Source organism: Actinokineospora iranica (assembly GCF_900101685.1).
GTDB lineage: Bacteria > Actinomycetota > Actinomycetes > Mycobacteriales > Pseudonocardiaceae > Actinokineospora > Actinokineospora iranica.
The window spans coordinates 1-57671 of record NZ_FMZZ01000010.1 but is presented as its reverse complement, the minus strand read 5'-3'; the positions used below and the strand labels follow the sequence as shown (position 1 = coordinate 57671).

The window sequence follows — 57671 nt, the reverse complement described above, 5'->3', positions numbered from 1 at the left end:
CTCTGCTACCGCAACAAGGCGCAGCGGAACCTGGTGGCGTTCAGCCCGCCGTATGTGGCGCACGACGAGGAAGTCGACACCAGCGTCGGCTTCTACGGCGTGGAGGGCTCCAAGCCGGGCGCCGCGGCGGCCGGGGTGTACCTCAGCCACCGGGTGATCGCCCCCGACCAGCGCGGCTACGGGCGGATTCTGGGGCAGACGCTGTTCAACAGCAAGCGCCTCTACGCCCAGGTGGTCACGATGGCGCAGCCGGACGACCCGTTCATCGTCGTCCCCTGCCAGCGGCTGCCCGCGGAGAAGAAGCACCCCGGCGACAAAGTGGCCATCCACAACGACTTGCGGTACATCCGCGACGAGATCATCGGCGCCACCAACGAAGAGATCTACGCGAAGCTGGACGACCCGAAGCAGCGGAAGTTCTGCGTGTTCTTCCGCGACCTGGGGTCGGACCAGGTGATCATCGCCTACGCGTTCAACTTCTACGCCGACGAGAAGAAGACCCGGCTCAACACCAGCATCGCCAAGATGAACAAGCTCAACTCCCGTGTCTTCGCCACCCTGAGCATGGCCCCCGCCGACTCGATCACCCCGCCCAACGGCAAACCCGTGCCGCCGATGATCGTCACCGGGTCCACCTTCGACCCCCGCGTCTACAAGGACGAGTACATGGGCAGGCTCCGCGCCCGCCTCGGCGTCGAGGACGACCCAAGCCAGTCCATCGACTACATCATCTCCACCACCATGGACCCCTGGGTGACCGACACCGCCGAGGGCAACTTCATCCCCAAGGTGGTCGAGGTGCTGCGCCAGACAGTGATCGACGAGGTCAAGCGGATCTGGCGAGAGGACGCCATCGCGGCCCAACCCTGACCGCCCCCTGCGTTAGGCTTTCGCCCCGAGTCGAGGGTCGAACGTGGAGTCGAGCGATGGCCGAGCAGGCGCCCTGGGTCCCGGAGGACGTCAACACCGAGGTGCCGAGCGCGGCCCGGGTGTACGACTGGCTACTCGGCGGCTACCACGACTTCCCCGTAGGCCGCGCCGTCGGCGAACGCGTGCTCCAAGTGCTGCCGGACGGCCGGAAAGTCGCCACCTCCAACCGCGCCTTCCTGCGCCGCGCCTGCAATACATGATCGGCCAAGGCGTGCGCCAGTTCCTCGACCTCGGCTCCGACATCCCCACCACCGGCAACGTCCACGAAATCGCCCACGCCGCCGACCGGACAGCCGAGTCGTCTACGTCGACTATGACGAGGTGGCCGTGGCCCACGGCAAACTGATCCTCCAGAACAACGACAACGCCACCGTCGTCGCGGCGGACCTCTGCAAGCCCGAAACCGTGCTGAGCCCGGCGGTCACCGAGTTCCTGGACTTCACACAGCCCATCGGCCTGCTGATGGTCGCCGTCTTCCACTTCGTCCCCGACGAACGCCACCCAGCGGACATCATCGCCCGCTACCGCGACGCCCTGCCCCCGGGCAGCCTGCTCGCCCTGTCCCACCTCACCGCCGACCACAAACCCACCGAGATGGCGGGGGTAGTCGAGGCGATGAAGAACAGCCGCGACCCCATGTACTTCCGCCCCTACGACGCGGTGCTTCCCCTGTTCGAGGGCTTCGACCTCGTGGAACCCGGCCTGGTCAGCGCCCCCCAATGGCACCCGGACCCAGACGCCCCCACCGACACCACCGAAGGCGTCTACGCGGCGTCGGCCTCAAGCGCTAAACCCACCCCTACCTACCAACCAAGCCCCACCCCGCCCAGGTGCTCGTTTCGGCCAAGCAGCGAACCCGAGCACCTGCCAGGCCGCACCGAGGCTCGCCAGGTGCTCGATGGGGCGGAGTGGTTTCTTCGGGGGTGAAGGAAGATCCCCAAACTCACCGTGGTCGTGGGGCCGAAGGCTCCCCACCCGTCTTTCCCCGCGACGGGATCTTCCTTCGTAGGGGCCCCGAAGAAACCACTCCACCCCATCGAGCAACCCCACGAGAGCCCACAAGAGCCCGCGAAGCTACTGCGGCGGCCCAGGATCAGGAGCGGTCATCATCTCCGCCAGCACAGCCCGGTGAGTAGAGAGCGCTTCCGCGTGCCGCGCATGACCAGCCGGGGTCAGGCAGACCTGAATCCCCCTGCGGTCCTGCACGCACATCGCACGGGCAACCAGCCCGTCCCGCTCCAACCGGCCGATGAGCCGGGACACCGCGCTCTGGCTCAAATGAGCGGCTGCCGCCAAGTCCTGGACACGGGCGTCCGCCCCCTCTGCCTCCACCAAACGGTCCAGGATCTCGAACTCGCTGGCGCTCAACCCGTGGCGCGCGAGTTCGCGGTCCAGTGCGCACCAGGTGCGGGCGTGCACTGTCAGCAGCTCCCGCCAGCCTTGGACCAGGGGGAGGTCAGCGTCCTCGGCGACCATGGCGGCGATCCTACCAACGTCCCAAAGTGTATGCAACCGAATTAGATTCGGTTGCATTAGATGCAGACGCATGAAACAGTGCGCTCGTGACCGACTCTTCGTCAACAACCTCAACTTCCGACCAGCGCTGGGGGCCACGGCTGTGGGGCACGCTGATCGTGCTGTGTGGCGCGTTGTTCCTCGACGCTCTCGACATTTCCATGGTCGGCGTCGCCCTTCCGTCCATTCGGGACGATCTGGGCATGTCGACTTCCGCGCTTCAGTGGGTGGTCAGCGGGTACGTGCTCGGTTATGGCGGGCTGCTGCTGCTCGGTGGGCGCGCCGCTGACCTGCTGGGCCGTCGCCGGGTGCTGTTGGCCGCTCTGGCGGTGTTCGCCATCGGGTCGTTGCTTGGCGGGCTGGTGGACAACGCCGAGTTGCTGATCGCGGCGCGGTTCGTCAAGGGGGTGGCGGCCGCGTTCACCGCGCCCGCCGCGCTGTCCATCATCACGACGACCTTCGCCGAGGGGCCGTCGCGCAACCGGGCGCTGAGCATCCTCACCGTGTGCGCGGCCAGCGGGTTCTCCCTCGGCCTCGTCTTCAGCGGGCTGCTCACCGAGATCGGGTGGCGCTGGCCGCTGCTGCTGCCCGCGCCGGTCGCGGCCGTGGTCCTGGTCGCCGCGATCAAGCTGGTGCCCGACGACGGGCGACCGGCCCGGGACGGCAGTTCCTACGACATCGCCGGGGCGACCACCTCGACCGCGGCGCTGCTCCTGCTGGTCTACACCATTGTGCAGGCGCCCGAGGTCGGCTGGGCCTCGGCGGCCACGCTGGTCGGGTTCGGGCTCGCGGTCGCGCTGGGGGCCGCGTTCGTGGTGATCGAGCGGCGGACCAGCCATCCGCTGGTGCGGCTGGGCATCTTCCGGTCCGGGCCGCTGGTCCGGGCCAACCTGGGGGCGATGGTGTTCTTCGGCTCCTACGTCGGCTTCCAGTTCGTGGTCATGCAGTACATGCAGCGGCTGCTGGGCTGGACCGCGCTGCAAACCGCGCTGGCGTTCCTGCCCGCCGCGGTGATCGTGCTGGCGAGCTCGACCAAGATGGACGCCGTGGTCAGCCGCTTCGGCACCGCCCGGCTGATCCTGACCGGGTTCGGCTCGCTGGTGGTGGCCTACGCGTTCTTCGTCAACGCCGACGTGACGCCCAACGTGCTCGGCGTGGTGCTGCCGTGCATGGTGCTGCTCGGGGTGAGCTGCGCGCTGTGCTTCACCTCGCTGAACATCCAGGCCACAGCGGGGGTCGCCGCCCACGAGCAGGGGCTCGCGGGCGGGCTGATCAACACCTCTCTCCAGGTCGGCGGGGCCATCGGCCTCGCCGTCGTCACCGCGGTGATCACGGCGAACGAGGCGGCCGAGGGGGCGGTCACCACGCCCGCCGAGCTGCTGGCGGGCTACACGCCCGCGCTCGCGGTCGTCGCGGGCATCGCGGCGCTGGGCGTGGTGGTCTCGCTGACCGGGATCAGGGACATCCGGCGCTCAAGCGCGCCGCACCAGGCCGAACAGGAACCCGTTCCGGCCGGATAAAGGGGGAGGGGGTGGCGGCCGAGCACCGCATCAGCCGCCACCCCGACCGGCACGTCAGACCACGGCCCGCTTCCCGACCGGCAGCCTGCGGCCGGGCGTGGCCAGCCGGACCGGGCCCGCGAACGCCGACGCCGCGTCCTCGTGCAGGGCGCGCAGCCACGCGCTCTCGGTGGAGGCGAAATGGGTGAGCACCAGCTCGCCGACGTTGGCGCGGGCGGCGAGGCGGCCCGCGTCGCCGCCGCTGAGGTGGCCGTGGTCGGTCTCGTCGGTCGCCGACAGCGTCGCCTCGGCCAGCAGCAGGTCGGCGTCGGCGGCGAGTTTCACCGCGGCGTCGGTGACCCCGGTGTCACCGGTGTAGGCGAGGGTGCCCTCGGCGGACTCGACGCGGGCGCCGCAGTTGGGCCGGATGTGGCGCAGTCCGTGCATACCCAGCGTGCAGTCGCCGACCTCGAACTGGTCGCCCGGCTGGTACTCGCGCACGTCGAAGGCGACCTCGAACGCCTGGTCAAGCAGCGGCAGGCTCGCCACCGGGAACAGCGCCGCCCACTTGGCGAACAGCTCCCTCGCCCCCTCCGGGACGAACAGCGGCACCGGCCGGAACTCCCGGTCGGCGTGCTCGGGGCCGCCGGGGAAGCGGACCAGCCGCGACAGCATCGCCTTGCCGATCGGCAGCAGGTCGTAGCAGTGGTCGGTGTGGAAGTGGCTGATCACCACCGCGTCGAGAGCCTCCGGCTCCACCACCCCGGACAGCGCGGTCGCGATTCCCGGCCCGCAGTCCAGCAGCAGTCTCGTGCGCCCGGTCTCCACCAGGTACCCCGAGCTGGCCTGACCGTCGGCCGGTGACCCCGAGCGACATCCGAGAATGGTGAGCTGCATACCTAGGTTCCGATCTGTCGACGGCCGCAGGCGCGGTCACCGAGGACCGGTGCCTGCGCTGGCCTCGGGAGCATGGCGGGAAGTGACGATCGCGTGTGCGGCGGATGGCCAAGACCGAAAGACCTATTCGCCGCGCCTATCGCCGCCGGGCCCTGTCGGGCCAGGGCCTAGATGTCAAGGACCAAACGGGGCGAGCGCGCGCGGGACACGCAGAGCATCATCACCTTGCCCTCGGCGCGCTCCTGCGCGGAGAGCACCGAGTCGCGGTGGTCGACTTCACCCTCGAGCACCGGGGTCTCGCAGCTCGCGCAGGTGCCCTCCCGGCACGACGAGGGCATCTCGATCCCGGCGCGGGTCAGCGCGTCGAGGACCGACTGGCCCGCGCCAACCTCGACCACCTTGCCCGAACTGGCCGCCAGCACCTCGAACGCGGAATCCGGCCCCGCGGCGACCGCGCGGGGCGCGAACCGCTCGACGCGCAGGGCATCCGCCCGCCCGGCCGCGCAGGCCCGCTCGATCGCGTCGAGCAGGGGCTCGGGGCCGCAGCAGTAGACCTGGGCCCGCGCTGGCGCGGCGGCGAGGATGTCGGCCAGCGGCAGCAGGCCGTGCTCGTCCTCGGGCAGCACGCGGACCCGGTCGCCATAGCAGGCCAGTTCGCCCAGGAACGCCATCCGGTCGCGGCGCTTGCCGCCGTAGTGCAGCGACCAGGACGCGCCCGCGGCGTGCGCGGCGCGGATCATCGGCAGCAGCGGCGTGATCCCGATCCCACCCGCGACGAACACATATTCCTCGGCGTTCACCAGCGGGAAGTTGTTGCGCGGCAAGCCGACCGGTAGGTTCGCGCCCACCCCGACCTCGTCGTGCAGGCGCCGCGAGCCGCCGCGGCCGGGGTCCTCCCGCAGCACCGCGATCCGCCAGCGCGCCCGCTCAGCCGGGTCCCCGCACAGCGAGTACTGGCGCAGCACCCCTGGTGCGACCTCGACGTCGACGTGCGCGCCTGGCACCCATTCGGGCAGGTCGGCGCCATCGGGCGCGGCCAGGACGAACGACGCCACGTCGTCGGCTTCGACGCGTTTGGCGACTACCTGCAAGGTCATCAATCCGGCTGACGTCGGCACGGTGAACCCTCCTCGCGTCTCCCCGCCAGCCTCACCGACCGGACCGCCCCGGCGGCGGCCTGTCAGCGCATTCGACTCGCCCGATTGGAATTGGCAATGAGGCGCGGGCGGCCACCGCGGCCACAAGAGACTGGGCTGGACCGCACGGCACAGCCCGGAGAACAAGGAGCCACGGTGACCGGGACGACCCACAGCCCGCAGGAACTGGCCGAGCGAACACTGGAGTTCGTCCGCGAGCACGTCTACCCCGTCGAGCGGGAAATCATTGTGGACGGCAGGCCCATGGACGACGCCCTGCGCCTGGAACTGCAGAAGAAGGCCAAGGCCGCGGGCGTGTTCGGCCCGCTGTCGCCGGTTGAGCACGGCGGTCTCGGCCTCGACACCCGCGCGCAGGCCTTCGTGCTTGAGGCCGCTGGCACCAGCCTGATCGGGCCGCTGGCGCTGAACTGCTGGGCCCCCGACGACGGCAACATCCACCTGCTCGCGCACGCCGCGACCCCCGAGCAGAAGCGGCGCTACCTGGCTCCGCTCGCCTCCGGCGAAGTCCGGTCCTCGATCGCGATGACCGAGCCCGCGCCCGGCGCCGGGTCCGACCCGAGCATGTTGCGCACGGTCGCCGAGGAGACCGACAGCGGCTGGGTCATCAACGGAGAGAAGCACTTCACCACCGGCGCGGACGGCGCGGCGTTCACCATCGTGGTCGCGGCCACCGCGGACGGGCCGACGATGTTCCTGGTGGACCAGGACAATCCGGGCCTGCGGGTGGGCAGGCGGATGCCGACGCTGGACCACAGCGTGCCCGGCGGGCACTGCGCGGTCACCTTCGCCGACTGCCACGTCGGCGACGACGCGGTGCTCGGCGCGGTCGGCAAGGGCATGGAGTACGCCTCGGTGCGGCTCGCGCCGTCGCGGCTGACGTTCTGCATGAACTGGCTCGGCCTGGCCGTGCGGGCCCAGGAGCTTGCCGCCCGGCACATCAACGGCAGGCAGGCGTTCGGCGCGCGGATCGCCGACCACGGCATGGCCCAGGCGCACATCGCCGACAACGAGATCGACATCACCGCGGCCCGCGCGCTCATCCACGGCACCGCCGCGATCATCGACGCCGAGGGCGCGGCGAGCTCGGCGGCCCGGCACTCGGCGTCGGTGACCAAGACCTTCGTCTCCGAGGCGGTCTGGCGGGTGCTGGACCGGGCGGTGCAGCTGCACGGCGGCCTCGGCGTCTGCGAGGACCACCTGGTCGCCCGATTCCTCGTGGAGGCGCGGGCTTTCCGCATCTACGAGGGCCCGTCGGAGGTCCTGCGCTGGTCGATCGCCCGGCGTGTGCTGCGCGCCCACCAGTGACCTGCTCGCCCCACCGATCACCGTCTGACCACAAAGGACTGATCACGTGTCGACCGATATCAGGATCAACCCCGGGTTCGCCGACGCTTTCGCGGGCCACGGCGGGGAAAACCCCGACTACGACGCGCTGCGCGCCATCTCCGACGCCCTGGTGCCCTTCGGCAACCACGCAGGCGTCGACATCACCGAGATCGGCCCGGACCGGGCGGTCGTGGAGCTGCCCGCCGAACCGCACCTGAAGAACCACATGAACACCGTGCACGCGGGCGCGCTGTTCCTGGCCGCGGACATCGCGGGCGCGGCGGCGTTCGTCGGCGCGGTCGCGACCCGGCTATCCACTGTGGAGCTGCTGGTGCTTCGGGACGCGCGGGCCGCGTTCCGCAAGCCCGCCATCGGCCGCATCCGCGCCATCGCCACCATCGACGAGCGCGAGATGCGGCGCATCCTGGCCGCGACCGGCAACGAGCGCTTCGAGATCGACGGCAAGGCCGCGCTCTACGACGACGCCGACGTGCTGGTCGCCAAGTTCACCTTCGACTACGTGTGCACCATCGCGGCGAACTGAGAGGAAAGCGATGTCCGTCAGCCATACCGGCCGCGGCGCCGCCGGTTCCCGGCCGCCGTCGGAGTTCACCACGCTGGAGTCGCTGCGCGTCGAGACCGGCGACGGCACGGCCTTCACCCTGCGCCTGCTGCCGAGCGAGGACGCGAGCGCGCCGGTCGTGCTCATCCTGCCCGCGATGGCGGTCAAGGCGAAGTTCTACCTGCCGCTGGCCAAGGCGCTGCGCGCGGCCGGGCTCTCGGTCGCGACCTGCGACCTGCGCGGCCAAGGCGAGAGCACGCCGGCGCTGCGCGAGGGACCGGACTTCGGCTACCGCGAGCTGATCGAGGTCGACCTGCCCGCGATCGTCGCCGCGGTCACCGAGCGGTTCCCCGACCGGCCGCTGCACCTGCTCGGGCACAGCCTCGGCGGGCAGCTCGCGCTGCTGTTCTCCGCGACCAACCCGGGCGTGGTGGCCGGGGTGTCCACGATCGGCACCGGAACGGTGTTCTGGCGCGCGTTCGGGCCGAAGCGGTGGTTCGAGGCGCTGTGGAAGATCCAGTGGATCGGCCTGGTGTCCAAGGTCAAGGGCTGGTGGCCCGGCGGGGTGCTCATCCCCGGCGCGATGGCGGGCGGGGTGATGATCGACTGGGCGCGGCACTCCCGCACCAGCCGGTACCGGCCCAAGGGCACGAATGTCGGCTACGACGCGGCGCTGGCGAAGCTGGACATCCCGGTGCTGCTCATCTCGCTGGAGCGGGACATTCTCGGCCCTAAGTCCAATGTGGACTTCCTGGGCGAGCGGCTGGAGTCGGCGCGGTTGGCCAACTGGCACATCGCGGCCGGGGCCGGGGTGGCCAACCTCGACCACTTCGGCTGGGTCAAGGACAGCGCGGTCATCGGCCCCGCGGTCGCGACCTGGATCACCGAGCGGACCCTGCCAGGCGCGCCCGCGTGAGCTCGACCCTTTACACCGCACGGCAAGTGCTCACCGGCGACGGCGCCGTCATCGACGACGGCGCCGTCCTGGTCGAGCACGGCGGAATCACCGCGGTCGGCCCCCGGGCGGGGCTGTCCGCGCCCGGGGCGCGGGTCGTGGCCTGGTCCGGGACGCTGCTGCCCGGCCTGATCGACGCGCACGTCCACCTCGGCCTCGACGCAGGCCCCGACCCGCTCGCCCGCGTCCTGCGCGAGCGGCCCAACCGGCAACTGCTGCTGATGGCCCGCAACGCGCGGGAACTGCTGTCCGCGGGGGTCACCACCGCCCGCGACCTCGGCTCGCTCGGCCTGCTCGCCACCGACCTGCGCGACGCGGTCGCCGCGGGCACCCTGCGCGGCCCGCGCCTGCTGGTCGCCAACCGCCCGCTGACCCGCCCGCGCGGCCACTGCTGGCACTTCGGCGGCGGCAGCGCCACCCCCGACGACCTGCTGCGCCTCATCCGCACCCAGGACGCGGCGGGCACCGACGTCGTGAAGGTCATGGTCACCGGCGGCAACAGCACCCCCGGGTCACGGTCGTGGCAGACGCAGTTCTCCCGGGCGGACCTGAGCCTGATCGTCGCGGAGGCGCGCAGGCTCGGCCGCCCGGTCGCCGCACACGCGCACGGCGCGGACGGAATCCGCCTCGCGGTCGAGTGCGGGGTCGACACCCTGGAACACTGCACGTGGCAGACCGAGAGCGGCTTCGACGGCTACTCCGCCGCGCTCGCCGACCAGATCGCCCGCGCGGGCATCGCGGTCTGCGCCACGTTCAACCCGCGCCTGGCCGCCCACCCCGAGTTCGCCGAGCGCCGCCGCCAGGTCGTCACCGACATGCGCGAGCGCGGCGTCCGGTTCATCAGCGGCACCGACGCCGGGGTGGCGGGCACGCCGCACCGCGACCACGCCGCCGCCCTGCTCGCCATGGCGGGCTACGGGTTCACCCCCGCCGAGGTGATCCGCGCCGCCACCGCCGACGCAGCCACCGCCCTCGGCGTCGGCGACCGCACCGGCAGCCTCGCCCCCGGCAAGGACGCGGACCTGCTGCTGGTCGACGCCGATCCGCTCACCGACCTCACCGCCCTGCGCGACCCCGCCCTGGTGGTCACCCGAGGCGTCGAGTTCCACCCGGACAAGCGCGAGACCCCGACCCCCGCCGAAGACAGCCGCGCCGTGCGGGCGATGCTCACTGCGGCCGCGTCATGACGGCGCGGGCGGTGGATGCCCCCGGCTGGCGGCACGCACTCCCGCGCACCGGGCCGTTGGAACCTCACGCACCGCCTCCCCAGGGAGCCCGACCGTGACGACGCCCGCCGCGCTCCCCCGGCTCACCGCACACGCCCCCGCGCACCGGGCAGGCAAAGCCTCGCGCGCCGCTTTTCCGGGGGCTCGGTCATGAGATCGCTTGCGCCTGAGGTGCTGCGGCGGCGGGGCGGGGTGAAGTGGACCAGGCACGGGGAGGACGTGCTGCCCGCGTGGGTCGCCGAGATGGACTTCCCGGTCGCGGTGGAGATCGTCCACGCGGTGCGGGAGGCCACTGAGCGGGAGTTGTTCGGTTATGCCGCCGACCAGGCCCTCGCCGACCTCGCGGCGGCCTGCGCCGGGTGGCTGGGGCGGGCGCACGGGTGGGCCGTCGACCCGGAGGACGTGCATGTGGTGCCGGACGCGTTGCGCGGCGTCGAACTCGGGGTGGCGCTGCACTCCCCCGCGGGCAGCCCGGTCATCCTGCCGACACCGGCGTATCCGCCGCTGTTCGAGGTGATCGCGCAGTGCGGGCGGCCGGTGGTCGAGGCGCCCATGACCGCCTCCGGGCGGCCGACCCTCGACCTCGACGCGGTGGCCGCCGCGTTCGCAGCGGGCGCGCGGACCCTGCTGCTGTGCAACCCGCACAATCCACTGGGGACAGTCGCGACGGCGGACGAGTTGGCCGCGCTGTGCGCGGTCGTCGACCACCACGGCGGCCGGGTGGTGGCCGACGAGGTGCACGCGCCGCTGACGTACGCCGGGCACCGGCACGTGCCGTACGCGAGCGTGTCGCCCACTGCGGCCGCGCACACGGTCACGGTCACCTCGGCGTCGAAGGGCTGGAACCTGCCGGGCCTCAAGTGCGCCCAGGTCGTCGTGTCCAACCCAGCGGACCGGTTGTCGTGGTCGGCCCTGCCCAAGCTGCGCACCTGGGGCGCAAGCACCCTCGGCGTCATCGCGGGCACCGCTGCGTTCCGCCACGGCGGGCCGTGGCTGGCCGACGTCCGCGCCCACCTGGTTGGGAACCGCGACCTGCTCGCCACCCTGCTCGCCGACCTGCTCCCGCGGGTCGTGTCCCGTCCCGCCGAAGGCACCTGCCTGGCCTGGCTGGACTTCCGCGCCATCGACCTCCCCGCCGAACCCGCCGAGTTCTTCCTCAGCGAGGCCCGCGTCGCCCTCGCCGAGGGCCGGGATTTCGGCGCCCCCGGCCACGCGCGCCTGACCTTCGCCACCTCCCGCCCCGTCCTGGCCCGCATGGTCCAGGCCATGGCCGCCGCGGCGCACCTGTCCACCCCACCCCCGGTCACCGGGACCCCACTATGACCGCACCGATCCTTCGCACCCGGCCCATGGCCGCCGCGACACACTCCGGCACCGCACACCTGGCTCACCGAGCCTCGGACGCCGCTGTCGTAGGAGAACCGGGGTGCGCTGGCCGTCGGCTTTCCCTGTGCGGTGCGACCGATTCGGCTCCGCGTGGCGGTGGGCACCACCGTGTGGTGCGGGCGACTCGCCACCGGAAATGCCGTGGGGGTGTGAGAGATGCTGTGTGCCTGCGGCCTCACCCCACCCTGACCGCAGGCGCACCGCGATGACTACGACCTTGGCCCGGCTGGCCCGGCTGGCCTGGCACACCGCCGAGCCGCTGCACGCGGTCCTCTACTACGCCCCGGAAACCGCCGCCGCCACCGCGCGGTTCGACCTGCCGGTCGGCTGGATGACCTACTTCGGCTGCCGAGCCGCCCCCATGGGCAGCGTCTCGGCTGCCACGGCCACCGCCGTGTTCTACAACCTGGCCCCGGCCATGGTCGCCCGGTCCGTCCCGGCCCTGTGGCGGCACGCGACTCCCGAGCAGTTCCTCGACGCCCGTCTCACCGCGGTGGACGCCGCGCTCCGCCGACTCCTCGGCTCCCACTGCGTCACCCCGGAGACCGCCCGCGCCGCCGAACTGGCCGTCGCCGCCGCGGCCGCGGCGGACGGCGCGGGCCGTCCGCTCGGCGCGGCGAACGCCGCCCTGCCGTCCCCGGCCGAGCCCCACCTCGCCCTCTGGCAAGCCCTCACCACCCTTCGCGAATACCGCGGCGACGGCCACGTCGCGGCCCTCACCGCCGCCGAGATCGACCCCTGCGCGGCCCATGTCCTGTCGGCGGCCACCGGCGGAGCCCCGGAGTCAAGCTCCAAGCGCTACCACAAGTGGACCGACACCCAATGGAACACCGCCCGCGACAGCTTGGTTGCACGCGGCTGGCTCACCGGCGCCGGGACGATCACCGCCTCGGGCGCGCGGGCGCGGGAGCGGCTGGAACAGGAGACGGACCGCTTGGCCCGATTCCCTTACCTCGCCCTCGGAGAACGCGGGTGCGCGGAGCTGATCGCCCTCGTCCACCCGCTGTCGGACCTGGTGATGGCCGCGGGCGCGGTCCCGGTGCCCAACCCGGTCGGCTTCTGCTGGCCGCCCGCCTGACACCGTGCGGTCACAGCCGGGACGGGACCGAAACCGGAACCGCGGCGGACGTCCGGCCGCGCAGGACGAACAAGGACCGCGCGGTCATCGGCCCCGCGGCCGCGACCTGGATCACCGAGGGCGCCGTGCCGGGCGCGCCCCGGCCGGAAGCCGCCGCCCCGCGTCGCGGGCAAGCGTCGCGCGGATCACAGCACGCGCCGCCGGGTGACCAGGACGTCCACGCGGGCGGCCTGGTCACCCGGCGTCTCGACAAGATCGGGGGGCCGACTCGCGGCGGCGCTCAGTCGGACTGCCCGGGGCCGCGGCCCAGCCACCAGTTTCCCGACGCGTCGGGGTCGCCACTGGCCCAGTACTCGATAGTCGTGCGAACGAACTCGGCCGCGGAGAGGTACCCGTCGCCGTCCCGGTCGAGGTGCTGGAAGGCTTCCCGGGTCTCGGCTTCGCTGATGTCCGGGAAGTGGCCCGCCTGGAAGCTGTGGAACTCCGTCGGGCTCAGCCTGCCGTCCTGGTCGATGTCGGCGATGGCGAGAAACGCCTCCGCCAGCGCGCCGAGAGTCGCCTGCGCGGTGGCGGGGTCGTCGGCGAGGGTCAACGTGGACTCGACGAACTGGTCTTTGGTGATCGCGTCACCGCCGCCGGGGACGTGCGGCAGGTGCAGGTCACGCCAGACCCGCACGTAGGCGTCGACAATCCCCGCCTCGGCGTGCGAGCCGGGCTGGTGCCCGAGGGACGCCGCCGCGCGCTGTCCCATGAGGACGTGGTCGTGCTCGGTCAGCAGCCCGTCTCCATCGGCGTCGAGGCGGTCGAAACCGTGACTGATCTTCGCTTCGAGAAACGCGGAACGGCTCATGAGGCATATCGAACACACCGCTGATCGGGCGCGGTACCGCTAAGTCGGTGGCCAGAAGTCACCTGGAACGGTAAACCTGTTGACACCGCACGGACTCCCCGTGTCCGAGCCCGCCACGACGGCGGGCAGGCACCGACAATTCCTGCCCTGTCGAGTGAATTCGGCCAGCAGGCAAGTGACGCGCCGACCTGATTCCCGGAGGTGGGCTGTCCTGCCCGGTCAGAGCCGGGCCGACGTGGCGGGGACGGGGGCCTTCGGCGGGGTGCGGTCGCGCAGGACGAACGCGGTCAGGATCGCCGCCCCGGCCGCGGCGACGGCGGCGACGAGGAACGTCACGTGCAGCGAGGTCACCTTCCCGTCCTGGAACGGCGACAGGATGCCCGCCAGGGCGACGCCGAAGACCGCGCCGAACTGGCGAAAGGTGTTCATGGTGCCCGACGCCGTTCCCGACAGCTCCGGGGGCACCGCGCCCATCATCGCCTGGATGGCGACCACGCCGCTGGACAGCGGGACGCCGATGCCGAGCAGCAGCAGTGCCCAGCCGTAGCCGAAGTAGCCCGCGCCGGTTTGCAGGATCGTCAAGCCCGCCAGGCCGACGGCGACGCACAGCAGGCCCGCGACCATCGTCTGGCGGGTGCCGAAGCGGGCCGCCACCCAGGAGGCGCAGATCGCGGCGGCGCCCAGCGCGCCGAACAGGGCCAGGAAGCGCAGCCCGGTGTCCATTGGGGACAGTCCGAGCGTGCCCTGTAGGTGCACGGTCACCAGGAACAGCACCCCGTACAGCCCGAACAGGCCCAGGAAGTTGACCACGCAGGCGATCGCCACGGCGGGCACGCGCAGCAGCTTGAGCGGCAGCATCGGCTCGGCGACCCGGATTTCCCAGAAGACAAAGGAAACCAGGGCGAGCAGGCCGACGCCGAGCAGGCCGAGGATCAGCGGGGACGCCCAGCCGTGGTGGTTGCCCTCGATGAGGACGAAGGTCAGCGCCGCGCCGCCGAGGACGAACAGGGTCTGGCCGAAGAGGTCGGGGCGCCTGCCGCCGGTCGGGGCGGCGGCGGGCATCGTCCACAATAGACCGGCGAGCGCGATCAACCCGATCGGCAGGTTGATCCAGAACATGCTGCGCCACCCGGCCGCCTCCACCAGCAGGCCGCCGAGCAGCGGTCCCAGGGCCAGCGCGACGCCGGAAGTGCCGCCCCAGATTCCGATCGCGCGGGCACGAGCGCGGGCGTCGGCGAACAGGCCCGCTGTGACCGCCAGCGACAGCGGGACGACGGCCGCGGCGAAAACCCCTTGGGCCGCACGGGCTCCGATCAGGAACTCCGGGGTCGGGGCGAGGGCGCAGGCGACCGAGGCGAGGGTGAACCCGGCCGTGCCGACGACCAGGACCGTCTTGCGGCCGATGCGGTCGCCGAGCGAGCCCGCGGTCAGCAGCAGGCAGGCGAATCCGAGGGTGTAGGCGTCCAGCAGCCACTGCGCCGCGGTGGGGCCCGCGCCGAGGTCGGCGTTGATGGCCGGGATCGCCACGGGGGTGATGCTGGTGTCGAGGTAGACCAGGAAAGTCGCCACGCAGACCAACGTGAGCACGAGCCGTGGGCGCATATGTCTCACCGTAAGCCTGGGCATCAGGTGAAAAGCTGTCAAGTGAAGATCGCACTAGGCCGATAGGAGATCCCGATCCTCGGCCATTCGATCTTCCGATCGCGGCCGCGCTCGCCCCGATCGTCCCTGCACACCGGCCTTGACCTGGGAATTCACCAGTTTGCCGTTCCCGGGGCGTTCACCTCGCGGACACAGCGCGGTGGTGGGATTCGCGCGCAGATGACAAACACCGACGACACACCCTGATCTTGGAGGCACATTCGGTGAGCCGTATCCACATCGAGGCAGCCAGCAAGCGCTTCGACAAGGTGACCGCGGTCGACCAGGTCACCCTCGACATCGAGCACGGCGAGTTCCTCGTGCTCCTGGGCCCGAGCGGCTGCGGGAAGTCGACGCTGCTGCGCGCCATCGCGGGGCTCACGCCGCTCACCGAGGGCCGGATCACCCTGGGCGACAAGGACATCACCCACACGCCCCCGCGTGACCGCGACCTGGCGATGGTGTTCCAGAGCTACGCGCTCTACCCGCACCTGTCCGTGGCGCGCAACATCGGGTTCCCGCTGCGCGCCCGGCGCAGGCCCAAGGCCGAGATCCGCGAGAAGGTCGAGCAGGTCGCCAGGACACTCGACCTGTCCGCGCTGCTGGACCGGCGGCCGCGCGAGCTTTCCGGCGGCCAGCGGCAGCGGGTCGCGCTGGGCCGCGCCCTGGTGCGCGACCCAGGGGCGTTCCTGATGGACGAGCCACTGTCCAACTTGGACGCCAAGCTGCGGACCGCGACGCGGGCCGAGCTGTCCGAGCTGCACCGCAGGCTGGGCTCGACGTTCGTCTACGTCACCCACGACCAGGTGGAGGCCATGACCATGGCCACCCGCATCGCCCTGCTCAACGGCGGCAAGCTCGAACAGGTCGGCTCGCCGACGGAGGTCTACGACCGGCCCGCGTCGGCGTTCGTCGCCGGGTTCCTCGGCTCTCCGGCGATGAACCTGCTCGACGCGCGCGTGGTCAGCCGCGAGGGCAGGCTGCACGCGGTCGCCGAGGACGTCGACGTCGCGCTGGACATCACCGGGGAACTGTCCGATCAGGACAGTCAAGATGTGGTGCTCGGCATCCGGCCGGAGCACCTGCGGATCGGCGGCGCGCACCCGGGGCTGCGCGGCGTGGTCCGGCTCGTGGAGAACCTGGGCAGCGAAGAACTCGCGCACGTCGTCGTCGGCGACGCGCGGGTGTGCCTGCGCGGATCGCGGCCGCTCGACCTGGCCACGGGCGACGCGGTCACGCTTTCCGCCGCGCCGCAACACATCCACCTGTTCCACCGCGAGAGCGGAAAGCGGCTCGTCTGGCGCGACGAGTCCCCGACCGCCAACCGCGCCGCCGTCGAACTCGACTACTCCGCCCCCTGATTTCGCAGAAGCACAACCAGCTAGGAGCAACCCCGTCATGAACCGTTCCCGTTCCCGCCTCGGCCTCGCGGTCGTGGCGCTGGCGCTGACCGCATCCGCGTGCGGCGGTCTCGGCAGCACCGACGTCCAGCAGACCAGCGCCGTCGCCAGGGCCCCGGAGCTGGCCCCTGACCAGCAGGTGTCCATCGTCTTCGAGAGCTACAACTTCGGCCAGGCAGGCGCGTGGACCGAGACGTTCAAGCAGCTCATCGAGAAGTTCCAGGCCGCGTACCCGAACATCACGGTGACCCCGCAGAAGCCGCAGGGCAACAGCGCGAACCCGGCGACCGACACGATTCCCAGCCTGCAGAGCCAGCTCGCCACCGGCAACCCGCCGGACGTGGCCCAGCTCGGCTTCAGCGACCTGGACTTCACCATCCACCAGCTCGGCGCGAAGCCGCTCGACGACCTCGTCGGCAAGGAGGCGGTGCAGGCGAACTTCTCCGGCGCCAAGCACTCCTACGCGCCCACCGCCCGCACCCTTGGCGACTGGGGCGGCAAGACCTACGGCGTGCCGTTCGTGTTCTCCACGCCGGTCTTCTACTACAACGCCACCCTGTTCCAGCAGGCCGGTCTGGACCCGGCGAACCCGCCCAAGACCTGGGACGAGGTGCGCGCGGCGGCCAAGAAGATCAAGGAGGCGACCGGCAAGGACGGCGCGTACCTCGACTGCCTCACCAAGGAGGCCAAGGACTGGTGCTTCCAGGCCCTGGTGCGCTCCAACGGTGGCCGGGTGCTCTCCGAGGACCGCAAGTCGCTGACCTTCGCCGACCAGCCGACGGTCGAGGTCGTGCAGATGGCCCAGGACATGGTCAAGGCCGGTGAGAGCCCGAAGCTGGGCCAGAAGCAGGGCTACGAGGCGTTCGCCCGCGGCGACGTCGGCATGATCCTGGAGACCAGCGCGGTGCAGGCGACCTTCGTCAAGGGCGCCAAGGACAAATGGGACCTGCGCGCGACCACGATGCCCAGCTTCGGCGCCAAGCCGGTCGTGCCGACCAACTCCGGCGCCTCGCTGTACATCTTCTCGAACGACCCGGCCAAGCAGCGCGCGGCCTGGGAGCTCATCAAGTTCCTCACCAGCGAAGAGGCGTACGTGACGATTTCCTCCAAGATCGGCTACCTGCCGCTGCGCACCGGCCTCGCCCAGGACCCCGCTGGCCTCAAGGACTGGGCGGACAAGAACCCGCTGATCAAGCCGAACCTGGACCAGCTCGCCAAGATGGAGCCCTGGACCTCCTTCCCCGGCACCAGCTACCTGCAGATCCGCGACGGCATGATGACCGCGGTGGAGAACGCCGTGTACCAGGGCGCCGACGCGCAGGCGACGCTCTCGGCGGCCAAGGACCAGGCGGCGCCGCTGGTGCCGGGCGGCGGCAAGTGAGGGCGCCCGACCTGACGCTCATCCAGATCAGCGACACCCACATCCAGCCAGCGGGCGAGCTGATGCACGGCCGGATCGACACGCTCGCCAACCTCGCGGTCGCGCTCGACGCGATCGCGGGGTCGGGGGCGGCGGTGCACGGGCTGCTGCTCACCGGCGACCTCGCCAACGACGGCGAGGAGTCGGCGTACCGCAGACTGAAGACCACTTTGGACAAAGCGGCGGAAAGCCTTGGCTGCCCGGTGATCTACGCCATGGGCAACCACGACGACCGCGCGGCCTTCCGCGCGGTCCTGGTGGGCGAGCCCGGCGACGGCGACACAACAGCGCCGTACGACGCGGTGCACTGGCTCGGCGGACTGCGGGTGGTCGTGCTCGACAGCACGGCCCCCGGTCGGCACGACGGGCATCTCGACGACGGGCAACTGGCGTGGCTGGGCGCGGAACTGGCCGCGCCCGCCCCGCTGGGCACGGTCCTCGTGCTGCACCACCCGCCGCTGCCGTCCCCGGTCTCGACCGTGCACCTGTTGCGGCTGCGGGAACCCGAGCGGCTGGCCGAGGTGCTGGCCGGGACCGATGTCCGGATGATCCTGACCGGGCACGCCCACCACACCGGGTGCGGCGCGCTGGCCGGAATCCCGGTGTGGGTCTCGCCCGCGGTCGCCTACCGGGTCGAGTCGCTGTCCCCGCGCGAGCGCTTGCGTGGCGTGGTGGGCAGCGGCATCACCCGGGTCGACCTGATCGACGGGACGTTCGTGGCGACCGCGGTCGACCTGGCCGAGTCGCCCGCGGTGTACGACGAAGACGAGGCGGCGATGGTGCGCTACATCAGCGACCTGACGCCGAGCGCGGGGTGAGGCGGCCATGCTGATGGAGATCACGGGGCCGCCGAAGGCCCCGCCGGTGACAGCGGAACGGCCGTCGCCGCTGCGGCGCGTCCTGCGGGGCGCGCCGCCGTACCTGTACCTCGCGCCCGGGTTGGCGCTGCTGGTGATCTGGACCTACCGGCCGCTGACGCAGACCGCGGAGCTGTCGTTCCACTCGTGGAACCTGCTGCCCACCACGCCGATGGTGCCGGTCGGGTTCGCCAACTACGAACGGCTCCTCGACCTGCCCGACCTTGGGCAGGCGACGCTGCGGACGCTGGTCGTCATCCTCGGGCTGCTGCCGTTCTCGGTGCTGATCCCGGTGGTCGTCGGCCTGCTGAGCAGGCAGGTCCGCGGCCGGGGCAAGGCGGTCTACCAGGCCATGGTGTTCGCCCCGATGCTGGTCGCCCCGGTGGCCAGCGCCGCGGTGTGGCGGTGGCTGCTCGACCCCGGCGGCGGCGCGGTGAACCGGGTGCTGGGCATCGACCTGAACTGGCTCTACGAGACGGGTTCCGCGCAGTTCTCGATCATCGTGATCACCGGCTGGCACATCCTCGGCTTCGCGGTGCTGGTGGTGTCCGCCGGCCTGGCCGGGATCAGCGGCGACTACGGCGACGCCGCCTCGCTCGACGGGGCGTCGCGCTGGCAGATCACCCGCTGGATCACACTGCCGCTGCTCTCGCCGACGCTGGTGTTCCTGACCCTGATGACGGTGCTGCTGTCGGCCCAGTGGACGTTCCCGCTGATCGACACCCTCACCCAGGGTGGACCGGCGGACTCGACCACGAACGTCTACTACCTGTTGTGGGACTACAGCTTCCACAGCTACGACGCGGGGTTGGGCGCCGCGGCCGGAATGCTGCTCTTCGCCGGGTTCGGCATCATCGCGGCCGGACTGGTCTGGCTCGCCGAGCGCCTGAGCTTCCACGACAACTGAAAGGCTGACGGCAAAGTGGATGACAGGACCGACACCGTCGGCGGGGCGGCGCGCTGGCGGACCATCCGGGGGCACGCCGTGCTCGCCGTGCTGGGCCTGCTGTGCGTGTTCCCGATCTACTGGTTGTACGCGACCTCCCTGCGGCGGCCGGAGGACGTCTACGAGTTGTCCCCGCTGCCATGGCCGCTGTCCACGCAGAGCTTCACCGACGCCGCGGCGAAGATCGACGTCGTCGGGCTGCTGGCCAACACGACGCTGGTGGCACTGCTGACCGCGCTCGGGCAACTGCTGACGGGGCTGCTGGCCGCGTACGCGTTCGCCGCGTGGCGGTTCCGCTTCCAGCGGCTGCTGTACCTGGCGTTCGTGGGCACCTGGCTGGTGCCGTTCCAGGTGACGATGCTGCCGAACTACGTGCTGCTGTTCCAGATGGGCCTGCTCAACACCCTGGCGGGCGTGATCATCCCGACCCTGTGCTCCGGGTTGGCTGTGCTCATGCTGCGCCAGCACATGGAGAGCTTCCCGAAGGAGCTGCTGGAAGCGGCGCGGATGGACGGCCGGTCGTCGTGGACGACACTGTGGACAGTGGTCGTGCCGAACCTGCGGCCCGCCTTGGCCGCGCTGGCGATCCTGCTGTTCGTCAACGGCTGGAACGAGTACTTCTGGCCCGCGATGGTGCTCCAGCGCAGCAACGACGTCCTGCAGCTTGGGCTGCGCAGCTTCATGGGCACCGAGGGCAACGACTGGGGGCCGCTGATGGCCCTGGCGGGCCTGGCCTGCCTCCCGGTGTTCCTGCTCTACCTCGTGCTGCAACGGCACATCGTGAACGGGTTCGTGCGTTCGGGTCTGAAGTAGCGGGACCGCCGACGGCCGCCTGCCCTGGGCAGGCGGCCGTTGGCGTCTTGTCCCTGGTTCGCCCCTTCGGGCGGGAAAAGGGGCCGTTCGGCCAGAAGGCGATCGCCGCGCGTCTGCGGCAGGCTATCGTCGTCCTGCCGATGCGGAAGCCTGCTCCCATCGGACGAATCATGGCACGGGAGAAGGCGCCGTGCGGCTCGGGGAATGAGTTGTCCGCCTGGCTTTGGCTGCACCACAACGCGGTCCCAGCGTGGGGTCCGCGCGCGTCGGTCGACACAGGGAGGTGCGATTGACGTGCGGACAAGTCGAAGACGGGGCGCGTTAGCCGGGGCAAGTGTCGTCGTGGCCATCGCCGCGCTCGCCGGGCCGCTGGCCGGATCGGCGGGGGCGGCCGCGGACGGCACGGTGGCGGGCGGCAAGTCGCTCGGGGCGAGCGATATCGCGTGCGGGGGCTCGGTTCCGGTGACCGTGACGCTCGACGCGCAGACCGGGATCGCGGGCAATCCGGTGGACATCGAACTGGTGCTGGACCGGTCCGGCAGCATGGCGAGCGCGATCGGCGCGATGAAGCAGGCGGCGAAGGCCTTCGTCGACATCATCGACGAGGCCACCGACGGCACACTGGACGGTGTCATCGCCAACGGCAGCCGGGTCGGCCTGGTCAGCTTCGCCACCGGCGCGACGGTGGACGTCGGGCTCACCGGGGACGCGGGCGCGCTCAAGACCGCGATCGACGCCATGGTGGCGACGGGCAGCACCAACCACCACGAGGCGATCACCACCGCGCAGGCGCAGTTGGCTGGCTCCGTGCCGACCAACGCCAAGAAGATGATCATCTTCACCGACGGCGAGACGACTGTGCCGCCGGACGCGAGCGCCGCCGCCGCGGCCGCGCGCGGGGCGGGCACCGAGATCTTCGGCATCGGGCTGGGCGACAGCCTGGACGAGGCCGAGATCAAGGACTGGACGACCGACCCGGACGAGGGCGTGCACTACTTCCACGCCCCGGACGCGAGCCAGCTCCAGCAGGTGTTCGAGTCCATCGGCGCGGCGATCGTCGTGCCAGCGGCCACCAACGTCCATGTCGTGGACACGGTGGCGTCCCAGTTCACCGTCAGCGGCGCCGCCGTCTCCAAGGGCAGCGTCAACCAGGCGGGCAACCAGCTCACCTGGACCATCGACGAGCTGCGCACCGAGACCGTCACGCTGACCTTCACCGCCACGCACATCCCCGCCGCTGGCGGCGGCGTGCTCGCGGTGAACCCGACCGTGGCCTACAGCGACGCCGAGGGCCGCACCGTCGCCTTCCCGAACCCGACGGTGAACGTGCGCGGCTGCGCGGCGTTCATCGACGTCGAGCCCGAGCACGAGGTCAACGAGCTGGGCACGCCCGGCCAGACGCACACCGTCACCGCGACGGTGACCGACGACTTCGGCGACCCGGTCGGCGGCGTCGGCGTCTCCTTCGACATCCTCGCGGGCCCGAACGCGGGCGCGGCGAGCGCGGGCGCCACCGCGGCGACCGGCTCGGTGGACTTCACCTACCCGGCCACCCAGGGCCTGGCGGGCCTGGGCACCGACTCCATCCGGGGCTGCTTCACCAACGCAGCGGGCAACCCGGTGTGCGACGACGTGCTCAAGGACTGGGTGGACACCACTCCCCCGACCGTGACGTGCGAGCCGACCAACAACCCCGGCGGCGGGAACGTCCCGCCCGCGGACAACGAGGACGGCTTCTTCGTCCTGTCGGCCACGGACGCGGTCGACCCCGACCCGCAGATCTTCGTGTCCGATTCGGCGAGCCCGGCGGTGTTCGGCGGGTTCCCGAGCGGGACCAAGATCAAGCTGGTGCAGGCTTCCGGGGCGCAGCCCACGCAGAAGCCGGGCGTCGGCGACATCGACTGGAAGATCACGCTCAACGGCGACGCCCTGGTCTACGCGGTGGACGCGTCGGGCAACCAGTCCGCTCCGGTGAGCTGCCTGGTTCCCCCGCCGCCGAAGTAAGCGGCAGGCCGTTCCCAGCGACCCGGTAGGTGATCCCCATACCGGCAGGGAGTTCCCAACGGTTCACACGTGCGCCCTCCGACGGTCGAGACGGTCGGAGGGCGCACGGGCCTCAGGCGACCGCGGGGGCGGTGAGGTCGCCGATCAGGCCGGTGTCGTGCTCGGCGGCGCGGAAGCGCGGGTGGTCGAGCACGTCGCGCAGGAAGCTCGCGGTGGTGGCGACGCCGGGGCCGTTGATCCTGGTTTCGGCCAGGGCGCCGCGCATCCGGGCGATGGCCTGGTCGCGGTCGGGCGCCCAGACGATCACCTTGGCCAGCAGCGAGTCGTAGAGCGGCGGAATCCGGTACCCGGGGGCCGCGTGGGTGTCGACGCGGACGAACGGCCCCGCGGGCAGCGCGCACTCGGTCAGCAGGCCGGGGGCGGGGGCGAAGTCGCGGGCCGGGTCCTCGGCGTTGACCCGGCACTCGATCGCGACCCCGCGCGGGGCGATGTCGTGCTGGCCGTAGCCCAGCGGCTCGCCCGCGGCGACCCGAAGCTGCTCGCGCACCAGGTCGATGCCGGTGACCATCTCGGTGACCGGGTGCTCGACCTGGAGCCTGCAGTTGACCTCCATGAAGTAGAACCGGCCGTCCGGGTCCACCAGGAACTCGAACGTGCCCGCGCCGACGTAACCCGCGGCCAGCGCGCCGCGCACGGCGACCTCGCCCATCTCGCGAACGGTGTCCTCGGGCAGCCGGGGCGCGGGGGACTCCTCCACCAGCTTCTGGTGCCGCCGTTGCAGGGAGCAGTCCCGCGCGCCCAGGTGGACGCACGCGCCGTGCGCGTCGGCGAGGACCTGGATCTCCACGTGCCGCGCGGAGTCGAGGTACTTCTCGATGTAGAGGCGGCCGTCGCGGAAGACCGCTTGCGCCGTCGCCTTGGTCTTCGCCCATGCCCGGGGGAAGTCGGCCGCGGAGCGAACGACCGCCATGCCCCGGCCGCCGCCGCCCGCGACCGCCTTCACGATCACCGGGTAGCCGATCTCGTCGGCCAGCGCGGCGGCCTTCTCCGCGCTGTCCAAAGCGTCGCGGCTGCCGGGGAGCAGCGGCAGGCCCGCGTCCACCATGATCGCCCGCGCGCTCGCCTTGTCGCCCAGGCGGGCCATCACCGCGGCGGGCGGGCCGACGAAGGTGAAGCCCTCGGCCTCGCACACCTCGGCGAAGTCCGGGTTCTCCGACAGGAAGCCGTAGCCGGGGTGGATGGCGTCGGCGCCGCGGATGCGCGCGGCCTCGATCACCGACGGGATGTCGAGGTAGCTCTCCTTCGCCGGGCCGGGGCCGATCTGGACCGACTCGTCCGCCATGCGGACCACCGCGGAGTCCCGGTCCACCGACGAGTGCACGGCGACCGTGCGCAGGCCCATCTCGCGGCACGTGCGCGCGACCCGGACCGCGATCTCGCCGCGGTTGGCGATCAGCACCTTGGAGATCATCGGGCGGGCTCCAGCAGCAGCACGGGCTGGCCGTGCTCGACGGGGGCGCCGTCGGGCACCAGGAACTCCACGACCAGACCAGCCCGGTCTGCCTCGACCGGGATCATCAGCTTCATCGCCTCCACGATCGCCACCTGCTGGCCGGGGGCGATGACGTCGCCCTCGACCACGAACGGCGCGGCGCCGGGCTCGGGGGCGCGGTAGAAGACACCGACAGTGTTGGCGCACAAGGGGAATCGGCCCGCGGTGTCGTCAGCCGCCGCACCGGGCTCCGGAGACTGGGGCGCGCGGGATTCCGGGGCACGAGAGCCCGCCGTGCGGGAATCGACCGCTCGGGAATCCACTGCCCGGGAATCGGTTGCCCAGGATTCGGTCTGCCGGGGCTCGGCGGGGCGGGCCTCTGCGGTCCACCGCACCTCCACCGCGACGTCGTGGGCGCTGACCCGCACCACGGTCGGCGCGTGGGACGCGTTGGCGTAGGTGGCCAGCGCCTGCTCGCGCAGCACGGTGACCACCTGGTCGACCTGGCCGATGTGGTCGACCTGACCGGTGTCGGCCTGCGCGGCGTGGACGGTCTGGTCGGTCAGGTCGGCTCGGGTGTCGCGTGCGGGAACCGACACCGCCACACCGCCGTTCGCGGTCGCGTTCATCGGGCATCCTCCCTGTCGGGGGCCGGGTCACGGGAATCGGACGGCTGGGAATCGCGGGGCTGGGAGTCGAGCAGCACCGAGGTGTCGGTGCCGAACTGGCGGAACCGGGCGTGCCGCGCGGTCACCAGGTTCATCTGGTCCAGCGGCAGCAGTTCGGCGAGGCTGCTCGCCAGGGCGGCGCGCAGGGCGGCGGCCGCGGCGACGTGGTCGGTCTCGGCGCCCTCGCCCGGCTCGGGCACGACGCCGTCGACCACGCCCATGCGCAGCAGGGAGCGGGCGTCGACGCGCAGCGCCGCGGCGGCCTTGGGCGCGGCGGTGGGGTCGCGCCACAGGATCGCCGCGCAGCCCTCCGCGCTGATCACCGAGTACACCGCGTTGGCGCACATCAGCACCCGGTCGGCCAGGGCCAGCGCCAGCGCGCCGCCGCTGCCGCCCTCGCCGGTCACCACGGCCACCACGGGCACCGGGAGACCCGCCATCAGCTTGAGGTTCTCCGCGATCGCCACGGACTGGCCCTGCCGCTCGGCCTCCATGCCGGGGTAGGCGCCCGCGGTGTCGACCAGGGTGATCACCGGCAGGCCCAGCTTGGCCGCCAGCCGCATCGCCCTGGCCGCCTTGCGGTATCCGGCCGGGGTGGGCATCCCGTAGTTGCGGTCGCGCAACTCCCGGGCGGTGTGGCCCTTCTGGGTGCCGATCACCACGACCGGGATGCCCTCGAACCGGCCGAGACCGGCGACCAAAGCCGGGCAGTCGGCCGACATCCGGTCGCCGTGCAGTTCGTCGAAGTCCTCGACCAGCAGGGAGATGTAGTCCAAAGTGGTCGGACGGCCGAGCCTGCGGGCGGCCCGCACGCACTCCCACGGCTCCCGCTCCGGCAGCCGCTCGGCGTCGGTGACCATCGCGGGCCCGCCGCCTGCCTGGTGCGGCACGCCGTCCGGGCGGCGGGTCGCGACCGAGAGCAGCCTGCCCAGGGTGGGGCGAAGCTCGGCGCGCGGGCGGATCATGTCGACCACACCGTGCTCTTCGAGGAACCGCGCGGTCTGGAACTCCGGCGGCAGGGTCTGCTTGATGGTCTGCTCGATCACCCGCCGCCCGGCGAACCCGAGCCGGGCGCCGGGCTCGATGACGATCACGTCGGTCGAGGTGGCGAACGACGCGGCGACTCCGCCGAAGGTGGGGTCGGTGATCAGCGAGACGGTCAGCACGCCCGCCTCGTCCAGTTGGGCCAGGGCCTGGCTGGTCTTGGCCATCTGCATCAGCGCGATCACCCCCTCCTGCATCCGCGCGCCGCCCGACGCGGTGGCCAGCAGCAGCGGGGTCCGCTCGCGCAGCGCGATCTCGGCGGCCTGGGTGACGACCTCGCCGACGGTGGCGCCGAGGCTGCCGCCCATGAACCGGAAGTCCATCGCCACCACGACGACCGGGTTGCCCTCGATCCGGCCCCGCGCGCACAGCACGGCCTCGGCGAGCCCGGTGCCCGCGCGGGCGTCGGCAAGGCGGTCGCGGTAGGGGCGGGTGTCGGTGAAGCCCAGCGGGTCGCTGTCGGACACGGCGACTTCCAGCGGCCGATAGCCCGGGTCGAGCAGGCTGTCGAGGCGCTGCGCCGCGGTCAGCGGGGCGTGCCAGCCGCAGTCCGGGCACACCCGGCCCGCGCGCAGAAAGCGCTTGCCGTACAGCATCGCGCGGCAGCCGCCGCAGACCAGCCACGCGGGCACGTCGTCGGCGCGGTCGGCCAGGTCGGGCAGGGTCGCGGTCATGACTCCTCCTCGGTTCGCGTCGGTGCGGGCACGTACGTCGAGCACCCGGCGGGCAGGCGGGCCCCGGCGAGGCGCAACTGGGCGACCCGGCTCGCGAACGCCGTGCCGCGCAGGACGTGCGCGGCGATGTCGGCCACCTGCCGGTTGGCGGGCGCGGCCAGGTAGGTGCCCGCGACCCAGGCGTTGAACGCGCCCATGGCCGGGCCGCACCAGATCTGGTAGTCGCCGGTCCGCTCGGGGACGCCCCGGATGCTCCAGCCCGAGGACAGGCCCAGGTACCAGCGGAAGACCAGCGCCATACGGCGGCGCGGGTTGTCCTGCGCCCGGTGAATCTGCTCGGGGTCGCGCTCGGCGAAGTAGGTCAGGCAGTCCTGCCAGACATCCGCCATCGGGCGCTGGAAGACGCGCTTCTCCAGCTCCGCGCGCTCGGCGGCCGGGATCGCCTCGATCCCGTCGTAGCGCCGGTAGGTCTCGTACAGCTTCTTGGCGCGGCCGGGGAACAGCGTGCCGCGCTTGAGCACCTGCACGTCCACGCCCATTTCGAACATGTCCGCCGACGGGCACATCTCGCAGTCCGCCACGCCCGCGCCCGCGAGCAGCAGCTTCGTGGTGTCGGACTGGTCGGCCTCCACAGAGGACTGGTTGATCGAGCCGGTGACCACGTAGGCCGCGCCGAGGGTGAACGCCGCCGCGGCCGCCGCCGGGGTGCCGATGCCGCCCGCCGCGCCGACCCGCACCGGCCGCTCGTAGCCCAGCTCCCGCCGCACGCGGTCGCGCACGGCCAGCAGCTCCGGCAGCAGGACCAGCAGCGGGCGCCGGTCGGTGTGCCCGCCGGAGTCGGCCTCTGCGGTGACGTCGTCGGCCATCGGGACCCGCCGCGCCCACTCGGCCTGCTCGGCGGTGACCGCGCCCGACTCGACCAGCGGCCGGACCAGCCGCTCGGGGGCCGGGCGCAGGAACACCTCGGCGACCTCCGCGCGGGACACCTTCGCGATGACCCGGTTGTGCGCGACCACGGAGCCCGCGGCGTCCTTGGCGAGCCCGCTGAGCCGGTAGCGCACCACCTCCGGGGTCAGGTCGAGGAACGCGGACGCCTCAACGCACCGCACCCCGTGCCGCAGGCAGCGGTCCACGATGGCGCGTTCGAGGGCGGGCTCGCTGGGGCTGTGGATCAGGTTGACCGCGAACGGCAGGCCGGGCGCTTCCCTGGTGATGGTGGACAGCGCGGCGTCGATGCGGTCCGGCAGCACCCCGGCCGCGCCGAACGAGGCCAGAAAACCGGCGCGGGCCAGGGCGACGACCATGCGGGCTGAGGCGATCCCGTTGGCCATCGCACCCGCCATGTAGGCGTACCGGACACCGTGGGCGTGGCGGAAACCCGGGTCGCCCAGGGATTCCGGGGTCAGGGCGGGCACCGCGGCCAGGACCTGCGCCGCCGCCCTGGCCTGCCGGTCGTCGGTCGTCACGCCGACGCCCGCGCCGTCGCGGGCGACGAACAGCGGCCGGTCCAGCCGCAGCAGCGCGCGCCGGATCGAGTCCTCGTCGCGGGCGAGGGCCTGCCCCGTGGTCGCCGCGGTCATCGCCGGGCTCCCCGGAGTTCGGCGGACCGGAGTTCGATGGCGATGTCTTCGAGCTCGTAGATCCGCAGGCCCGGCTTCCACATGCTCGCCTCGCCGACGACCCGCACCCGGCCGGGGCTGTGCCGCACCTCCTTGATGTGCACCTCCAGGGTCGACTCGCAGTCCGTCGGGAGGAACTGGCCGCGGTACTTCCACGTGAACGGAAGGTCCGCGGGCACGATGAACTCCGGGTCGGTCAGCGTGTCGGCGTGCCCGGAGGCCAGCAGCCACTCCTGCATCGCCTGGATCACCGACTCCACGCCGAGCGAGCCGGGGATCACCGGGTCGAGGTGGAAGTGCCGCTGGAAGAACCAGTCGCCCGGGTCGATGGGGCGGACCGCGTGCAGGTAGCCCTGCCCGTACCGGCCGCCGCCGTCGACCACGTCCACGTGGTCGAGCAGGGCGAGGGTCCCGCGCGAGGTCAGCCGCGCGGCCGGGTCGGCGCGCCGCCCGGCGATGTCGATGCGCAGGGTGGCGGGCCGGGGCGACTGCTCGTCCAGCCAGGTGGGCCGGTGCTTGCCCGCGTCGAGGCCGGTCTGGTTGCCCAGGGCCTCGTCGCTGAAGTAGCCGAACATCGTCTCGCCCCGGTAGAACGGCTCGCCGTCGGCGGACAGCTCGTAGGCGAAGCTCTGCAGCGACGAGCCGGGCAGGATCGTGGTCGCCAGCAGCTCGGAGCGCTGCCGGATCGTCTTGTCCCGCAGGTCGACCTCGCGCAGCACGGTCGCGGTGCCGCCGAGGTTGCGCAGGCTCATGGTGGCCTCCGGCGCGGTCAGCGTCGGGCCGAGGTGGTAGCCGATGAGCAGCGCCGCCTGCAGCGAGGTCTCCATGTAGACGCAGTTGGGCATGGAGGCGTTCGCGGTGTCGGCGAAGTACCAGGAGTCGGCGTGCGCGTCGTACTCGGTCTCGTACGTCGCGCCGTCCAGCTTGCCCCTGGCGCCGTCCACGTTGATCACCCGGTCGACCAGCAGCAGGCCGCCGGTCGGGAGCCGGGTCGCCTTGCGGCCGGTGTAGTGCGCGAACTCCGGGCCGAGCGCGATCCCCTGGTCGCCGCGGGAGAGGTGGGTCATGTGGAACTCGCTGAGCATGGCCCGCTCCCCCGCCGCGCTCTTGCGGCCCAGCCACGTCGACGGCACCCCGCCGCGCGCGGGGCCGACGAGGGCCCCGGGTGCCTCTTGGAGCGCGACGACCAGATCGCGGACCTGGCCGCCGTCGGAGAACGTGGCGTCGACCCGGACCCAAGGGCGGGGCAGCAGGTCGATACCGGTGACCTCGACCTCGACCGTGCCCGCCCGCTCAGTCCCCCGGGCATCGACCCGGCCAGCCTCGCGCACGGTGAACGTCGCGCCCGCCAGGCACAGGTGCAGCCCGGTGTGGAGGGCGAACAGCTGCGCGGCCTGCACGGCGGCGGCCACCAGGTCGCCGGGCGCGCAGGACGCCGCGACCCGGCCCATGCCGTGCGCGCCGCCGCGCAACTCGATCGCCTCGACCGAGGTGAGCGCCAGCGGCCCGCCCGCGCCGAGCCGCACCGCGGGATTGGCGCCGTCCTGGTCGTAGGCCCAGCCGAACACACCCGCGATGTCCCCGTCGGCGAGGCGGGCGAGCTGCCCGCCGTCCAGGCGAGTGATTCCGGTGCGCGCCAAGGGTTTGAACGCGCCTTCCGCGGCCACGACCAGTGCCGGGGCAGCCGACGCTGCCGAGCCCGAGACCGCCGGGCCGAAGCCCGCTGTCGCGGCGGTGGTGGGCGCCTGCTCGGTCGCGGGGGATCGGTGGCTCGCGAGCATCAGCCGTTGCAGCGCGGCCTGCGCGCCCAGGGCGCTGGCGTGCGCGTCGACCAGCGACGAGCGCAGGTCACGGATCGCCTCGGCCATTCCGCCACCGGCACCGCCGCGGGATCGGACCGGCGATGGCGCGGGCGGGGGTGGTGGCGGGGGCACCGGCTCGGTGAACGCGGCCGCGTCGAACGGCTCGCCGACGAACTCCAGGACTTCGCTCATCGTGTGCTCGTCTCCTCAAGGGCCGGCGCGGGCCGGTCCAGCCAGCCCGCGACCGCTTCCCGGAACTTGGCGGTCATGTCCGGTGTGGACACCACCGCGACTTCGGCGAACCGCTGCAGGACGCGTCCCGCGCCGTCGCAGGCGGTCGCGGTCACCGTCAGTCCGCCGCCGGTCCGCCGGACGTCGTCCAGCACCAGGGCGAACGGCTCGCCGTCCGGGAGCGGGGCGAAGTACTCCGCGCGCCCGATGCCCAGCGGCAGGCACGCCGCGCCGAGCAGCCGCTTCCCCAGCACCGGCGGGCCTTGCAGCAGCACGTCGGCGAGGACCGGGCTGTGCAGCGCCCCGGCGAAGGCTCCGCCCGCCACCGCGGCGTCGGCCAGCGCGCACTCCAGGACCATGCCGTGCTCGCCGCTTTCCAGAACACGGCGCATTCCCTGCAACCGGGGGCCGTGGAACTGGGTCGCCTCCCGGTAGATCTCCAGCCCGTCCTCGGGACCGGCGCCGAACCGGTGCGCCCGCGCGGTCGGGGCCTCGGCCGGGGCCGGGGCGAGGACGAAGGTGGCGGCGTAGTGCGAGGTCGGCAGCGCCCCACCGGAGTCGGACCGGACCGCCGCGGCGACCACGAGCCGGTCACCATCCACTGTGGACGGCTCGGTCTCGACCCGCAGGCCGTCGCGCGGCGTCCCGTCGAAGATGATTCCCTTGTGCACCTGGTAGTCGCGGACCTCGACGACCCGCAGTCCCGGGTGGGCGCGCTCCAGGACGTTGATCAGCCACCCGAGTCCGAACGTGGCGGGCAGCACCGGGTGCGCGCCGATCCGGTGCGCCTGGATGACCGGGTCCTCGGCCAGCGCGCCGAGTTCGCGTCGGGCGGTGAACGCGGGCGCCGCCACGGTGGCATTCCCGGCCAGGGAGACGTCCGCGCCGATCAGCACACAGGTCTCGGCCGCCCGCCTCGGGTCGAACTGCTCCACGAAGGCCCGCGCGCCCGCCTCGGGGTCCAGCAGCGGCACGCCGCGCGCGGAGAACAGCTCGCGCAGCTCCGCGGTCACCATGCCGCCATCCCAGGCGCCCCAGTCGATCGCGGTGACGTGCCTGCCGGGGTTGGCCGCCTGCCACGCCGCCGCGACCCGGCACAGCGCCTCGTTCGCCGCGGCGTAGTCGGCCTGGCCCGGGTTCCCGAGCAGGCCCGCCACCGAGGTGAACAGCACCAGGTGCCGCAGCGGCGTCCCGTCGAGGGCGTCGAGCACCGCGCGCAGCCCGCCGAGCTTCGCGCCGAACACGCGGTCGACCTGCGCGGCGGTCTTGTCGGGCAGCAGCGCGTCGGCGAGCACGCCCGCGCCGTGCACCACGCCGGTCACCCGGTCGCGGTACTCGCCCAGCGCGGCCCGCACGGCGTCCGCGTCGGTCACGTCGACCGCGAGGTAGGTCGCGCGGCCGCCCAGTTCGGCGAGGGTGGCGCGGATTTCCCGCTGCCCCAACACGGTCTGGTAGGCGCGCTCGACATCCCGCGGGGTCACCTTGGCGCCGGTCGAGCGCAGCCCCGCGATCACCGCGGGCTTGAGGTCGGCGTCGGCGACGCCGCGCGCCCAGTCCGGCTCGTCGGCCAGTTCGGTGCGGCCCAGCAGCAGGAACCCGGCCGCGGCCTGGCGGGCGAGGGCCCGCACGCACAGGGCCGTGACACCGCGGGCGCCGCCGGTGACCACCAGGAGGTCGTCCTCGGTCACCGACACCGCGGGCACCGGGGCCGAGGTGTCCACTGTGGATTTCTCGGCCGCCGGGGCGTGCCTGCTGGGGGTCAGCGTGCGGCGGCCGTCCGCGTCGACGCCCACCTCCAGGGTGTCTCGCGCGCCGTCGTGCAGTTCGGCCAGCACCGCGTCGGCGAACGCCGCGCCGTCCAAGCCCGGGTCGACGTCCACGGCCCGGCAGAACAGCGACGGAGCCTCGGCGGCGAGCGTCTTGACGACACCACCGACACCACCGATCAGCGACTCGGCCATCGACCGCCGCCCACTCAACCCGAGCGCACCGTCGACCCGGGTCACCGTCACGAACGCCGCCCGGGTTCCGGCGGCCGTTGTGGCGTTCAGCGGCGGGATCACGTGCTTGGCCAGCAGAATCGGCTCGGCGAGCCGCGCAGCGGCCACCGCCCAGTCCGGGTCGGCGTCGCACAGCACCAGGCACAGGTCGAGCCGCCCGTCCTGCGCGGCGTCGACTTTGGCGGCCCGTCGCACTGTCCATCCGCGACTTTCCAGCCCCGCGACCACCGCGTCGCCGTCGGCACCGCCGCGGCCGACCACCAGCGCCACCGGCTCGGCGGCGTAGGGCGCGTCGGTCAGGTCGATCGACGGCAGCGCCACGAGCCCGACCCGGTGCCGGGGCGCGGTCGCCCCAGCCTCAGGCGCTTTTGGGGCGACACCACCCGCGCTTTCCAGGTAGTCGGCGATCTGGTCGAGTGTGCGCAACTCGCCTAGCTGCTCGGGGCCGATGCTCGGCAGGGAGGGGAACCGCTCCTGGACCACACCGAGGACCTGAACCCGCTTGATCGAGTCCACACCGAGATCCGCTTCGAGATCCATCGACGGGTCCACCATCTCCACCGGGTAGCCCGTCTTCTCCGACACCACGCTGATCAGGACGGTCCGAACGTCGGACGTGGTGGGAGCGGCGGCCTGGGGAGCCGCTGGAGCGGCGTTGGAGAGAAAGTCGGCGATCTGGTCCAGCGTGCGGAGTTCACCCAACTGCTCGGGGCCGATGTTGGGCAGGGACGGGAACCGCTCCTGCACCACACCGAGGACCTGAACCCGCTTGATCGAGTCGACCCCGAGGTCAGCCTCCAGGTCCATCGACGGGTCGACCATCTCGACCGGGTAACCGGTCTTTTCGGCCACCACTTCCCGCAGCACCACTCGAATGTCAGCGGTGGGAGCGCCGTTCGCGGCGGGAGCCGGTGCCGCGGGCGCGGCAGCGGAGAGGAAGTCGGCGATCTGGTCCAGCGTGCGGAGTTCGCCTAGCTGCTCCGGACCGATGTTCGGCAGCGACGGGAACCGCTCCTGCACCACACCCAAAACCTGAACCCGCTTGATCGAGTCCACACCGAGGTCCGCTTCGAGATCCATCGACGGGTCCACCATCTCCACCGGGTAGCCCGTCTTCTCCGCGACGACCTCCCGCAGCACCAGCCGAATGTCAGCGGTGGGGGCGTTGCTCGCGGCGGGGGCCGATGCGGCGGGAGCGGCGGCGGAGAGGAAGTCGGCGATCTGGTCCAGGGTCCGAAGTTCACCCAACTGCTCGGGGCCGATGTCGGGCAGGGACGGGAACCGCTCCTGCACGACACCGAGGACCTGAACCCGCTTGATCGAGTCGACGCCGAGGTCGGCTTCCAAGTCCATCGACGGGTCGACCATCTCGACCGGGTAACCGGTCTTGTCCGCCACTACTTCCCGCAGTGCCGTGCGGATGCTCGCGCTGTCCACTGTGAACGGGGCGGGGGTGGCCGCGGGGGTGAGGTGGGGAGTCGCGGACGAGGCTGTGTGGGGCGGAGCCGACTGAGCGGAGGTGGTGGGCGGCGCCGGGTGGGCGGGGGTGGGTGGGGCCGGGCTGGTGGCGGTGGTGGGCGGCTGGGCCGGGTGGGCGGGGGTGGGCGAGGGCGGGTTAGTGGCGGTGGTGGGCGGCTGGGCCGAGTGGGACGACGCCGAGCGGGTTGGGGTCGGCGGCAGTTGGGGTGGGGTCGGGATGGCGGGGGGTAGGGAGTGGGCGGGCTCGTCGACCAGGGCCTGGAGTTCTGCCTCGACGCTGGGTCGCTGGATGGTCGGGAAGGAGGTCGCGCCGGTCAGCTCGATCTCGGTCAGGGCGGCGAGGATCTCGTTGGCGCGGGTGTGCGCCTGGCCGATGGCGACGCTTTGGTCCTTCACCGCCGTCACCGCGTCGGCCAGGTGGAGGTCGACGTCGCCGTGGCGCACCGCGTCGGCGAGGGTGCCCGCGACACGCAGCTGGGTCTCCAGGTACTCGCTGTGGATGGCGATGTGCTGCCGCAGCGCGGCTCCGACGCCCGGGTGGGCGGCCGGGGTGGACGCGTGGCCGTGCGCCGTGACCGGGTGGTGCGGGGCGGGAGCACTCGGCGGCATTGTGGAGAGGCCGTTGGGCGCGGTCGACGCGCCTGCCGCGCCATTCGTGGCGGAGGCCGAGTGGGCGGTCACGCTGGTTCCGCCGTTCACTGCCAGCGCGGTCGATGCTCCGCCTGCCACGGGCGAGGCGCCCGTCGCGGCTGAGGTGGGCGCGCCCGTGGCCGCGAAGCCGGTCGTGGCCGAAGCCGCGGGCGACAGGCCCGTGGTGGGGGCGGCAGAGGCAGAAACCGCCGACGAGAGGCCCGAGGTGGCGGCGGCCGGAACAGAAGCCGCAGGCGACAGACCCGAGGTGGGGGCGGCCGAGGTGGGAACCGCGGGCGAGAAGCCCGCTGCTGAGGCAGCCGGAGCAGAAGCCGCGGGCGAGGAGCCCGGGGCGGGGGTGGTGGGAAGGGAGCTTGGTGCGGTCATCGACGTGCCGTTCGAGGTGGGTGGTGCGCCGACCGCGGCGGGGGCGCCGTTGGTCGCCGGGTGGGCGAGGGTGACCCGGTAGCCGTCGGTCAGGGCGGTGCGGTAGGCCTCGCGGCGGGCCGGGGAGACGTACTCGGGGGCGGACAGGGGGATCGACATGCCGCTGGGCTTCTGGCGCTCGGCCACCGGGGCATCGGTGGCGTTCGCGGCGGACAGCGGCACGCCGAGCACGGCCAGGCGGACCACGGCCTGCTTGAGGGCCACGTCGCTGTCGCCCAGGGGGCCCGCGTCGGTCGGGATGGCGACGACCTCGTCACCCAGGGTGCGGCCGACCAGGGAGGTGAGGATCTGCTTGGGGCCGAACTCCACGAACACCGTGCAGCCCGCGTCGCGCATGGCGTGCAGGCCCGCGACGAACTCGACCGGCCTGAGCAGCTGGTTGGTGAGGGTCTGGGCGTTGGCCTCGGGGTCCGCGCCGTAGCCAGCCTCGGGCGAGTTGGCGTACACGGGGGCGGTGGGCTCGCCGACGCGCACCGACGCCACGGTCTGGCCGAACGCCTCGACGGCGTGGGCCACGTGGCTGGTGTGGAAGGCGGCGGCGACCGGCAGGACCCGCGCGGTGAGGCCGCGGTCGGCGCACAGCCGCACGACCTGGCCCACCGCGTCGGTGGGGCCGCCGACGACGACCTGGTCGGGGGCGTTGTGGTTGCAGATCACCACGCCGTCGACGTCGGCGAGCAGCCGCTCGACGTCCTCGCGGCTCGCGGTGATCGCCGCCATGGAACCCGGGTCGTCGGTGCCCTCGGCCGGGGCCATGGCCTCGCCGCGGGCGCGGGCGAGCCGGAAGAAGTCCGCGTCGGACAGCGAGCCCGCCGCCCACAGCGCGGTCAGCTCGCCGAAGCTGTGGCCGAGGTAGCCCGCGCAGTCGAGCCCGAGGCCGCGCAGGTAGCGGAACTGGCCTGCCGCCAGCGCGCCGATCGCGGGCTGCGCGTGCTCGGTGCGGCGCAGCGCGGCCTCCTGGGCCTGGCGCTGCTCGGCGTCGAAGGTCGGCGGGGGGAACACGACCGGCGCGAGCCGGGTCGGGGCGCCGTCGAAGGCGGCGTTGGCCTCGTCGAACGCGGTGCCGACGACCGGGTTGTTGAGAACCGCCTCCAGGCCCATGCCGAGGTACTGGCTGCCCTGCCCGGCGAACAGCGCGCCGATCTTGAGGTCGGTCTTGGCGCGGCGGCGGTAGAACACGCCGCGGGGGTGCGCCCACTCGTCGGCGTCGGGCGCGGCGGCCAGCCGCTCGACGGCAAGCTCACGCAGCGCGGCCAGCGCGGCAGGCAGATCCTGGCCGTGCGCGACGAACCCGATGCGGGCGTGCTCGTCGGGGATCTCGCCGCCGTCGACGGACGGCTCGCCCGCGCGCAGCGCCGCCAGCAGCGCGGCGGGGTCCGGCGCGTGCCACAGGTGCGCCCGCGCGGTGCGGTGCAGGGTGCGGACCGGCGCCCGGTCCGGGTCGTGCTCCTCCAGCACCACGTGGAAGTTGGTGCCGCCGAAGCCCATCGCCGACGCGGCCGCGCGGCGGACCGGGCGGTGCGGGTCGCGGATCCACGGGCGGGTCTCGGTGTTGACGTAGTAGGGCGCGGCCGAGAAGTCGACGGCGCTGTTGGGCCGGTCGACGTTGATCGTCGGCGGCAGCACCTTGTGGTAGAGGCCGAGCGCGAGCTTCATCAGGCTGGCCGTGCCCGCGGCGCCCTTGGTGTGCCCGATCTGAGACTTCACGCTGCCCAGGGCGGCGAAGTGCCGCTCGTCGGAGGCCGCGCGCAGGACGTCGCCGAGGGCGGTCAGCTCGGTGCGGTCGCCCACGGCGGTGCCGGTGGCGTGCGCCTCGAACAGCTCGACCGAGGCGGGCGAGCACTCGGCGTCGGCGTAGGCGCGCTCGATCGCGACCCGCTGGCCCTCGGCGCGGGGCGCGTAGATGCTCTTGGAGCGGCCGTCGCTGGACGAGCCGATGCCGCGGATGACCGCGTAGATCCGGTTTCCGTCACGCACGGCGTCGGAAAGCCTGCGCAGGGCCAGCATTCCGATGCCCTCGCCGAGCAGGGTGCCGTCGGCGTTGTCGGCGAACGGGCTGATGCGGCCGCTGCGGGAGAGCGCGCCGACCTTGCTGAAGCACAGGTAGATGAAGATGGAGTTCTCGGTGTCCACGCCACCGGTGATCATCATGTCGGCGCGGCCGTCGACCAGCTCGGCCACGGCGGTGCGGATCGCCGACAGCGACGCGGCGCACGCGGCGTCCACGGTCGAGTTCATCCCGCCGAGGCCGAGGCGGTTGGCCACCCGGCCCGCGACGACGTTGGCGAGCAGGCCGGGGAAGGAGTTCTCCTCCCATGGCGCGAAGGCCTTGACGTACTTCTCGGCGATCGCGTCGGCGTCCTCAGTGGACAGACCGCAGCTCTGCACGACCTCCTTGAGCACCGGGGTGGACAGCCGGGCGGCCAGCGGGTGCATCAGCGGCACCGGGCCGGTGGTGCCCAGCACCACGCCGGTGCGCGACGCGTCGTACCAGCCGTCCGGGCCCGCGCCCGCGTCGCGGAGCAGGTCCCTGGCCACGCCGAGGCTCAGCGTCTGCATGGTGCTGGTGACGTCGAGCTGGTTGGGCGGCAGGCCGAACTCGACCGGGTCGAAGTCGACGTCGGGCAGGAACGCGCCGCGCCGGGAGTAGGTCTTGTCCGGGGCGGCGGGGTCGGCGTCGTAGTAGTCGTCCAGGCTCCACCGGGACGCCGGGACGTCCTCGGTGCAGTCGAGGCCGTCGACGATGTTCTGCCAGTACTCGCGGTGGTCTCGGGCCATCGGGAACAGACCGGACATGCCCACGATCGCGATCGGGTTGCGGGCCAGGCGCCGGTCCGACAGCTCGTGCTGCTCGCTCACGTTCTTCCTCTCGGATATGACTCGGTGATCATCCGCGAACATCACGCGGCGACGAGCCCGGAGACCCGGGCCAGCAGGTCCGCCACGCTCTTGGCGAAAACTCGGTGCCCCTGGGGGCTGGGGTGCAGGCCGTCCTCGGACCACATGTCCGCGCGCGCCCACGCCGGGTCGGCGGCGATGTCCAGGCACAGGGTCCCGGTCTGGTCGGTGACCTCGCGCAGGACGGCGTTGGCCTCGGCGAACCGGCCGCGCAGCAGGGTGCGGAAACCCTCCGGCACGGGCAGGTTCGCCGGGATGTCGGGGTAGCTGGCGGTGACGACGGTGGTGTCCATGCCGGTCAGAACACCGAAGATCGAGCCCAGGTTGCGGCGGAACCTGATCGGGTGATAGTCGGTGACGAGATCGTTGACCCCGACGATCACCCCGATCAGCGGGGCCTTGCCCGCCAGCGCGCGGTCAAGCTGCTGGTCGAGCACGACCTGCGTGGTCGCCTGGTACGCGCCCAGGTTCCGCACGGCGGCGGCGGGCAGGCCGAGCGAGTCGGCCAGGCGCGGCACCCAGCCGTGGTAGCCGCCGCCCGGGCGGGGGTCGCCGCGACCCTCCACGAAACTGTCTCCGAGCACAGTCAGCCTGGTCGTGGGCATGCGGTCCTCCGCTGTCGGCAACGCTGATCGGGGCTGATCGGGGCTGATCGGGGTGAGTCGTCAGGAGAGATGTCCGGGAAGGACTCAGGAGGGGCTGTAGCGACGCTCGTCCGCGGGCATCCCGACCTCGTCGTAGAGCTCTTCGAGGTGGCCGGGGGCGAAGAACTCCTCGCCGTGGACGCCACCGGCGATCAGGCCGAAGAACTTCTTGGTGTAGGCCGGGCTCTGGCTGGTCGCGCGGAACACCGAGTCGTAGAACGGGGTGAGCTGGAGCTTCGCCAGGGTGCAGGTCAGCTCGAAGGTGCCGGAGCTTTCCTCGTCCCGGACCTTGATGTAGTCGGCCATCGCCTCGTCCATCGCGCGCTCGCCGGAGAGGGCTTCGTGCAGCCGGTCGGCCAGCACCTCGCCGTACTTGAACGCGTCGGTGATGCCCCAGCCGGTGAACGGGTCCTTGTGGTAGCCGGCGTCGCCGACCAGCGCCCAGCCGGGACCCGCGGAGGTGCGGTAGTAGTTGTCCGGGTAGCGCATGGGCCGCCACGGCTCCTCGCGCTTGCCCTTGCTCCGCAACTCCGCGCCCATCTCGGGCACGACCTGGTCGAAGACCTCCTGGAAGGAGCCCTCGACGTCGGCGCGGAACTCGCCGAACCGCTCCCGGCCGCGAATGATCGCCAGCAGGTTGAGCCCGTCGTTGGTGGGCCAGGTGCCGATCTGCTGCTCGCCGAACCCGGTGCGGTGGTGCATACCCCAGTCCAGGCCGCTGTGGTAGCTGTAGTAGATGAACCCGGCGGCGGGAACGACCCGGTAGAACTCGGCGCCGACCTTCTCCGCGACGATGGAGCCGCGCCCGTCCGCGCCGACGACGACGGTGGAGCGGAACTCGCGCTCGGGCCCGTCGCCCGCACGGCCCCGGATGCCCACCGCGCGGCCGTCCTCGAACAGGACGTCGGTCACGGTGAAGCCCTCGATGACCTCGGCCCCGGCCTCCCGCGCGCCGCCGACCAGGATCTCGTCCAGCACGGTGCGGCGCGGGCAGTAGACCGCGTCGACGCCTTCGATCGGGTCGGCGAAGCCCGCCAGGGAGATGCCGGTGTAGGAGAAGTTCAGCTTCCGGATCGCGGGCACGCCGGTGGCCACGACCTTGTCCAGCAGGCCCCAGGACTTCAGCCGGGAAAGACCTGCCTGGTGGATGTAGTGGGTGGAGACCGTGTCACTGGGGAAAGTCGAGCGGTCGACGACGAGGACCCGGTGACCGCGCCGGGCCAAGAGCATCGCCACCGGTGAGCCTGCGCAGCGCGCGCCCACCACGATTACGTCGTACATGTGATCTCTCACTTCTCCTCGCAGGCCGGATGAATTCGATTCTGCTAAGCCGCCGAATAAGGGTCAATGCGCCCGGGTCGGCCCCCATGGTGCGATTGGCTCGCACAATGACGACGGGTACGGGAAACCCGCCGGAAACATTTCGGGGTGAATTTCTCTTCCCGTTGCGCCGGTATTCACGTGCCGGACAGATCAATAGAGGGCGGCGACGTCCTCGGCGAAGGCCGCCTCGATGGCCGCGCGCCGCAGCTTCATCGACGGGGTCAGGTGCCCGTCGGCGACGGTGAAGTCCACCGGGAGCAGGCGGAACCTGCGGATCGACTCGGCGCGGGACACCAGCCCGTTGGCGTCGTCCACGGCGACCTGGACCTCGGCCAGCAGCCGGGGGTCCTCGCGCCAGGCGGGGTCATCGAAGCTGAGCCCGTGCTCGGCGGCCCACTGCCGCAGCGCGGGCTCGTCCAGGGTGATCAGCGCGGTGACGTACGACCGGTTGTCGCCGATGACCATGCAGTTGCTCACCAGCGGGTGCAGCCGCACCCGGTCTTCGAGCGGGGTGGGGGCCACGTTCTTGCCGCCGCTGGTGACCAGCAGCTCCTTGCGCCGCCCGGTGATGTAGAGGAAGCCGTCCTCATCGATGGCACCCAGGTCGCCGGTGCGCAGCCATGGGCCGTCCGAGCTGGGGTCGGGCCAGTAGCCGGGCGAGACGTTGGGGCCGCGCACCAGCAGTTCACCGTCTTCGGCGATGGCGATCGTGGTGCCCGGGATCGGCCTGCCGACACTGCCCAGCCGGTTGCTTACCGTCTCGTTGACAGTCACCGCTGTCGCGGCCTCGGTAAGCCCGTAGCAGTTCAGGATCCGCACGCCCATGCCCGCGTAGAAGCCCGCGGTGCTGTCGTCCAGCGACGCGCCGCCGGAGATCACGTAGCGGAACCGGCCGCCGAAGGAGTCGCGCACCCGTTGGAACACCGTGGCGTCCAGCGCCGCGTGCGCCTCGCTGAGCGCGGGCTCGACCGGCACGCCCCGGGCGACCGCCAGGCCAAGCTCGATCGCGGTCTCCTCGGCGGCCGGGTCCACCAGCGCGCGGGCCCGCTTGCGGATCTTCTCCAGCGCGTAGGGCACCAGGGCCAGGAACGTCGGCCGGAACACGGGCAGCTCAGGCAGCATTTCCGGCACTCCCGCGACCAGACCGGTGCGGGTGCCCGCGACCAGGCACGACAGCAGGATCGTGCGGCCGAACACGTGCGAGAGCGGCAGGCACAGCAGCGTCGCGGCCTGTTCGTCGCTCCCTTCGACCGCGGTGCGGAAAAGCCAGTCGGTCTGCTCGACGGTGTTCGCCGAGGACGCGTACATGTTGCGGTGGGTGAGTATGCAGCCCTTGGGCAGGCCCGTGGTCCCACTGGTGTACACGATCGTGGCGAGGTCGTCGGCCCGGACGGCGGCCACCCGCGCGTCCAGGTCGGGGTGCGCAACCTGCGCCCGCATACCCTCGACCTCGGCGAACAGCCACACCCGCGAGGCACCCGCCGCCGTCAGCCGGTCGGCGAACTCGGCGGTCTCGGCGAAGCAGACCCGGGCGCCGCTGTCGTCGAGGACGTGCCGGATCTGGGCGTCGGACGCGGTCGGGTAGATCGGCACGGTCACCGCGCCGATGGCCAGCGCGGCGAAATCGGCGACCGCCCATTCGTAGGCGGTACGGCCGAACACCGCGACCCGGTCGCCGGACGCGACACCGTGGCCGAGCAGCACACTCGCCACCGCCAGCACGTGCTCGGTGAATTCGGGGTAACCGATGTCCTGCCATTCCGCGCCGTTTTTCCGGCTCAGCGCTGGCCGACCAGGGTACTTCTCGACACCCTCGCCGAGAACAAAGAAGAGACCGGCGTCACTCGGCAGTTCGACCCCACTGCCGGAGAACGATGTGCTTAACAGGGAAATGTCGGAATTCGTCGTCCCGGAGAATGTCGGTATATTCACGTGAATTGATTCTCGGGATGCCACGGCGCTGGGGCAACACACGCGAGACGATCGGCCGGTTGGAATATCCTATCGCGCCGGGCGCGCGTCGGCGCGGCCGAAGGACGGATTCTGGAACGGCCCCACCGCCTCAAGGCAGTTGAGGAACGCCTCAGCCAGCGGGTTGGTGCTCGACCCCCGCCACACCGCGTAGAGGTCGACGGTGGGCACCGGGTCGTAAAGCTGCACCGCCACCGGCCGCACCCCGCCCGCCACTGACCCGACCAGCATCCCGCGCGATGCGGACGCGAAGCCGATCAGCGGCTTGATGGACACCAGGATCGAGGTGGCGCCCGGGTCGTCGAGCTTGTGCACGACGTTGAGCATGATGCCGGTGCGCTCGACGGCGGACAGGATCGCGTCGTACATCGCCGGGCACGTCTCCCGGTCGAACAGGATGCACGGCTGCCGGGCCAGCTCGGCGAACGGCACCCCCGGGCGGTTGGCCCACTTGTGCCCCTGGCCGACCACCGCCACCATCGGCAGCTGCAACAGCCGCCGGTAGTGGAAGTCCGAGGTCATCGGCCGGCCGTAGACCAGCGCCACGTCCAGCGCGCCGTCGGCTAACGCGGCCAGCTGCGGACCGGTGCGCTTCTCCTCCAGCGCGACGGTCACATCGGGGTACTCCGCGTGCATCCGCGCCAGCGTCGCGGGCAGAATGTGCTGCCCGGCCGGGAAGTTGTAGCCCACGGTGATCGTCCCGGTGCGCCCGGCCGCCGCCTCCCGCGCGGTGTGCGCGGCCTTGTCCATCTGCGCGACGATCGCCCGCGCCTCGATCTCGAAGGCGCGACCGGCCGAGGTCAGCCGTACCTCGTGGGACGTGCGCGCCACCAGCTCCACACCCAGCGTCCGCTCCAACCGCTGAAGCTGCTGGCTCAGCGACGGCTGAGTCAGGTGCAGCCGGGCGGCGGCACGTCCGAAATGCAGTTCGTCGGCGATGGCGAGAAACGAGACGAGATGTCTGAACTCCACCGAGACCTCCCCCGCGTGTCGTCCGCCAGGGTAGCGGCGCGGGGTAACTCCCGGTGAATCCCGCCTGCAAAGCGCGCGGCGAAGGAGTGACGTTCCCCAACGGCCCAGATGGACTGTTGATCACCGGGGCGCGAGACCAAGGCGCACCAAGGACAGCAGCGCCTCGGTCCGCTCCCCGCCGGGGTCGACCACCGCGATCCCGGTCGCCAGCGCCACCAGGTCCGCCACGTCCACGTCGTCCCGAGCCGCGCCGTCGCGCCGCGCCCTGGCCAGCAGAGCGGCCGCGGTGTCGCTCACCGCGCGGTGCCACTGCTCGAACAGAGCGGAGCGCTCCCCCTCGATGGCCAGTGCCAGTTCACGCTTGGCGGCCACGTGGGACACGAACAGCCGCAGCCACTCCGCCAGCGCCGCACCGGGCGAGTCGGCGGCGAGCAACGCCTCCCCCCGGCCGCACAGGTCGGCGACCTCGTCGGCGTACACCGCGACGATCAGGTCCCGCCGGGTCGGAAAATGCCGGTACAGGGTGGCGTTGCCGATCCCGGCCCGCCGCGCCACCTCGTCGAGCGCCGCGTCGATTCCCCGCTCATCGAACACTTTCCGCGCGGCGGCCAACAGCCGCTCACGGTTCCTCCGCGCGTCCGCCCGCACCGCACTCCCTTGCCAACCGGAGACACCTCCGCTTAGAGTACCTAAACGGGGACTTCCCCGGTTAGGAGGAGAGCATGCTCAGCGCGGCGGAAGTCCACCGGCGAATAGTCGAGATGCACCCGCAAGCCCTCGCCACCGGCGAACTGGCCCCAGCCCTCGCCCTGGTCGACCCCGACGTCATCGACCACCGCGGCGGCTCCGACGGCGACCACCACGGGATCGACGCCTGGCGCCGCAAGTGGGAAACCGCGATGGCGGCGGACAACAGCTTCCACGACACCTCGGTCACCATCGAGCAGAACGTCACCGCGGGCGACATCTCCGTCAACCGCTACACCAGCCGCGGCACCCACACCGCCACCGGCAAGCACTACGCGGTGCACAGCATGGACATGATCCGAGTCCGCGACGGCAAGATCGTCGAACACTGGGCACTCCAAGACACCGACGCCATCCGGCACCAACTGGGCCTGGACAGCTAAGACTGTCCATAAAGGTCAACAACGGTGTAGTCGCCCAGTTCCCGGACCAGCTTGGAAGCGAGAGTCCAGCGGATCGCGGGGTCGGCGAAGGACACCACGTGGTGGTCGATGGGAACAGGAGCGGGACGGCCGGTCCGGTAACGGAGACCGTCCACCCCGTAGAGAGCGAACGATCCCGCGCGCAGAAGAATGTGCCCCTGTCGCAGCGCTGGGCCGCCGAGAAGTTCGTCCGCATAAGCAATCCCGCCCCCGCGTTCCACGATCGGCGGACTGTCAGCGCACTCTTCCGCGCTCCACGTGGCGATGTACGGGACGACCAGCCCGGCCCGCGCTCCGTCCGCTCATGCTCCACCACCCACCGTTGCTCCCGTGGCCCAGCGGGGCTCCGGTGCCAACAGCGCGCTCGCGGGGAAATCCGACGGCGGCGCCCCAGGCTCTCCCGAAGCGGGAACGGCCACGAGTTCCCCGACAAACCTCGGCGCCGCCAGTGCCCTGCTTCGCCCAGACGATGCCGCCGCCCGCATCCGGCGCCACCCGCATTCCGAGCACCCACCCCGCGCCGAAAACGAAGACCACATCGGTATGCCCCACTTGACCACGACTGGCCGCGACACCGAGCACGCGGTCGTTCTCACTGAGCGAGTGGAAAACCCACCCGTCATCCCGGGCGGCCAGCACGTCGCACAACTCCGGTTGGCGGGTCAGGGCGTCGGCTTGGGCGATGGTGGTGTGCGGCATCCGATCGGCTCCCAGCTTGGCGTCAGTGGCTGGGCATCCAGCGCCGAACGGGATCGCCGCCACGATCCGGGGCAGTGGTCGGGGAGCGGGCCGCCGGGAACCACTGCCCCACTTGCGGCCGAAGTTGGCGACCCTGCTCGGGATCGACCACCGAGAGCTGGAGAACTTGCTGACGGACGGCACCGGGCAAGAGCCGTCGAGCACCCCCGACATGGTCAGAGCCACGGACAGCAGCGGCACGACGCCCGGCCGAGCGAACCTGGGACTCGTTTACTCCGCGTCGATAACCACTACCGTTGACGTCGTAGCCGAACTCGGGAGAAGTGACATGGAGCGAAGGCAGTTCCTCACCGGCGCGGTGTTCAGCGTGGCGGCTTCGCTGGCCCCCAGCCATGATTGGCTCATCGCCACTCTGGATGAAACCGCCACCCAGGCTCGAGGCAAGGTGGGTTCGGCGCAAGTCGCGGCCATTCGGCGAACCTTCGCGGTCTTCCAGGAACTCGACGTCATGCGCGGCGGCGGGTACGCCCGCCAACAGCTCACCGCCTACCTCGAACAGACAGTCGTGCCGCTGCTCCGAAACAACAACCCCGACACCGACACGGGCCGCGAGCTGTTCGCAGCCGCGAGCGAACAGCTCTACCTACTGGGCTGGATGACCTTCGACAACCGAGAACACCCGCTGGCGCAGCGCTACCTCATCCAGGCTCTCCGCTTGGCCGAAGCCGCCAAAGAAGTCGAACTCGGCGCGCACATCCTCGCGGGCCTGTCAAACCAGGCCACCGCCACCGGCCACCCCGACCAAGGCGTCCGGCTGGCCAAGACCGGCGTCGCCGCACTGAACCGGGGCCACTCGCCCGCCTGCCTGGCAGACTTGCTCGCCCTGCAAGCTCTCGGCGAAGCCGCGATGGGCGACAGCAAGGCCAGCACCAACAGCATCCTCCTGTCCGAGCAGGCTTTCGAGAAGTCCGACCCAGCGAACGAACCCGAGTGGGCACGCTTCATCGACACCGCCTACCTCACTGGCGAATACGCCAACGCCTTCCGCGACCTGGAACGCCCCACCGAAGCCGCCGCCTTCGCACGCGAGTCCGCCGAGGACGCCGCCAAACAGAACCGCGCGCGGCGCAGTGCCTTCGCCCACGCGACCCTTGCCCGCGCGGCACTGGCGGCCCACGATCTGGAAGCCGCCGCGACAGCGGCCCGGACAGCCACCAAGCTCGCCGCCACCGTCAAGTCAAGCCGCTCGGTGGACGCCGTCACCGACCTGCGAAACCGCCTCACCCCACACAAGGACTCACCCACGGTCCAAGGCTTCTTCGATGAAGCCGACGTCTTGATGCCCGCGCTGGTGTAGGTGTCAGCCGGAGAACGCCGATGCCGGGGCCAGGGGGATCTCGATCAGGGACGGAACGGTCGGGCCGTGGTGGATGCCGTAGAGGCCGCCTAGTTGGTTCAGCAGGGGTTTCGGCAGCGGCAGCAGGCGCGGTGTGTCTGTTGTGGACACTGTGATCCGCAGGCGGTGCCCCGGCTCCAGTCTGGCGAAAGTGGGCGCGATCTCGATGTCATGGCGGACCAAAGCGCCCACCGGGACGGGTGTGGCCGCTTCCCGGGTGTACGGGTGGAACGGCAGCAGGTAGTTGCCGTCCGGGGCGAGCCAGCTGCGGGTGGGGTCGACCGCGCGGTGTGTGCCCGCGAGGGAGCCGGACGTCAGGGGGGTGGAGGCGCCGTTGGGGGCGATGTCGGAGACGGTGACGGTGAGCTGGGTGTCCGGGCGGGTGGAGGTGGCGTGGACGGTGGCCGCGATCGGGCCCGCGAGCACGGTCGGCTCGGTGAACGGCGCTGTGGTGTAGGTCGTGGCCAGCGGTGGGAGCTGGCTGAGATTGTCGTTGCCCGCGCAGGGTTCCGGTAGTCCCAGTGCCCGCAGTGCCACGATGAGGCCGCCCGCGGTCGACTGGTCGAGGCCGCGGTTGCAGGGGACGCCGAGTGGGGAGTGGACGAGCAGGTCGGCGCGGTGGACGGGGGCGCGTTCCCGGGTGAGGCCACCGGCCTCGCGCAGGTGCAGGGGTGTGGGGTGGGCTTGGGGGAACGGGAAGTGGGTGGCCCCGACCCAGCGGTCGCCGCCGATCTCGGCCAGACGCATGGGGGGACCGCTGATCCCGGTGTCGATGCCCTTGAGCCAGTGGTCGAACCATTGCAGCCGCAGCGCGTCGAGGTCGACACCGGCGCCGACGGTGACGTGGTGCCACTGCCCCATCAGCAGGCGGTAGCGCGGGTCCGCGGGGCGGTCGGGCCGCATCGGCTCCCCGGTTCGGCCGCCTGCCGCGAGGGATTGCAGGTCGCTGTAGAGGTGGAGTTGGCCGCGGGCGAAGACGTCGTCCCAACCGCCGACCAACTGGATCGGCACGCCGGTTCGGACGACGTCGGGTAGGACCGCGCGGGTGCTGCGCGCCTGCCAGAACGGGCCGTCGTAGGCCAGGTCGCCGTCGGTCGCGCCGTTGAGGATCACCTTGGCGTGGAAGGACAACAGGCCCGCGACCCGGTCGACCAACACCTGGGCCAGGTCCGGGTTGCCCGCGGTGCCCGCGTTGACCAGGTGCATGAGCGCGGTGAGGCCCAGGTAGACCGCGTTGGAGCCGAGGCCGAACGTGCCGCCCGGGAACACCATGTCGCGGAAGGGATCGAGGCTCGGCATGACCGGAAACAGCGCCCGCACCGGTGAATCCGGGCCGAGCGCGGCCAGGGTGAAGAACTGGTTGATGGCCATGTAGGACGATCCGGTCAGACCCACGACGCCGTTGGACATCGGCAGCCCGGCGGCCCAGCGGACGAGCGCCGCGCCGTCCTCGGCCTCGCGCGGGCCGAGGAAGTCCCAGGTGCCCTGCGAGCCGCCGGTGCCGCGCACGTCGGCGACGACGTTGACGTACCCGCGCCGCACCAGGTAGGTGTCACCGCCGCCGATCAGGGTCAGGGCGCCCGCGTCCGGGTCGCTCAGGCCCGGCGCGGCCTCGGCCAGCGCGCCGTACGGGGTTTGGCTCAGCACCACCGGAAAGCGCCCGGGGGCCGGGGCGCCGGTCTCGTCGGTCGGGTAGTACACGTCGGCCCGCAGGACGGTGCCGTCGGACATCGTCACCGGGACCTCGCCCTGTTTGCCCACCCCGTACCGCTGCGGCCCCGGCGCCCACGCCGCGTTCGCCCGCTGCCCGGAATCCACAAGGAAAACACCGGCCAATGCGACAACGGTGAGCAGCCGGGCGAGAATTAATGTGGGCACGCCGCTGTTTGTACCTCTGTTTCCTCGGGAAAAGCAAGAAAAGTCCCCCAAAGCGACGAAGCGGAACCGCTTTCGGTCGGCTGCGCGCGGGCGCCTACCCCGCGGACTCGCCCGACCAGGTCATACCCGTCGGTAACGCTACTCCCAAGTATGCCGGAGAGACCGCGCCGAGCACTTGACACCGAGTGCACAACTCTTTGATCCGGAGTCCACATCGACATTCACCGCGACACCTCGCGGCCTTGCCCACGGCTATCCACTATCGTCCGCATCGAGACACCCAAGGGGGAAATACATGATCGAGACGGTGATCCGGACCGCGGACGTGCCCGCCGAGGACCGGTTCGAGTACTGGCGCGACAACCTGCGCCGGATGCACGCGCCGATGGACCTGGTCAGCGCGCACAGCGCCGATTTCCGGGCGAGCCAACGCATTCTGCGGTTCGGTCCGGTGTCGGTGCTGACCGCGGCCTACCAGCCGCTGGTTTTCCGGCGCACTCCCAAGCTCATCCGCCAGTCCGACCCGGAGATGTACCACCTCGCCCTGGTCACGCGCGGGAGAGGCGGCGCGACCTGGGACGACCACGAGGCCGAGTACCGCGACTACGACCTGCACTGCAACAACTCTTCGCGGCCCTGCTCGGTCTGGGTGGACGACGAGCAGGACATGATCGAGAGCGTCGGCGTCAAGGTCCCCAAGGTGCTGCTGCCGCTGCCGAGGACCAAGGCCGACCAGGTCGTGGGACGGCTGATGTCAGGCCGGGACGGGGTGGGCGCCCTGTTCGCGGGCTTCGTCACCCGACTGGCCGAGGACGCGAGCACATACCAGCCAGCCGACGGGCCCCGCCTGGGCGCGGTCCTGATCGACCTGATGTCCGCGGTGTTCGCGCACATCCTCGACGCGAACGACCGCCTGTCGCCGGAAAGCCACCAGCGCGTCCTGGTTATGCGCGTCCGCGCCTTCATCCGCCAGCACCTGCACGACCCGAAGCTCACCCCGGCCGTGATCGCCGCCGCCCACCACATCTCCACCAGCTATCTGCACCGTCTGTTCCAACTCGACGGCGTCACGGTGATGGCCTGGATTCGCCAACAGCGCCTCGAACACGCCCGCCGCGACCTCAGGGACCCCGCCTTGCGCGCGGTTCCGGTCAACCAGATCGCCGCCCGCTGGGGCTTCACCCACCACGCGGCCTTCACCCGCGCCTTCCGCGCCGCCTTCGGCACCTACCCGACGGCCGACCGCGCCGAACCGCCGCCGGTCAAGGACGCATGAAGAACTCCACCTCGCCCAGCGCGACGTGCCTGCCCGCGCCCAGCCCGACGGCGGCGCGCACGACCACGCGGACCCGCACCACGTCGCTGACCCCGAGGTCGGTGCGCTGCGGCCCGGGCTGGTCGGCCAGCGGGACCGGCACCGTCCGGGTGGCGCCGTCCGCTGAGGTCAGCACCAGGTCCAGCGCGGCGGGCCGGGCCTGGGCGAAGAAGTCCTCTTCCTTCGTCGACGCCCCCGCGTGCACCACGACGGTCAACAGCCGAAACGGCCCGGCGAAGCCGAACTCGACGGCGTCCCCGACGGCCGGGGCGCCCCAGTACCGGTTGGACAGCCCGTCCGCCGCCGCGGCGGCCGGGTGACCGGGCACCTCGGCGGTCGCCGTCGTGCCCGTGGGACCGATCGGCGCCGGGGTGGCCGTCCGGTCCCGAAGGTCCTCGACCAGCCCCTTGACGTGCGGAAACAGCAGGAACCCCGCGACCACCAGGACCGCGACCACGATCAGCGCGACCAGCCGCCGCAGCCACCGCGAGCCGTCGCCCCGCCACCGCCACCGCCGTCGCGACGGCCCGTCCTCGGCGCCGCCGTCCGACCCCAGCGGAGCCGCGCAGCGCCGACAGAACCGCCTGCCCGGCGGATTCGCGGTGCCGCACACCGGACAAGGCGGCCCTTCGACCACGGCCTCGGCAGACGAACTGGGCAACGGTCGCCGGGCGACTGGCAACCCCGGCTGCACCGGCCCGAACTGGGTGTCCCCCGCCGCCGCGAGATCTCTCCTTGGGCGCTCGTCCGCGGTGCCGGATCCCCGCTCCGCGGAGCCCGCGACAGCGTCCGACACAGGCGATTTCGGCCCCGCGTCACCGTCCCGTTGCCCCACCGCGCGCGCGTCGCCCTGCCCGCTCGCCCTGTCGTCGCCCGGGTCTGGTCCGTCCCGGTCGCCGGTTTCCTCATGCCCGCTGTTTTCCTGCGCGTGCGCCGCTGGTCGAGTGCCTGCCGCGTCCGCCGCCTCGCGCGTGCCTGGGGCAGGGGGTGCGTCCTTGAGCCAGCCGAGGTAGGTGCCGCAGTTGCCGCAGAAGTCGTCGGTGGCCTGGACGGGGGCGCCGCATTGCGGGCACGACAACGACATCAGGCTCCTCCCTCCGGCGCCTCGGTCAGCACCTCGACCGCGCAGGCCACGTGCACCGGGCAAGCCGCGGCGACCAGCGCGGCCACCCGGGCTCGGTCGACCTCGCCGGACCGGCCCGGCCACACCCGCACGACGACCGTGTCCACCGCCGCGCCGGGCAGCGGCGTCCCGGGGGTGCGCGACCAGGCCGCGCCGGGACCGTCGAGCACCTGCGCGCGCACGCCCAGGGACAGCTCAAGCCGCTCGACCAGGCCGCGGGCCGTGCCGCGCCAGCGGTGCAGTTCGACGGCGCGGCCGACCACCACGCGCCGCAGCGGCTCCGGCCAGGCGGGGTCAAGGCGGGTGGCGACCCAGGACGCGAGCCAGGACAGGAAGTCGTCCGGGGCCAGGCGCGGGTCGAGGTAGCCCGGCAGATTGTCCATTGTGGACACGATCGCCGACAGCACGGCGTCGAGGCCGCCGGTGAAGCGCTGGGTGAACTCGTCCCCGGCGTACATGGCCGGGAGCAGGCCACCGAGCGGGTGCCTGCTCGCCAGGCCCGGCAGCGCGGCCCTCACGACGGCCCCGCCGCGAGTGTGACCACGACCTGGTGCTGGTGGGAGAACACGAGCGCGTTGGCGGCCACATCGACGCGTTCGACCAGTCCCCCGCGTTCGCCGGTCAGCGGGTTGGCGGGAAACAACCGCACCTCCTCCACCAGACCCACTCCAGGAACCTGTTGCAGCACCGCGAACACCTCGCCGAACTGCACCGGTCGTCCGAACTGCCAGCCGATTCCCTCTGGGCCACCGCGCAACGGGTTGAGGTACCGGTAAAGCGCGTCGAGCGCGGCCTCACGCACCTCGTTGGCCGCCGTGCTCGCCACGAGCCGCGCGACGACCGTGACGCCCTGGTAGTCCGGGGGTTCCACGACCAGGCGGGTGCCCAGCAGCCGCCGCTCGTCCAGCCGCCGCGCGATCGAGGCGAGCATCTCCGCCGCGGGCGCCAACTGCTCGAACCGCAGCCGATCCCCGCGATCGGCGACGACCTCCGGCACGACCAGCACCCGCGCCGCCCCCGGCTCACCGTCCACCGGCAGGCACCGGACGCGGGCTGCCGACGGCGCGGCCAGCCGGGCGATCTGCTCGTAGTCCTCGGCCGTCACCGCCCGCTCCTGCAACCGCAACTGGTTGGGAGCACGCAGTTTCGCCTCTTCGACGGTCTCCCCGTCCACCCCGCCGACCGCGGCCTCCCGGTTCTCCACTGTGGCCACGTACGGAACCGAGCTGCGCAGCACGGAAATCGCGCCGCGCGCGACGTTGCCCGCGCGGCCGCCGCCGGTGCGGTAGCGCGGCACCTGGACGACGGCGCCCTTGGCAGGCACCGCCCCGTACTGGCGCAACCTCCCGTCCGCTTCGCGCACGGCGGGCGGGAACAGCACCTCGCCGCTGGTCGCGTCCAGCACGACGTGCCGGTCGTCCGGGCCGGACGCGCCGAAGTGCTCCACCACCGTCCAGTCCACCCAGCCATCCACAGTGGACACCCGGACGACGATCGGCGCGCCGTCGAGCAGGACCGGGGTCCTGGCCAGGGCGAACCGCTGCCCCGGCACGCCAGCGGACTCGCCCAGCGGCACGTCGGTCACGGTCTCGGCGTGCTCGACGGTCGTGGTGGCGCCGATGGTGAACGCCTCGGCGACCCGCACGGTCGGCGACTCGCTGTAGAACGGCTGCCCCGGCTCCGGTTCCGTCACCCGGCAGCGCAACCAGCCCGCGCGGTTGCCCGCGATGACGGACGTGGTGTGCCCCGGGGGAACGTGCAGCACCACCTCGCCCGGCCGGTTGAGCCCGCCGGTGCTGTCCTCGTCGGCGGCGCACCGCGCCCAGCCCTGCCCGTCCCAGGCCTCCCACACCAGCGGCGGCTGCCGGGGGTCGACGCCGATGCCCTCGACCCGGCTGTCCAGCCGCAGCACCACCACGCAGCGCGGCACGGCGGCGGACAGCCCGAACAGCGTCACATCGCCCGCGACCGGCGCGGGCTGGAAACAGGGAACGTCCTTGCCCGCGTCCAGATCCTTGGTGCGGTCGGCGTGCTCGCCGCCCGCCGAGCGGGTCACCAGCCTTTCCAGCGCGCAGGGCGGAACCGGCAACTCGTCGACGGTCGCGAACACCACCGCCTCGGCGTTGTCCGTCCGCGCGGTCGCCACCTCGGTTCCCCTCGGCAGGGCCACGGTTTCCGGCTGCGGGGCGGAAAGCCAGAAGGTGACCTCCGCTTTGGCCGCCGCCGGCGGGAACAGCCGCACGCCCAGCAGGTCGAGGAACGCGATGTAGTTCTTGTCCGGCACGCGGTTGAGCCGGTAGACGAGTTGGTCGACCATGTGCGCGAACGTCTCGATCAGGGTGACGCCGGGATCGGAGACGTTGTGGTCCGTCCATTCCGGACACCGTTGCTGCACGTACCGCTTGGCCTCGTCCACCAGGTGCTGGAAGCGGCGGTCGTCCAGGTTGGGCGCGGGGAGCACCATCAGTCGCTCCCGTCGGAGGGGATGGTGTAGAAGGGGAAGACGAGGTTGCGCTGGTCGTTGGTGGACCGCACCGTGTAGCGCACATCGATGTAGAGAGTCCCGACGTCGACGGCGTCGAACGCGACGAGCACGTCCGTGGTCTCGATGCGGGGCTCCCACCGGTCGAGCGCGGCGCGGACCTCGTAGGCGACGCGGCCCGCGGTGGCGCCGTCGGCGGAGGCGAACACGTGCTCGTGGATGCCGCAGCCGAACTCCGGGCGCATCGGCCGCTCACCGGGCGCGGTGCCCAGCACCAGGCGGATCGCCTCCTCGATTTCCTGTTCCCGTTCCACCATCCCGATTCCGCCGGTCGGGCCGACCCGCAGCGGGAAAGCCCAGCCCCGACCGATGAACCGCTCGCTCACAGCGCACCTCCTATCTGGACGGTCATCTCTCCCAAGAGGATGGTCGCCTGGCAGGTGGTGCTGTCGCCCGCCTTGGCCGCGGGCAGTCCGCCGATCAACACCAGCCCGGTCGCCGCGGGCCGGGGCGTGACCACGTTCGCCGGGCCGAGGGCGGCGTGCGGCGGCACGACGCAGATGTGCGTGCTGCCGACGACGGCGGCGGGTTTGCCGCCGATCAGCACGGTCGACACCACGGCCGCCGCCGACGCAGGAGGCGGGCCGATGGCGCCCCCGTGCGAGGTCTTGTCTCCCAGTCGAGCCGCGGCGGGCATGTCCTACTCCTTCATGTGCCTGGTGGTTCAGTTGATCCGGACGATCCGGCCCTTGAGCACGGCCTGCGCCCCGCCGTCGACGGACACCGACGCGGTGCCCTCGACCGACACCGACCGCCCCTTGAGCGTCAGGTCGCCGCGCTTGGCGTCGAGGGTGATGCCCCGGTCGGTGAGCGTGACGGCGCTGAGCACCCGGCCGCCGCCCCTGGCCCGCACGGTGACCTCGATCGTCCCGGTGGTCTCATCGATGTGGATCGCCAAGCGCTTGTCGCCGCTGGCGATCCGCACGCCCGACGCCGTGGTCCCGTCCAGCAGCTCGATCCGGTTTCCCTTGCGCGACACCAGGGACCGGCGGTTGACCCGGCCGCTTCTGCGGTCCACCAACGGAACGTCGTGCGGTGATGGACTGTCGACGCCGTTGTAGAGACCACCGAGGACATACGGCCGGTCCAGGCTGCCCTGCTCGAACCCGACCAGCACCTCGTCGTTGACCTCGGGGCTGAACACCCCGCCGCCGCCATGCCCGCCCAGCTGCACGGTGCGCACCCAGTCGGTCACGTAGTTGTCGTCCAGCCACGGGAACCGCAGCTTGACCCAGCCGCGCTCGGCCTTGCCCACTTCCTTGATGTCGGTGACGATCCCGATCGCGAGACCGGGCATCTTCTGGCTGCGGGCGGGCGCGTTGCCGCCGGTCACCAGGCCCGCCAGCGAGCGGTCGGGCGACGCGCTGACCATGACCGTGGTCCGGTATCCGCCGCCGGGTTCGAGCACGTGCCGCACCGCGCTTGCCGTGTATTTCCCGGAAAACGCCGGACCCGCGTTGCCCAGCGCCACCGGCACGCCCGCGCGCAACAGCGGGTTTCCCTCCACGACGGCCTCGATCTCGCCGAATCCGGCGCTCACCGCGGAGGCCAGCGACCGGGCCGCCGCCGCCGTCTCGGCCTGGGTGCCATACGGAGCGTCGGCGACCAGCATCCGGGCGCGGGCCCCGAACACCGCGCCGACCTTGGCCGCGGGCAACCCGGGGGCGACCGTGGTGCTGGTGACAGCGGGCTCCACGGCCACCAACGCTTTCTTCGTCGCCACGTCCCACCCGCGCACCTCGACCGCGCCCACCTGGTCGGCGCTGGTCAGCGACGCCCGCAGGGACATCAGGTTGCGCCCGTACTCCAGCACGAACGGGTTGCGCAGCGACGGGGTGCCCGGCGGCGGGGCCGTCGCCGCGGGCTCCGGTTTGCTGAACTCGATCCGGCCTTTCCCGTCCACACGCACGATCGCGCCGTGCTCCTGGGCGAGGCTCCGCAGGAACTCCCAGTCCGAAACCCCAGCTTGGGTCAGCTGCGTGTAAGTGACCGTCCCGGCCTGGATTCGGCCGACGGACAGGCCCGCGCCCCTGGCCACCTTGCGCACGATGTCCGCGGCGGTCATGTTGCGGAACGCCTCGACCTTGCGGCCACGGAAAAGCCGGTGCGCCTTGGTGAATCCGCGCACCACGGTGAACGAGCCGGTCGGGTCCGCGTCCAACTCCAGCGCGGTCACCTCGCCCTCGAACAGCACCTCCTGCGCTTTGCCGGACGCGGTGGTGACCGAGATCCGCAGGACCGTGCCGATCGTGATGCCGGTCGCGGTAAGGAACTCGTGGTCAGGGTCGCGGAACGTGAGGACGGCGGTGTCGGGCAGGCCCACGTTCTCGTCCACGACACAGCTCACCAGCTGGGTGATCCACGGCTTCGGCAGCGCACCGGGCGCCTCGATCAGCGGATACGCCGAGTACGACCGGGCCGAGAGCGCCGCGGCGGTCACCAGGCGCCGTCCTCGTCGGCCGAGGGGACCAGCAGCTCCGCGCCCGGGACCAGCACCAGCGGGTCGTCGATGCCGTTGGCCTCGGCGATGAGCCGCCACGCGGTGGCGTCGCCGTACTCGCGCCACGCGAGCTGCGGCAGGCTGTCCCCGGCGACGACCCGGTGCGTGCGGCGCGCCACCCGCGACCCGGACGTGGGATTCTGCCCCGGCGCGTCCGCGCTGGCTTCCTCGATCGCCAGGGAACAGGTGGCGCGCAAGGGTTTTCCATCGACGTCGAACAGGGAGTAGTTGACCGAGAAGCTGGACAGGACCCCGTCGAACGAGGTCGTCTTCGACGTGCCCCACTCGAATCGGATCCACGGGCTCGCGGGCTTCTTGTTCGCCAGGCTGCGCGGCGTCGGCACACACGCCAGCATGAGCTGCTCCACCTTGCGCTCAACGGAATTGTCGTGCGTCGCGGTCGCGTCCAGGAACACCTCCAGCGACAGCGACCGCGGCCCGCTGCCGACGAACTCGGGAAGCGCGGACTGACTGGCCATCCGCGACGGCTTGCGCCGCCACTCCGTGCTCTTGGTCAACGCCAACGTGTTGGGGTTGAACTGAAACGGGACACGGGCGATCTGCGCGCCCGGCTTCGCGCCGACCTTCGCGGGCGGCTCCATGATCGTGAGCTGCGCGCGGGCCAGGCCTGCCCCCGAAGTCATCGCCACCGTGCTCCCCTTTCTCAGGACGCCCGCAGACCCTCGTGGGCGAACTCCAACGTCTCCACCGCGGCGGCCGAGTCGGCCGGGTCGAACGAGGGCCCCTGCCACCGCACCGGGACGATGCCCAGCACCTGCCACCGGGTGATCGGCGTGAGATCAGGGGTGAGCGCGACGATCTCGCCGTTCTTGCGCTCCACCCGCTCGATCACCTCGGTCATCCACCGCACGACCTTCACCGACGCCGCCGTCACCGGCCGGGTCATGGTGATGTTCGACCACGTGATCCGGGTCGGCAGTTGCCAGGCGAACCCGTTGTTCCCCCCTTCCGCGAACTGCTCGACCTCCATCTGCGCGCCCATCCCCGAACAGGTGTGGAACGCCCCGAGGTCGTTGCCCGCGATGGACAGCTGGAAGAAAACGGTGCTGGCGAACACGGTGTCGGTCATGGCTCGCTCCTCTGCTCACCGACTGCGGTCATGCGGACGTCCGGCGCGTTCCCTGCCGTGGCGCAGTTCCGCGCGCAACAGCCTGCTGACCGGTTCCAACAAACTCCGGGCCAACTCGTCGAGGTCAAGCTCGTCTCGCGGCCGTTTCGCGTCTGGCTTGCGCTCCTGCGACGCCGATGGGGAAGGCCGCTGCGGCGGTTCGACGGCGCGCGGGGCGATGGGCGCCTGCCGCGATGGCGCGGACGGGAGGCCCCGCGCTTGGATCACTGGCGCGGTCACGGAAAGCGGCCGCGCTTGTGACACGGCTGAGGACGGGGCTGCTGTGGGGCTTGTGGAGGTGGCGCGCCGCACTGAGGGCTCATGGGGAGCGTCAGCCTGGGGCGGAGACCACCGGGGACGGACAAGTGCTGGCGCGCTTGCCTTTTCCGGCGCGGGTGGCGCTGTCAGCCTGGGCGTCAGGGGGCGGTCGGGGAGGATCGGCAGCACGCGGCGGAACACCGGACCGATGCCCTGGGACGCGGGCTGGCTCCGGAGCGAGGCCGTGGCGGGGCTTCCGGCAAACGGGGTTGTCGGCGCGGTGTTCGGGATCGCGGAGGCCGTGGCGGGCACAGAGGTCAAGGGCGTAGAAGGCGAAGCTGTCGAGGTGGCGGCCGCGCGCGCGGACACCGTGATCGCGGGCGCGGCGATCAGGGGCGCAGGGGACGCAGTTCCGGAAGCCGGGGTGGCCGGGCTCGCGGGGGCGGCGGTGGCCGCCGGACTCGCGCCGGTCGGGCTGGCGGTCGGCGGACCTGGGGAGGTGGGGGCCGCGCTGGGTGGGCCCGGAGCCGCAGCGGCCACGGGTGCGGCGGTCTGGGCGGTGGGAGACCAGCCTGCGGCACTCAAAGCCTTGGTCGCGGACCTCGCGACGATCAGGGGCACGATGGTCGGGGCAGAAGACGGCGAACTCGTGGCGGGCGGGCCTACGGCTGTCGAGGCCGTGGCAGCCGACCTTGCGACGGTCAGGGGAGCGGTGGCCGCAGCGGGCGAGACAGCGCCTGCCGACGCCGGGGCGGTCCGGGCGGCTGGGCCAGTCGATGCCGTGCTGGGTGATGATGTCGCTGAGGCCGGGCTCGTCGTGGCCGGGCTCGTCGTGGCGGATCTCGGTGTGGCCGGGCTCGGTGTGGCCGGGCTCGCGGTGATCAGGGGCGCGGTGGTTGTGGGCGGGATGGTCATGGGCGTGGTGGTCATGGGCGTGGTGGTTGTGGGGGCGGTGATCGGGGCAGCGGTCGGCGAAGCCGTGGTGCTTGAACCGGTGGCGGTGGGGGACGCGGTGGAGGTCTGGCCACCGGCGCCGGTCCGGCCTGCGAACCCGGATGGGCTGCTCTCCCGGCGCTGGATGTTCCGGAGGCCATCCGCGCGGCCCTCGAACGCGGTGGGAGGACGCGTGGGCGAGACGGTCGGATGAGCCAGGCTGGTGTTCGACGCGTCCGGCATCGCCTGGGTCGGAGGCGGGCTCGGCACTGATTCGGTCGGAGAACTGGGGCGGGGCGGGCTCGGCGTGAACGGCCCGGGCACCGGCGGGCTGGGGCTGGGGCTGGGGCTGGGGCTGGGGCTGGGGCTGGGG

The 57671-nt window shown here is 72.0% G+C and carries 46 protein-coding genes and 1 pseudogene (1 of these 47 running past the window's edge); 20 read left to right on the top strand and 27 right to left on the bottom strand.

All coding sequences use genetic code 11. From position 1 onward, the window contains the following. The 3 genes and pseudogenes from BLS56_RS20185 to BLS56_RS20180 form a co-directional block, all read left to right on the top strand. Positions 1 to 870 carry the 3' portion of a pyridoxal phosphate-dependent decarboxylase family protein gene (locus BLS56_RS20185; protein ID WP_091453289.1) on the top strand. The gene continues 1389 nt to the left of window position 1, outside the view, so the window shows 870 of its 2259 coding nt (coding positions 1390-2259); its start codon lies off the left edge, out of view; the stop codon is at positions 868 to 870. 56 nt (positions 871 to 926) lie between these two features. Continuing rightward, the gene (locus tag BLS56_RS32810) at positions 927 to 1130 is read left to right on the top strand and encodes an SAM-dependent methyltransferase (protein WP_267463931.1); all 204 of its coding nucleotides are present in this window, start codon (positions 927 to 929) and stop codon (positions 1128 to 1130) included. Beyond that, positions 1127 to 1857: pseudogene (locus tag BLS56_RS20180) on the top strand (SAM-dependent methyltransferase). The gene BLS56_RS32810 and the pseudogene BLS56_RS20180 overlap by 4 nt, the downstream one beginning before the upstream one ends. Before the next feature lie 147 nt (positions 1858 to 2004). Here the strand turns inward: BLS56_RS20180 and BLS56_RS20175 are convergent. Continuing rightward, positions 2005 to 2406, bottom strand: a complete 402-nt coding sequence (locus BLS56_RS20175) for a MarR family winged helix-turn-helix transcriptional regulator (RefSeq protein WP_091453288.1) — start codon at positions 2404 to 2406, stop codon at positions 2005 to 2007. A gap of 86 nt (positions 2407 to 2492) precedes the next feature. Here BLS56_RS20175 and BLS56_RS20170 point away from each other — a divergent pair, with 86 nt between their 5' ends. After that, a complete protein-coding gene (locus BLS56_RS20170) occupies positions 2493 to 3965 on the top strand; it encodes an MFS transporter (protein ID WP_091453285.1) in 1473 nt (490 codons plus the stop codon). Positions 3966 to 4019: 54 nt separating this feature from the next. On the opposite strand, the gene BLS56_RS20165 is transcribed toward BLS56_RS20170, so the two are convergent. Then, positions 4020 to 4841 carry an MBL fold metallo-hydrolase gene (locus BLS56_RS20165; RefSeq protein ID WP_091453282.1) on the bottom strand — a complete coding sequence of 274 codons (822 nt, stop codon included), beginning with the start codon at positions 4839 to 4841 and terminating at the stop codon, positions 4020 to 4022. Positions 4842 to 5008: 167 nt separating this feature from the next. After that, positions 5009 to 5959 (bottom strand): PDR/VanB family oxidoreductase, encoded by a 951-nt coding sequence (locus tag BLS56_RS20160; RefSeq protein WP_324187529.1) that lies wholly within the window; start codon positions 5957 to 5959, stop codon positions 5009 to 5011. Between the two features lie 174 nt (positions 5960 to 6133). Here BLS56_RS20160 and BLS56_RS20155 point away from each other — a divergent pair, with 174 nt between their 5' ends. The 6 genes from BLS56_RS20155 to BLS56_RS20130 all read left to right on the top strand — a co-directional run bounded on the left by BLS56_RS20155 (position 6134) and on the right by BLS56_RS20130 (position 12531). Further along, complete coding sequence (locus BLS56_RS20155; protein ID WP_228771791.1) at positions 6134 to 7303, top strand: acyl-CoA dehydrogenase family protein; 1170 nt, start codon at positions 6134 to 6136, stop codon at positions 7301 to 7303. A gap of 46 nt (positions 7304 to 7349) precedes the next feature. Beyond that, a complete protein-coding gene (locus tag BLS56_RS20150; RefSeq protein WP_091453274.1) occupies positions 7350 to 7868 on the top strand; it encodes a PaaI family thioesterase in 519 nt (172 codons plus the stop codon). A 10-nt stretch (positions 7869 to 7878) separates the two neighbouring features. After that, entirely contained in the window at positions 7879 to 8802 is a 924-nt protein-coding gene (locus tag BLS56_RS20145; protein ID WP_091453271.1) for an alpha/beta hydrolase family protein, read from the top strand. Beyond that, on the top strand, positions 8799 to 10028 hold the full coding sequence (locus BLS56_RS20140) for an amidohydrolase family protein (protein ID WP_091453268.1): 1230 nt from the start codon (positions 8799 to 8801) through the stop codon (positions 10026 to 10028). The genes BLS56_RS20145 and BLS56_RS20140 overlap by 4 nt, the downstream gene beginning before the upstream one ends. A 189-nt stretch (positions 10029 to 10217) precedes the next feature. After that, positions 10218 to 11390: a MalY/PatB family protein gene (locus BLS56_RS20135; protein ID WP_091453265.1), complete on the top strand. Its 1173-nt coding sequence runs from the start codon at positions 10218 to 10220 to the stop codon at positions 11388 to 11390. A gap of 268 nt (positions 11391 to 11658) precedes the next feature. Continuing rightward, the gene (locus BLS56_RS20130) at positions 11659 to 12531 is read left to right on the top strand and encodes an SCO6745 family protein (RefSeq protein WP_175482942.1); all 873 of its coding nucleotides are present in this window, start codon (positions 11659 to 11661) and stop codon (positions 12529 to 12531) included. Positions 12532 to 12541: 10 nt separating this feature from the next. On the opposite strand, the gene BLS56_RS30755 is transcribed toward BLS56_RS20130, so the two are convergent. The 3 genes from BLS56_RS30755 to BLS56_RS20120 form a co-directional block, all read right to left on the bottom strand. Further along, positions 12542 to 12769, bottom strand: a complete 228-nt coding sequence (locus BLS56_RS30755; RefSeq protein ID WP_139190838.1) for a hypothetical protein — start codon at positions 12767 to 12769, stop codon at positions 12542 to 12544. A 42-nt stretch (positions 12770 to 12811) separates the two neighbouring features. Then, a complete protein-coding gene (locus BLS56_RS20125) occupies positions 12812 to 13381 on the bottom strand; it encodes an EF-hand domain-containing protein (RefSeq protein WP_091453263.1) in 570 nt (189 codons plus the stop codon). 219 nt (positions 13382 to 13600) lie between these two features. Continuing rightward, entirely contained in the window at positions 13601 to 14983 is a 1383-nt protein-coding gene (locus tag BLS56_RS20120; protein ID WP_228771790.1) for an MFS transporter, read from the bottom strand. 263 nt (positions 14984 to 15246) lie between these two features. Between BLS56_RS20120 and BLS56_RS20115 the strand changes: the two genes are divergently transcribed. The 6 genes from BLS56_RS20115 (at position 15247) to BLS56_RS20090 (ending at position 22462) form a co-directional block, all read left to right on the top strand. Further along, a complete protein-coding gene (locus tag BLS56_RS20115) occupies positions 15247 to 16383 on the top strand; it encodes an ABC transporter ATP-binding protein (RefSeq protein WP_091453257.1) in 1137 nt (378 codons plus the stop codon). Between the two features lie 37 nt (positions 16384 to 16420). Continuing rightward, positions 16421 to 17803: an ABC transporter substrate-binding protein gene (locus BLS56_RS20110; protein WP_091453255.1), complete on the top strand. Its 1383-nt coding sequence runs from the start codon at positions 16421 to 16423 to the stop codon at positions 17801 to 17803. Next, positions 17800 to 18660 carry a metallophosphoesterase gene (locus tag BLS56_RS20105; RefSeq protein WP_091453252.1) on the top strand — a complete coding sequence of 287 codons (861 nt, stop codon included), beginning with the start codon at positions 17800 to 17802 and terminating at the stop codon, positions 18658 to 18660. The genes BLS56_RS20110 and BLS56_RS20105 overlap by 4 nt, the downstream gene beginning before the upstream one ends. A gap of 7 nt (positions 18661 to 18667) precedes the next feature. Further along, a complete protein-coding gene (locus tag BLS56_RS20100) occupies positions 18668 to 19606 on the top strand; it encodes a carbohydrate ABC transporter permease (protein ID WP_091453249.1) in 939 nt (312 codons plus the stop codon). A gap of 15 nt (positions 19607 to 19621) precedes the next feature. Then, complete coding sequence (locus tag BLS56_RS20095; protein ID WP_091453246.1) at positions 19622 to 20458, top strand: carbohydrate ABC transporter permease; 837 nt, start codon at positions 19622 to 19624, stop codon at positions 20456 to 20458. 294 nt (positions 20459 to 20752) lie between these two features. Then, positions 20753 to 22462: a VWA domain-containing protein gene (locus tag BLS56_RS20090; RefSeq protein WP_175482941.1), complete on the top strand. Its 1710-nt coding sequence runs from the start codon at positions 20753 to 20755 to the stop codon at positions 22460 to 22462. Between the two features lie 112 nt (positions 22463 to 22574). Here the strand turns inward: BLS56_RS20090 and BLS56_RS20085 are convergent, their stop codons facing one another. The 11 genes from BLS56_RS20085 to BLS56_RS20035 all read right to left on the bottom strand — a co-directional run bounded on the left by BLS56_RS20085 (position 22575) and on the right by BLS56_RS20035 (position 43004). Then, positions 22575 to 23933 carry an acetyl-CoA carboxylase biotin carboxylase subunit gene (locus BLS56_RS20085; protein WP_091453241.1) on the bottom strand — a complete coding sequence of 453 codons (1359 nt, stop codon included), beginning with the start codon at positions 23931 to 23933 and terminating at the stop codon, positions 22575 to 22577. After that, positions 23930 to 24583 carry an acetyl-CoA carboxylase biotin carboxyl carrier protein gene (locus tag BLS56_RS20080; RefSeq protein ID WP_091453239.1) on the bottom strand — a complete coding sequence of 218 codons (654 nt, stop codon included), beginning with the start codon at positions 24581 to 24583 and terminating at the stop codon, positions 23930 to 23932. The genes BLS56_RS20085 and BLS56_RS20080 overlap by 4 nt, the downstream gene beginning before the upstream one ends. Then, entirely contained in the window at positions 24580 to 26340 is a 1761-nt protein-coding gene (gene accA, locus BLS56_RS20075; RefSeq protein WP_091453237.1) for an acetyl-CoA carboxylase carboxyl transferase subunit alpha, read from the bottom strand. The genes BLS56_RS20080 and accA overlap by 4 nt, the downstream gene beginning before the upstream one ends. Continuing rightward, positions 26337 to 27920: a PfaD family polyunsaturated fatty acid/polyketide biosynthesis protein gene (locus tag BLS56_RS20070; protein WP_091453234.1), complete on the bottom strand. Its 1584-nt coding sequence runs from the start codon at positions 27918 to 27920 to the stop codon at positions 26337 to 26339. Before BLS56_RS20070 ends, accA begins: the two co-directional genes overlap by 4 nt. Beyond that, complete coding sequence (locus BLS56_RS20065; RefSeq protein ID WP_091453233.1) at positions 27917 to 29953, bottom strand: hotdog family protein; 2037 nt, start codon at positions 29951 to 29953, stop codon at positions 27917 to 27919. The genes BLS56_RS20070 and BLS56_RS20065 overlap by 4 nt, the downstream gene beginning before the upstream one ends. Continuing rightward, the gene (locus BLS56_RS20060; RefSeq protein WP_228771789.1) at positions 29950 to 37407 is read right to left on the bottom strand and encodes a type I polyketide synthase; all 7458 of its coding nucleotides are present in this window, start codon (positions 37405 to 37407) and stop codon (positions 29950 to 29952) included. The genes BLS56_RS20065 and BLS56_RS20060 overlap by 4 nt, the downstream gene beginning before the upstream one ends. Before the next feature lie 41 nt (positions 37408 to 37448). Continuing rightward, positions 37449 to 38051 (bottom strand): SGNH/GDSL hydrolase family protein, encoded by a 603-nt coding sequence (locus BLS56_RS20055; protein ID WP_091453230.1) that lies wholly within the window; start codon positions 38049 to 38051, stop codon positions 37449 to 37451. An 84-nt stretch (positions 38052 to 38135) separates the two neighbouring features. Further along, positions 38136 to 39371: an NAD(P)/FAD-dependent oxidoreductase gene (locus tag BLS56_RS20050; RefSeq protein WP_091453228.1), complete on the bottom strand. Its 1236-nt coding sequence runs from the start codon at positions 39369 to 39371 to the stop codon at positions 38136 to 38138. A 192-nt stretch (positions 39372 to 39563) separates the two neighbouring features. After that, positions 39564 to 41345, bottom strand: coding sequence for an AMP-dependent synthetase/ligase (locus BLS56_RS20045; RefSeq protein WP_228771788.1), 1782 nt, complete (start codon positions 41343 to 41345; stop codon positions 39564 to 39566). 69 nt (positions 41346 to 41414) lie between these two features. Further along, positions 41415 to 42356 carry a LysR family transcriptional regulator gene (locus BLS56_RS20040; protein WP_091453226.1) on the bottom strand — a complete coding sequence of 314 codons (942 nt, stop codon included), beginning with the start codon at positions 42354 to 42356 and terminating at the stop codon, positions 41415 to 41417. A 120-nt stretch (positions 42357 to 42476) separates the two neighbouring features. Then, complete coding sequence (locus tag BLS56_RS20035) at positions 42477 to 43004, bottom strand: TetR/AcrR family transcriptional regulator (protein WP_091453225.1); 528 nt, start codon at positions 43002 to 43004, stop codon at positions 42477 to 42479. A gap of 74 nt (positions 43005 to 43078) precedes the next feature. Between BLS56_RS20035 and BLS56_RS20030 the strand changes: the two genes are divergently transcribed. Next, positions 43079 to 43486: an ester cyclase gene (locus BLS56_RS20030; protein WP_091453222.1), complete on the top strand. Its 408-nt coding sequence runs from the start codon at positions 43079 to 43081 to the stop codon at positions 43484 to 43486. Here the strand turns inward: BLS56_RS20030 and BLS56_RS30750 are convergent. After that, positions 43483 to 43746, bottom strand: a complete 264-nt coding sequence (locus tag BLS56_RS30750; protein WP_228771787.1) for a hypothetical protein — start codon at positions 43744 to 43746, stop codon at positions 43483 to 43485. The genes BLS56_RS20030 and BLS56_RS30750 overlap by 4 nt on opposite strands. Positions 43747 to 44552: 806 nt before the next feature. Here BLS56_RS30750 and BLS56_RS20025 point away from each other — a divergent pair. Next, positions 44553 to 45581 (top strand): hypothetical protein, encoded by a 1029-nt coding sequence (locus BLS56_RS20025; protein ID WP_139190834.1) that lies wholly within the window; start codon positions 44553 to 44555, stop codon positions 45579 to 45581. Between the two features lie 3 nt (positions 45582 to 45584). On the opposite strand, the gene BLS56_RS20020 is transcribed toward BLS56_RS20025, so the two are convergent. Next, positions 45585 to 47498: a CocE/NonD family hydrolase gene (locus tag BLS56_RS20020; RefSeq protein ID WP_139190832.1), complete on the bottom strand. Its 1914-nt coding sequence runs from the start codon at positions 47496 to 47498 to the stop codon at positions 45585 to 45587. Between the two features lie 295 nt (positions 47499 to 47793). On the opposite strand from BLS56_RS20020, the gene BLS56_RS20015 reads away from it, so the two are divergent. Further along, positions 47794 to 48774, top strand: coding sequence for a helix-turn-helix domain-containing protein (locus tag BLS56_RS20015; RefSeq protein ID WP_091453213.1), 981 nt, complete (start codon positions 47794 to 47796; stop codon positions 48772 to 48774). Here BLS56_RS20015 and BLS56_RS20010 read toward each other — a convergent pair. From BLS56_RS20010 to BLS56_RS19975, 8 genes are read right to left on the bottom strand one after another with little or no spacing between them, the layout of a single operon-like run. Next, entirely contained in the window at positions 48761 to 49897 is a 1137-nt protein-coding gene (locus tag BLS56_RS20010; protein WP_228771786.1) for a zinc-ribbon domain-containing protein, read from the bottom strand. The genes BLS56_RS20015 and BLS56_RS20010 overlap by 14 nt on opposite strands. Further along, a complete protein-coding gene (locus BLS56_RS20005) occupies positions 49897 to 50454 on the bottom strand; it encodes a phage tail protein (protein WP_228771785.1) in 558 nt (185 codons plus the stop codon). The genes BLS56_RS20010 and BLS56_RS20005 overlap by 1 nt, the downstream gene beginning before the upstream one ends. Then, entirely contained in the window at positions 50451 to 52400 is a 1950-nt protein-coding gene (locus tag BLS56_RS20000; RefSeq protein WP_091453210.1) for a putative baseplate assembly protein, read from the bottom strand. Before BLS56_RS20000 ends, BLS56_RS20005 begins: the two co-directional genes overlap by 4 nt. Continuing rightward, positions 52400 to 52804, bottom strand: a complete 405-nt coding sequence (locus tag BLS56_RS19995) for a GPW/gp25 family protein (RefSeq protein WP_091453208.1) — start codon at positions 52802 to 52804, stop codon at positions 52400 to 52402. Before BLS56_RS19995 ends, BLS56_RS20000 begins: the two co-directional genes overlap by 1 nt. Then, a complete protein-coding gene (locus BLS56_RS19990) occupies positions 52801 to 53115 on the bottom strand; it encodes a PAAR domain-containing protein (protein ID WP_091453206.1) in 315 nt (104 codons plus the stop codon). The genes BLS56_RS19995 and BLS56_RS19990 overlap by 4 nt, the downstream gene beginning before the upstream one ends. A gap of 27 nt (positions 53116 to 53142) precedes the next feature. After that, positions 53143 to 54918 carry a VgrG-related protein gene (locus tag BLS56_RS19985; RefSeq protein ID WP_091453203.1) on the bottom strand — a complete coding sequence of 592 codons (1776 nt, stop codon included), beginning with the start codon at positions 54916 to 54918 and terminating at the stop codon, positions 53143 to 53145. After that, positions 54915 to 55622 (bottom strand): CIS tube protein, encoded by a 708-nt coding sequence (locus BLS56_RS19980; RefSeq protein ID WP_091453201.1) that lies wholly within the window; start codon positions 55620 to 55622, stop codon positions 54915 to 54917. The genes BLS56_RS19985 and BLS56_RS19980 overlap by 4 nt, the downstream gene beginning before the upstream one ends. 20 nt (positions 55623 to 55642) lie before the next feature. Continuing rightward, positions 55643 to 56068 carry a phage tail protein gene (locus BLS56_RS19975; RefSeq protein WP_091453199.1) on the bottom strand — a complete coding sequence of 142 codons (426 nt, stop codon included), beginning with the start codon at positions 56066 to 56068 and terminating at the stop codon, positions 55643 to 55645. Positions 56069 to 56573: 505 nt separating this feature from the next. Between BLS56_RS19975 and BLS56_RS19970 the strand changes: the two genes are divergently transcribed. Further along, on the top strand, positions 56574 to 57512 hold the full coding sequence (locus tag BLS56_RS19970; RefSeq protein WP_091453194.1) for a hypothetical protein: 939 nt from the start codon (positions 56574 to 56576) through the stop codon (positions 57510 to 57512). Positions 57513 to 57671: the final 159 nt, after the last annotated feature.

Coding starts and splice junctions, on each gene's coding strand:
- BLS56_RS32810 (WP_267463931.1), top strand. CDS start 927: ATGGCCGAGCAGGCGCCCTGGGTCCCGGAGGACGTCAACACCGAGGTG.
- BLS56_RS20175 (WP_091453288.1), bottom strand. CDS start 2,406: ATGGTCGCCGAGGACGCTGACCTCCCCCTGGTCCAAGGCTGGCGGGAG.
- BLS56_RS20165 (WP_091453282.1), bottom strand. CDS start 4,841: ATGCAGCTCACCATTCTCGGATGTCGCTCGGGGTCACCGGCCGACGGT.
- BLS56_RS20145 (WP_091453271.1), top strand. CDS start 7,879: ATGTCCGTCAGCCATACCGGCCGCGGCGCCGCCGGTTCCCGGCCGCCG.
- BLS56_RS20135 (WP_091453265.1), top strand. CDS start 10,218: ATGAGATCGCTTGCGCCTGAGGTGCTGCGGCGGCGGGGCGGGGTGAAG.
- BLS56_RS20130 (WP_175482942.1), top strand. CDS start 11,659: ATGACTACGACCTTGGCCCGGCTGGCCCGGCTGGCCTGGCACACCGCC.
- BLS56_RS20125 (WP_091453263.1), bottom strand. CDS start 13,381: ATGAGCCGTTCCGCGTTTCTCGAAGCGAAGATCAGTCACGGTTTCGAC.
- BLS56_RS20120 (WP_228771790.1), bottom strand. CDS start 14,983: ATGCGCCCACGGCTCGTGCTCACGTTGGTCTGCGTGGCGACTTTCCTG.
- BLS56_RS20110 (WP_091453255.1), top strand. CDS start 16,421: ATGAACCGTTCCCGTTCCCGCCTCGGCCTCGCGGTCGTGGCGCTGGCG.
- BLS56_RS20100 (WP_091453249.1), top strand. CDS start 18,668: ATGCTGATGGAGATCACGGGGCCGCCGAAGGCCCCGCCGGTGACAGCG.
- BLS56_RS20085 (WP_091453241.1), bottom strand. CDS start 23,933: ATGATCTCCAAGGTGCTGATCGCCAACCGCGGCGAGATCGCGGTCCGG.
- BLS56_RS20080 (WP_091453239.1), bottom strand. CDS start 24,583: ATGAACGCGACCGCGAACGGCGGTGTGGCGGTGTCGGTTCCCGCACGC.
- accA (WP_091453237.1), bottom strand. CDS start 26,340: ATGACCGCGACCCTGCCCGACCTGGCCGACCGCGCCGACGACGTGCCC.
- BLS56_RS20070 (WP_091453234.1), bottom strand. CDS start 27,920: ATGACCGCGGCGACCACGGGGCAGGCCCTCGCCCGCGACGAGGACTCG.
- BLS56_RS20065 (WP_091453233.1), bottom strand. CDS start 29,953: ATGAGCGAAGTCCTGGAGTTCGTCGGCGAGCCGTTCGACGCGGCCGCG.
- BLS56_RS20055 (WP_091453230.1), bottom strand. CDS start 38,051: ATGCCCACGACCAGGCTGACTGTGCTCGGAGACAGTTTCGTGGAGGGT.
- BLS56_RS20050 (WP_091453228.1), bottom strand. CDS start 39,371: ATGTACGACGTAATCGTGGTGGGCGCGCGCTGCGCAGGCTCACCGGTG.
- BLS56_RS20030 (WP_091453222.1), top strand. CDS start 43,079: ATGCTCAGCGCGGCGGAAGTCCACCGGCGAATAGTCGAGATGCACCCG.
- BLS56_RS20025 (WP_139190834.1), top strand. CDS start 44,553: ATGGAGCGAAGGCAGTTCCTCACCGGCGCGGTGTTCAGCGTGGCGGCT.
- BLS56_RS20015 (WP_091453213.1), top strand. CDS start 47,794: ATGATCGAGACGGTGATCCGGACCGCGGACGTGCCCGCCGAGGACCGG.
- BLS56_RS20010 (WP_228771786.1), bottom strand. CDS start 49,897: ATGTCGTTGTCGTGCCCGCAATGCGGCGCCCCCGTCCAGGCCACCGAC.
- BLS56_RS20000 (WP_091453210.1), bottom strand. CDS start 52,400: ATGGTGCTCCCCGCGCCCAACCTGGACGACCGCCGCTTCCAGCACCTG.
- BLS56_RS19990 (WP_091453206.1), bottom strand. CDS start 53,115: ATGCCCGCCGCGGCTCGACTGGGAGACAAGACCTCGCACGGGGGCGCC.
- BLS56_RS19980 (WP_091453201.1), bottom strand. CDS start 55,622: ATGACTTCGGGGGCAGGCCTGGCCCGCGCGCAGCTCACGATCATGGAG.
- BLS56_RS19975 (WP_091453199.1), bottom strand. CDS start 56,068: ATGACCGACACCGTGTTCGCCAGCACCGTTTTCTTCCAGCTGTCCATC.
- BLS56_RS19970 (WP_091453194.1), top strand. CDS start 56,574: ATGCCCTGGGACGCGGGCTGGCTCCGGAGCGAGGCCGTGGCGGGGCTT.